This window comes from Lyngbya aestuarii BL J (assembly GCF_000478195.2).
Lineage (GTDB): Bacteria > Cyanobacteriota > Cyanobacteriia > Cyanobacteriales > Microcoleaceae > Capilliphycus > Capilliphycus aestuarii.
The window spans coordinates 1-41,177 of the sequence record NZ_AUZM01000054.1; the positions used below are offsets into that span (position 1 = coordinate 1).

41 protein-coding genes are annotated in these 41,177 nt (G+C 42.2%); 34 read left to right on the forward strand and 7 right to left on the reverse strand.

All coding sequences use genetic code 11. The annotated features are described in order from the left end of the window. Window positions 1-68: 68 nt before the first annotated feature. The 3 genes from M595_RS19735 to M595_RS19745 all read left to right on the forward strand — a co-directional run bounded on the left by M595_RS19735 (window position 69) and on the right by M595_RS19745 (window position 3,848). Complete coding sequence (locus M595_RS19735) at window positions 69-1,799, forward strand: Rqc2 family fibronectin-binding protein (RefSeq protein WP_023068187.1); 1,731 nt, start codon at window positions 69-71, stop codon at window positions 1,797-1,799. 517 nt (window positions 1,800-2,316) lie between these two features. Next, window positions 2,317-3,573, forward strand: a complete 1,257-nt coding sequence (locus M595_RS19740; protein ID WP_023068216.1) for an RNA-guided endonuclease InsQ/TnpB family protein — start codon at window positions 2,317-2,319, stop codon at window positions 3,571-3,573. A gap of 56 nt (window positions 3,574-3,629) precedes the next feature. Further along, window positions 3,630-3,848, forward strand: coding sequence for a hypothetical protein (locus M595_RS19745; RefSeq protein WP_023068185.1), 219 nt, complete (start codon window positions 3,630-3,632; stop codon window positions 3,846-3,848). A gap of 87 nt (window positions 3,849-3,935) precedes the next feature. On the opposite strand, the gene ilvC is transcribed toward M595_RS19745, so the two are convergent. After that, window positions 3,936-4,931, reverse strand: a complete 996-nt coding sequence (gene ilvC / locus M595_RS19750) for a ketol-acid reductoisomerase (RefSeq protein ID WP_023068199.1) — start codon at window positions 4,929-4,931, stop codon at window positions 3,936-3,938. A gap of 193 nt (window positions 4,932-5,124) precedes the next feature. Here ilvC and M595_RS19755 point away from each other — a divergent pair, with 193 nt between their 5' ends. The 7 genes from M595_RS19755 to M595_RS19780 all read left to right on the forward strand — a co-directional run bounded on the left by M595_RS19755 (window position 5,125) and on the right by M595_RS19780 (window position 13,714). Further along, the gene (locus tag M595_RS19755; RefSeq protein ID WP_023068205.1) at window positions 5,125-5,514 is read left to right on the forward strand and encodes a RidA family protein; all 390 of its coding nucleotides are present in this window, start codon (window positions 5,125-5,127) and stop codon (window positions 5,512-5,514) included. Window positions 5,515-5,899: 385 nt separating this feature from the next. Beyond that, entirely contained in the window at window positions 5,900-6,184 is a 285-nt protein-coding gene (locus tag M595_RS19760; protein WP_009785709.1) for a hypothetical protein, read from the forward strand. A 647-nt stretch (window positions 6,185-6,831) separates the two neighbouring features. After that, window positions 6,832-6,960: a hypothetical protein gene (locus M595_RS32765; RefSeq protein WP_023068182.1), complete on the forward strand. Its 129-nt coding sequence runs from the start codon at window positions 6,832-6,834 to the stop codon at window positions 6,958-6,960. 212 nt (window positions 6,961-7,172) lie between these two features. Further along, window positions 7,173-10,826: a chromosome segregation protein SMC gene (smc, locus tag M595_RS19765; RefSeq protein ID WP_023068191.1), complete on the forward strand. Its 3,654-nt coding sequence runs from the start codon at window positions 7,173-7,175 to the stop codon at window positions 10,824-10,826. Window positions 10,827-10,966: 140 nt separating this feature from the next. Further along, window positions 10,967-11,968: a PRC-barrel domain-containing protein gene (locus tag M595_RS19770; RefSeq protein ID WP_023068206.1), complete on the forward strand. Its 1,002-nt coding sequence runs from the start codon at window positions 10,967-10,969 to the stop codon at window positions 11,966-11,968. Window positions 11,969-12,031: 63 nt separating this feature from the next. Further along, window positions 12,032-12,502 carry a VOC family protein gene (locus M595_RS19775; protein ID WP_023068202.1) on the forward strand — a complete coding sequence of 157 codons (471 nt, stop codon included), beginning with the start codon at window positions 12,032-12,034 and terminating at the stop codon, window positions 12,500-12,502. Between the two features lie 228 nt (window positions 12,503-12,730). Continuing rightward, on the forward strand, window positions 12,731-13,714 hold the full coding sequence (locus M595_RS19780) for an alpha-ketoacid dehydrogenase subunit beta (RefSeq protein WP_023068209.1): 984 nt from the start codon (window positions 12,731-12,733) through the stop codon (window positions 13,712-13,714). A gap of 121 nt (window positions 13,715-13,835) precedes the next feature. On the opposite strand, the gene M595_RS19785 is transcribed toward M595_RS19780, so the two are convergent. Next, window positions 13,836-14,816: an L-histidine N(alpha)-methyltransferase gene (locus M595_RS19785; RefSeq protein ID WP_023068193.1), complete on the reverse strand. Its 981-nt coding sequence runs from the start codon at window positions 14,814-14,816 to the stop codon at window positions 13,836-13,838. 77 nt (window positions 14,817-14,893) lie between these two features. Between M595_RS19785 and M595_RS32770 the strand changes: the two genes are divergently transcribed. From M595_RS32770 to M595_RS19830, 10 genes are all read left to right on the forward strand, one after another. Then, window positions 14,894-15,025, forward strand: coding sequence for a hypothetical protein (locus tag M595_RS32770; protein ID WP_023068184.1), 132 nt, complete (start codon window positions 14,894-14,896; stop codon window positions 15,023-15,025). Window positions 15,026-15,366: 341 nt separating this feature from the next. Further along, window positions 15,367-16,758: a protein translocase subunit SecD gene (gene secD, locus M595_RS19790; RefSeq protein ID WP_023068181.1), complete on the forward strand. Its 1,392-nt coding sequence runs from the start codon at window positions 15,367-15,369 to the stop codon at window positions 16,756-16,758. A 65-nt stretch (window positions 16,759-16,823) separates the two neighbouring features. Beyond that, entirely contained in the window at window positions 16,824-17,816 is a 993-nt protein-coding gene (secF, locus tag M595_RS19795) for a protein translocase subunit SecF (protein ID WP_023068221.1), read from the forward strand. A 35-nt stretch (window positions 17,817-17,851) separates the two neighbouring features. Further along, the gene (locus M595_RS19800) at window positions 17,852-18,253 is read left to right on the forward strand and encodes a hypothetical protein (RefSeq protein ID WP_023068190.1); all 402 of its coding nucleotides are present in this window, start codon (window positions 17,852-17,854) and stop codon (window positions 18,251-18,253) included. A gap of 132 nt (window positions 18,254-18,385) precedes the next feature. Beyond that, window positions 18,386-19,330, forward strand: coding sequence for a lipid kinase (locus M595_RS19805; RefSeq protein WP_040484394.1), 945 nt, complete (start codon window positions 18,386-18,388; stop codon window positions 19,328-19,330). 215 nt (window positions 19,331-19,545) lie between these two features. After that, the gene (locus M595_RS19810; RefSeq protein ID WP_040484395.1) at window positions 19,546-19,770 is read left to right on the forward strand and encodes a hypothetical protein; all 225 of its coding nucleotides are present in this window, start codon (window positions 19,546-19,548) and stop codon (window positions 19,768-19,770) included. 235 nt (window positions 19,771-20,005) lie between these two features. Next, complete coding sequence (locus M595_RS19815; protein ID WP_023068204.1) at window positions 20,006-21,079, forward strand: amino acid ABC transporter substrate-binding protein; 1,074 nt, start codon at window positions 20,006-20,008, stop codon at window positions 21,077-21,079. Between the two features lie 246 nt (window positions 21,080-21,325). Then, entirely contained in the window at window positions 21,326-22,492 is a 1,167-nt protein-coding gene (locus M595_RS19820) for an amino acid ABC transporter permease (RefSeq protein WP_023068203.1), read from the forward strand. A gap of 78 nt (window positions 22,493-22,570) precedes the next feature. Next, on the forward strand, window positions 22,571-23,785 hold the full coding sequence (locus M595_RS19825; protein WP_023068207.1) for an amino acid ABC transporter permease: 1,215 nt from the start codon (window positions 22,571-22,573) through the stop codon (window positions 23,783-23,785). Between the two features lie 516 nt (window positions 23,786-24,301). Then, window positions 24,302-25,108 carry an exosortase-dependent surface protein XDP2 gene (locus tag M595_RS19830; protein ID WP_023068219.1) on the forward strand — a complete coding sequence of 269 codons (807 nt, stop codon included), beginning with the start codon at window positions 24,302-24,304 and terminating at the stop codon, window positions 25,106-25,108. A 358-nt stretch (window positions 25,109-25,466) separates the two neighbouring features. On the opposite strand, the gene ruvA is transcribed toward M595_RS19830, so the two are convergent. After that, window positions 25,467-26,102: a Holliday junction branch migration protein RuvA gene (gene ruvA, locus M595_RS19835; RefSeq protein ID WP_023068218.1), complete on the reverse strand. Its 636-nt coding sequence runs from the start codon at window positions 26,100-26,102 to the stop codon at window positions 25,467-25,469. A 70-nt stretch (window positions 26,103-26,172) separates the two neighbouring features. On the opposite strand from ruvA, the gene M595_RS19840 reads away from it, so the two are divergent. From M595_RS19840 to M595_RS19850, 3 genes are read left to right on the forward strand one after another with little or no spacing between them, the layout of a single operon-like run. Further along, window positions 26,173-27,429 (forward strand): MFS transporter, encoded by a 1,257-nt coding sequence (locus tag M595_RS19840; RefSeq protein ID WP_023068220.1) that lies wholly within the window; start codon window positions 26,173-26,175, stop codon window positions 27,427-27,429. Window positions 27,430-27,444: 15 nt separating this feature from the next. Then, complete coding sequence (locus tag M595_RS19845; protein ID WP_023068214.1) at window positions 27,445-27,636, forward strand: hypothetical protein; 192 nt, start codon at window positions 27,445-27,447, stop codon at window positions 27,634-27,636. Window positions 27,637-27,657: 21 nt separating this feature from the next. Then, window positions 27,658-28,407, forward strand: coding sequence for an HAD family hydrolase (locus M595_RS19850; RefSeq protein ID WP_023068183.1), 750 nt, complete (start codon window positions 27,658-27,660; stop codon window positions 28,405-28,407). Between the two features lie 3 nt (window positions 28,408-28,410). Here the strand turns inward: M595_RS19850 and M595_RS19855 are convergent, their stop codons facing one another. Further along, a complete protein-coding gene (locus M595_RS19855) occupies window positions 28,411-29,652 on the reverse strand; it encodes a BaiN/RdsA family NAD(P)/FAD-dependent oxidoreductase (RefSeq protein WP_023068208.1) in 1,242 nt (413 codons plus the stop codon). A 216-nt stretch (window positions 29,653-29,868) separates the two neighbouring features. Here M595_RS19855 and M595_RS19860 point away from each other — a divergent pair, with 216 nt between their 5' ends. Further along, entirely contained in the window at window positions 29,869-30,573 is a 705-nt protein-coding gene (locus tag M595_RS19860; protein WP_023068213.1) for a polysaccharide deacetylase family protein, read from the forward strand. After that, the gene (locus M595_RS19865; protein ID WP_023068201.1) at window positions 30,551-32,959 is read left to right on the forward strand and encodes a Calx-beta domain-containing protein; all 2,409 of its coding nucleotides are present in this window, start codon (window positions 30,551-30,553) and stop codon (window positions 32,957-32,959) included. The genes M595_RS19860 and M595_RS19865 overlap by 23 nt, the downstream gene beginning before the upstream one ends. Window positions 32,960-32,976: 17 nt before the next feature. On the opposite strand, the gene M595_RS19870 is transcribed toward M595_RS19865, so the two are convergent. Together M595_RS19870 and M595_RS31890 are read right to left on the reverse strand one after the other, a co-directional pair. Beyond that, window positions 32,977-33,363: a type II toxin-antitoxin system VapC family toxin gene (locus M595_RS19870; protein WP_023068196.1), complete on the reverse strand. Its 387-nt coding sequence runs from the start codon at window positions 33,361-33,363 to the stop codon at window positions 32,977-32,979. After that, window positions 33,363-33,614, reverse strand: coding sequence for a hypothetical protein (locus M595_RS31890; protein ID WP_023068211.1), 252 nt, complete (start codon window positions 33,612-33,614; stop codon window positions 33,363-33,365). Before M595_RS31890 ends, M595_RS19870 begins: the two co-directional genes overlap by 1 nt. Before the next feature lie 214 nt (window positions 33,615-33,828). Here M595_RS31890 and M595_RS19880 point away from each other — a divergent pair, with 214 nt between their 5' ends. From M595_RS19880 to M595_RS19890, 3 genes are all read left to right on the forward strand, one after another. Continuing rightward, entirely contained in the window at window positions 33,829-34,095 is a 267-nt protein-coding gene (locus M595_RS19880) for a type II toxin-antitoxin system HicB family antitoxin (RefSeq protein WP_023068192.1), read from the forward strand. Further along, window positions 34,088-34,249, forward strand: a complete 162-nt coding sequence (locus M595_RS19885; RefSeq protein WP_023068197.1) for a type II toxin-antitoxin system HicA family toxin — start codon at window positions 34,088-34,090, stop codon at window positions 34,247-34,249. Before M595_RS19880 ends, M595_RS19885 begins: the two co-directional genes overlap by 8 nt. 238 nt (window positions 34,250-34,487) lie before the next feature. Further along, window positions 34,488-35,474: a hypothetical protein gene (locus M595_RS19890; RefSeq protein ID WP_023068179.1), complete on the forward strand. Its 987-nt coding sequence runs from the start codon at window positions 34,488-34,490 to the stop codon at window positions 35,472-35,474. A gap of 91 nt (window positions 35,475-35,565) precedes the next feature. Here M595_RS19890 and M595_RS33105 read toward each other — a convergent pair whose 3' ends face one another. Beyond that, on the reverse strand, window positions 35,566-35,904 hold the full coding sequence (locus tag M595_RS33105) for a metallothionein (protein ID WP_023068212.1): 339 nt from the start codon (window positions 35,902-35,904) through the stop codon (window positions 35,566-35,568). 21 nt (window positions 35,905-35,925) lie between these two features. Between M595_RS33105 and M595_RS19900 the strand changes: the two genes are divergently transcribed. From M595_RS19900 to M595_RS19920, 6 genes are all read left to right on the forward strand, one after another. After that, window positions 35,926-36,159 carry a hypothetical protein gene (locus M595_RS19900; protein WP_023068186.1) on the forward strand — a complete coding sequence of 78 codons (234 nt, stop codon included), beginning with the start codon at window positions 35,926-35,928 and terminating at the stop codon, window positions 36,157-36,159. Further along, the gene (gene bioF, locus M595_RS19905) at window positions 36,159-37,367 is read left to right on the forward strand and encodes an 8-amino-7-oxononanoate synthase (protein ID WP_023068222.1); all 1,209 of its coding nucleotides are present in this window, start codon (window positions 36,159-36,161) and stop codon (window positions 37,365-37,367) included. Before M595_RS19900 ends, bioF begins: the two co-directional genes overlap by 1 nt. A gap of 45 nt (window positions 37,368-37,412) precedes the next feature. Beyond that, the gene (locus tag M595_RS19910) at window positions 37,413-38,096 is read left to right on the forward strand and encodes an SDR family oxidoreductase (protein ID WP_023068200.1); all 684 of its coding nucleotides are present in this window, start codon (window positions 37,413-37,415) and stop codon (window positions 38,094-38,096) included. A gap of 101 nt (window positions 38,097-38,197) precedes the next feature. Continuing rightward, the gene (locus tag M595_RS19915; RefSeq protein WP_023068215.1) at window positions 38,198-39,592 is read left to right on the forward strand and encodes an S-layer homology domain-containing protein; all 1,395 of its coding nucleotides are present in this window, start codon (window positions 38,198-38,200) and stop codon (window positions 39,590-39,592) included. Between the two features lie 44 nt (window positions 39,593-39,636). Beyond that, window positions 39,637-39,819, forward strand: a complete 183-nt coding sequence (locus M595_RS30705) for a hypothetical protein (protein ID WP_023068194.1) — start codon at window positions 39,637-39,639, stop codon at window positions 39,817-39,819. 144 nt (window positions 39,820-39,963) lie between these two features. Further along, window positions 39,964-41,019, forward strand: coding sequence for a M42 family metallopeptidase (locus M595_RS19920; RefSeq protein WP_023068217.1), 1,056 nt, complete (start codon window positions 39,964-39,966; stop codon window positions 41,017-41,019). Window positions 41,020-41,177 lie beyond the last annotated feature (158 nt).

A 41,177-nucleotide genomic window follows, 5' to 3' on the forward strand; every position in this document is an offset into this window, starting at 1 on the left:
ACCTCCCCACCTCCCCATCTCCCCACCTCCCTACCTCCCCACCTCCCCACCTCACAACTCTTTCGATCATGCAACCTGTTGACTACACCACTCTGATCGCCGCTTGTACCGAACTTCGTCAAGAATGGCTTCCCGCCCGTCTTGAACAAGTCTATCAGCGCGATCGCTTTACCATTTCCCTGCTGTTACGCACCCTCAAACGCAAAGGATGGCTAGACATTGCTTGGCATCCCCAAGCCGCCCGAATGTGTATCGGTGATCCCCCCCCTCGCGCACCCGATACTTTTACCTTTAGCGATCAACTGCGACATCAGTTAAGCGGTCTGGCCCTAGTGGCGATCTCTGAGGTTTCACCGTGGGAAAGGGTGCTAGACTTACAATTTGCCAAACGGCCTGGAGAAAGCCCCCTCTGGCATCTCTATGTCGAAGTGATGAGCAAATACAGTAATGTAGTCTTAACCGGAAAAGATCATCTGATTGTCACTGCGGCTCATCAAGTCAGTAGCCAACAGTCAAGTGTTCGTCCGATCCAAACCAGTCAACCCTACGAACTTCCGCCCAGTCTCACTGATCCCATTCCTCGGTTAAGTGAACCCCAAGAACAATGGCAACGACGGGTAAGTTTAATTCCCGGTTCCCTCAAGCGCCAACTCCTCAAAACCTATCGGGGGTTAAGTTCAGCTTTAGTGATCGGAATGATTCAAGCCGCAGGATTAGATCCCCAATGCCTAACTGAAAACCTGACAGACACCGAATGGACTCGTTTATTTGAATGTTGGTGTCAATGGTTAGAAGCGTTAGAAACATCAAACTTTCAGCCTCATTTTACCGAAACCGGATATTCTGTCATCGCTTGGAATAACACCCCGTCAAAATCTGCTGTTGAAACCGTACAAGAACTCTTAAACCGTTACTATACAGCCGAACTCAACCAACAGGAATTTAAGCAAGTCCGCCATCAAATTAGTCAAAAACTCATCAATCTTCTCAGCAAATTACGTCAAAAAGCCGACGGTTTTATTCAACGTCTAAAACAATCCGACGACGCTGACACCTATCGCGCCCAAGCTGACTTATTAATGGCTTCTCTACACGAATGGCAACCGGGAATGAAAACAATTACCCTTTCTGATTTTGAAACCGGAGAACCTGTTAAAATTCCCCTTAATCCTGAAAAAAATGCCGTTCAAAATGCCCAAGCCTATTACAAACGTCATCAGAAGTTAAAACGCGCCCGAATAGCTGTAGAACCGCTTTTAGCCGAAGTTCAAGGCGAAATTGATTATCTCGAACAAGTCGAAGCGGCGATCGCCCAAATTGAAACCTATCAAGCTTCAGAGGACTTACAAACCCTAGCTGAAATTCGGGATGAACTCACTCAAGAAGGCTATTTTAATACTCCCGGTTATCAAAATCGTTCGACAACAGAAACCGAATTTTATCGGTATCAAACTCCTAGTGGATTTGAATTATTAGTCGGACGAAATAACCGTCAAAATGATTTACTCACCTCAAAAGTCGCCGGAGATTATGACTTGTGGTTTCATTCTCAAGAAATCCCCGGAAGCCATGTGTTATTAAGACTCAACGCCGGAGAAGTTCCCGAGGAAACAGATTTGCAGTTTGTAGCGAATTTAACCGCATATTATAGTCGCGCTCGTCAGAGTGAACAAGTTCCGGTGATTTATACCAAACCCAAACACGTCTACAAACCCAAAGGCGCCAAACCTGGAATGGTCATCTACAAGCATGAAACCGTGATCTGGGGGAATCCTCAACAAGCAGTGACAAACCCTTAGATCAGTGATCCAACGATACTCACATTTTAGACGACAGGTGTTGACCCGCGACATTACCCTTCCGACTTCACCGAGATCAGTGAAAACACTATCGGAAAAATTGGTGTTCTTTGTTACAATGGAGAATTAGGGAGATTTGAGAACTCCAACCCGCAGATTACAAGGGAACGTACCTCCTGGGTTAGTCTCAAATCGAAACAACAACGGTGCTTTTCATTGTAACGAAAGACCAGCTTCGGCTGGTTTTTTTATTTTAATCTGTAGAAATCAATCTGAGTTCAGTCTTCCGACAGAAACATCAGGGATAATTAGTGTCTGGAGAGAGATCACCTCTTTGAGATAGACTTCTTTTGAGTCTAGAATTCCCGTAACTTCAGTTCGGGGAGTATGTCAAAATATTGCATAGAATCTAAGCTAAACCTTTATCTTAACCTGCCAGAAGACCCTCACATTTAGTGACGGGATGAATGGCAGTCCAGGGATGTGATACCATAGCAGCAGTAGTTTGGTAGAGAGTATGTTGAAGGCGTACAAATATCGAATCTATCCAACAAATGAACAGAAAGACCAGTTGATTCGGTCAATGGGTTCTGCTCGTTGGTTTTACAATTACGCCCTCAACTTAACTTCCCAAACCTATAAAGAAACGGGTAAAGGTTTGAGTCGCAATGACATCATCAAGCTTTTACCTGGCTTAAAAAAAGAGCATGAGTGGTTAAGCGAACCGCCCTCTCAGTGTTTGCAGCAAGTCGCTCTAGATTTGTCGAGTGCATTTTTAAATTTCTTTGAGAAACGGGCTAAATATCCCAACTTTAAAAAGAAACACAACCAGCAGTCGATTAGGTTTCCTCAAAGCGTCAAATTGCAGGGTGACTATTTAAAATTACCGAAATTAGGGAAGATTTACTGTAAAGTCTCTCGATTACCAGAAGGGACAATTAAATCAGTAACAGTTTCACTAACTCCATCGGGTCAATTTTACGCCTCGTGTCTGTACGAAAATGGCAAAGAAAAACCCTCGGTCAAAGCTAGCGGAAAAGCAGTCGGGATTGATTGTGGGTTATCGCATTTTGTAATTACTTCTGATGGAAGTAAGCATGGTAATCCCAAATATTACCGGAAATATGAGACTAAGTTAGCCAAGAAACAAAAGCAACTGAGCCGTAAGGTGAAAGGTTCCCAGAACCGGAACAAAGCTCGAATTAAAGTGGCCAAGGTTCACGCTAAAATCACTCGTTGTCGAGAAGATTTTTTACACAAGCTAAGTCGTAAATTAGTTGACGAAAACCAAGTCATAGTTGTGGAAAATCTGGCGGTCAAAAACATGGTCAAAAACCACCCTTACGGGTTCGCCAGTCGCTTCAAGTCGGGGAACCCGCCCAACGCGCTGGCTCATAAGCTCGCCAAATCAATTAGCGATGCAGGTTGGGGACAATTTTGCACCATGCTCAAATACAAAGCGGAGTGGGAAGGGAAAGTCTACATTGAAGTAGACAGATTCTTTCCTAGTTCAAAAACTTGTCATGTTTGCCTGAATCAAGTAGGTAGTTTGACTCTCGATGTCAGAGAATGGACTTGCGAAAAATGCCAGACAAAACATGACAGAGACATAAACGCCGCGATAAATATCAGAGAAGAAGGTTTACGACTTTTGAGCCAGTGCGGTCTTGACGGTGTCCGTCGAAGAGCAACTGGCGTGGCGGGAGGGCATCTCGCTACCGCTTCTGGAGTTCGAGTCAGACCAAGTAAAGGCACTGCTTTTACAAGGCGTTAAACTGTGAAGGAAGAATCCCTCGCGTCCCGCGACGGGAGTTGTCAAAAACATCAGATATGAATCCTAAAAAGCTACTGGGTATTTTGTTCTTACTGTTAGTCGCTATTTTTATCACCTCCGGGGATACCTATGAGTTTCTCCCCGAACCCGCTAGAGAAGCCAGTGTCAAAAGTCGAAAGTTCATTGTTGGTTTATGGCCAGACTGGTTAAGACGACAAGATTTTGATGCCGAACGAGAGAAAGAAATTGAACAGTTAGAGAAACAAGGTAAATAAAGCAGAGGAGACAAGTAAGAGACAAAATCCAGCATTGATACGGAGTAGGGGTAGTTGATCAATTACCCCTAGAACACTTCTACAGAATTATTTTTTCTTCAGCCAACTAAACATCGCCCGCAAATCTTTTCCGACTTCCTCAATGGGATGTTCCGCTTCTTGGCGACGCATGGCTGTAAAACCCGGTTTACCCGATTGATTTTCTAAGACAAACTCTCGGGCAAATTGACCCGTTTGAATCTCTTTGAGAATTTTACGCATTTCTGAGCGAGTTTCATCGGTAATAATCCGAGGGCCGCGTGTATAATCGCCGTATTCTGCCGTATTGGAAATACTATCGCGCATATTAGCTAAACCGCCCTCAACCACCAAGTCAACAATCAGTTTAACTTCGTGTAAGCATTCAAAATAAGCCAATTCCGGTTGATAGCCTGCCTCTACCAAGGTTTCAAACCCGGATTTGATTAATTCACTTAAACCCCCACACAACACCACCTGTTCCCCAAATAAGTCGGTTTCAGTTTCTTCGCGGAACGTGGTTTGTAAAATTCCCCCTCTAGTTCCCCCAATCCCTTTTGCATAGGCCATAGCGCGATCGCGGGCCTGACCCGAAGCATCTTGATACACTGCAAACAAACAAGGTACCCCTTGTCCTTCCTGGTAAGTTCGACGAACGAGATGACCCGGGCCTTTGGGGGCTACCATAATCACATCTACTTCGGGTGGAGGTACCACTTGACCAAAGTGAATGTTAAAACCATGAGCAAAGGCTAAAATCTTACCTTCTTTTAAATGCGGTTCAATTTCGTTTTTGTAAACGGTTTTCTGCACTTCATCTGGTAACAGAATCATAATTAAATCCGCTATCTCTGCGGCTTTGTCTACAGGATGAACCGTTAACCCCTCATCTTTGGCTTTGGGGGCGGACTTACTACCCGGATACAGCCCGACGACTACGTTTATGCCACTGTCTTTGAGGTTGAGGGCGTGAGCATGACCTTGGGAACCATAACCAATAATTGCAACTGTTTTATCTGCCAATAAATCTAGATTGGCATCTGCATCATAATACATCCGAGCCATAGTGGGCATCTCCTTGCAATACTTGTGAGGGGTGCGTGCAAAACCCTTATCCTATCACGAGTCAGTCCCCCCTCTGAATATAAAATTTACAAGTTAAAAATTTATACCTTAAATAATCGAGGGCAATGTATGGGGTAGAATCAACAGACTCACAGAATCAGAATTTTCAGATTTTTTGTCGCAATTATTAACAATGTTTGAGTATATCACCCTACCTGATAACATTTTACCTCCCGTTGCACCCTATTCTCATGCAGTACGGGCAGGAGATTTTTTGTTTGTTACCGGACAACTTCCTGAAGACCCCAATACAGGAGAAATTATCAAAGGAAGTATTGAAAAGCAAACCCAACAAGTGATGGAAAATTTGAGGTTAGTTCTCGAACACGCCGGAACGAATTTTGATCGCGTTGTCATGTCACGAATTTTTTTAACAGATTTTCGCGACTATCAAAGTGTGAATCAGATTTATGCGTCTTATTTTCATTCAAAACGTTTACCCTGTCGCACGACTGTCGGGGTTCTCGGGCTAGCAGGTTTGGGTGATATTGAGATTGATTTGATTGTTTATTGTGGTGATTAATTCTCTTTTCAGTTCAAAGGTCTACTCTCTCAGGTAAGAGAAGTAAAATCCAAAAGGATGAAAGGGATCAGCTACATACGATACAAATTGAGGATGAAATTGAGACAAAATAGTTAAGTTGTATAAACTTCTGTAAACTTAAGTCTAATTCTCTTTTAACAAATAAAATTCACAAATCCTGCAATAGCAAGAGGAGATTGAATTTACAGGATTTGAGTGAGTTGATCCAAGAGTTTACAGTTTGAAAAGTCCTGTTAAGTCTTATTTCAGCTTCACTAATTTAAGGGATAACCAGGGTAATTTATGATTCATACTAGAAAAAAGACACGCAACTAATTAATGCAGTGTTTCACTGTTGAATCTAACTTTGATAAACTTTAGTGATATGAGACGACCTTCACAATTAACCCGGTTAATTTGGGATTTCTATCGTGAAAATCACGAAGAACTGCAACGACTTCAACCCTTAGCAAAATGCAAAGTCTACCGTCGCTGGGGTGTGTTGCATATTCAATGTGTTAGCCAAGATATGGCTGATTTGATGGCGGCTTCCCAAAAGCTGTTAAGAGAACCTATTTCTCAAATGCGACTTGCTCAAAAAATCAAAATCTCCGTTAAAAATATGACGGTAGCTGTATTTGATGTCAAACCCGACACGATCATTGCTTAAGAAACTTGATCTATCTATGTTCAATTCCTGCAATCTTAAACGGTTGCAGGCTTTAATTAAACCATTAGCACGCAGACAAAAGACAATTACTTTTTTAAATTCTAACGAAATTATCCTGAATGGGTAAATAGAGAATAGAAGAATAACTCAGTAGATGCACCCTGATGAATTTCCTTTGGCAAAAGCCAGGGGATTTTTTTTGCCCAAAACGTTCCCAAAATTTTCACAATTTAGCCACAATTCAACTTAAATTGATGTCAAATTAATTCTGCAAATATTCCGGAAGCCTCTTGATCTTTACTGAATAACAGAACAGGAGTAGATGCACCCCGATCAACTAGCCCTCGGATTAATCTGAGGGTTTTTTTTGTGTAGAGGTGTGTTCTAGCGAGATGTATATTTTCTAACAAATAATCTAAATAAACTTGTTTAACAGTGAAATTTTAGAACCTATCCGGAACCGATCTAATCGTACCAGAAGTCTATAGAAGAGTAGATGCACCCTGATGGTTATCCCCTAGCTTCGGTTAGGGGATTTTTTTTGACAGCATGACTCCCAACTCAATTATTGACGCTACATCAACGCACTCTAGAAATCGAGACTGAATATTGATAGTTCGGAAAAATAAGCCATCGAACCTGATAGTTTGTTAGCACCCACTACACCCGGAAAACAAGTCTTGATCATCGAAGAAGGAACAGCAATTCCCGAAGACTTACAAACAGAAATCGCAGATAGTGAAATTATATTCGTTCCCGATGGCACCTTTTTCTAAAAAACATTCTAAATTCTCCGGAAACCCCCCACCCCCAACAGAAACAAAATATAGTAGATGCACCCTGATCAATTATCCTTCGGCTTCGGCTGAGGGATTTTTTTTGGTTTTTTGTAGAGATTCTGGCGATCGCGATGACGAATTGGACAACGACTGTGCTACCCTGTTGAAGATAAACACACAGTTGGCACAGGTACAGTTCCAAAGCGTACATGGTTCACATCAAGCGCGTAGAACTCACCAATTTCAAATCATTTGGCGGTACGACGGATATTCCGTTGTTACCTGGTTTTACAGTGGTTTCAGGGCCTAACGGTTCCGGAAAGTCCAATATCCTCGATGCGTTACTGTTTGCGTTGGGACTCTCTTCATCTAAAGGAATGCGTGCCGAACGTTTACCGGACTTAGTAAACAACAGCCAAAGCCGCAAAACCACCGTTGAAACCCGCGTTACCGTAACTTTTGATCTTTCCGAAGATAACCACCTCTGGTCAGCCATGAAGCGCAACGGGAAGTTCTACGCAGACGAGGAACTCAAAGAATTAGAAACCGATCACTCCTTAGAAACCAATGGTTCTCAGACGACAGAAGAACCTGAAACCCAAGCTTTTACCCCGGAATGGAGTGTTACCCGAAAGCTGCGCGTTACCAAACAAGGGACGTACACATCCACCTACTACATCAACGGAGAAGCCTGTACCCAAACCGAACTACACGAACAACTCAATCATCTACGAGTCTACCCCGAAGGATACAACGTTGTTCTACAAGGAGACGTCACCAATATTATTACGATGAAACCCCGTGAACGTCGAGAAATTATCGATGAGTTGGCGGGAGTGGCGCAGTTTGATCGTAAAATTTCCTTAGCCAAAGAGAAGTTAGATACCGTAAAAGAACGAGAAGAACGTAGTCGTATTGTCGAACAAGAATTAATCGCCCAAAGAGATCGTCTCAACAAAGATCGAGTCAAAGCCGAAAAATATCAAAAATTGCGAGAAGAATTTCAACAAAAACTTCAGTGGGAAGCGGTTTTAAATTATCAAACGCTCAAAAAGCAAACCTTTCGACTGCGGGAACAAATCGAAGCAGGTGATCGTTCTGTGAATGAACTCAATGAAAATCTGCAACAACAAACAACTCAAATTCAAAAAACTACAACCGAACTCGAACAGTTAAACGCCCGCGTTAAAGCAATGGGGGAACAAGAACTGATTGATTTACAATCGACTTTAGCAACACAAGAAGCCGAAAATCGTCAATTTCAACAACGACAACGAGAAACCGAAACAGGCGTTCAAAATACCCAAAGTCAAATTCAACAAACCCAAGAAGAACGACAAAATTATCAACAAACCCTAGAAACTATCGCCTCTCAGCGAGAAGTAGAAACACACAATTTACAAGTTCGTACAACCGAACGAGATCAAATTCAACAAAGCCTCAACCAAACCCGTCAAGCTGCGAGTCAAGTCGCCCAACAAGCCGAAGCTTGGATGCAGCAACAAACTGATCTACACCGTAAAATAGAATCACTGCAAAAAAATCTCGATCCGCAACGCACAGAACAGGCTAGACTGACAGAAAGAGTCAATCAACTACAACGTAAAATTAATGAGCAACAGCAGTCTTTTTTGTCATCCCAACAACAGTTAGAAACGGCTCAAACTGAAGTGAACCAAGCCAAAGAAGAACGAGAAAATGCCCGTCAGCAAACCGAATCTTTAGCTCAAATTGTGGCTCAAGCAGAACAAGAATTGCAACTGCAACAAGAGACTCAAACGCGACTTTTGCGAGAACAACGAGAACAACAACGTCAACTCGATAAACTCGAAGCCCAACAACAAGCCCAACAAGAAGCCACCGGAAGTTATGCAACAAAAGTGATTACTCAGTCAGGGCTTCCTGGGGTTTGTGGGTTAGTTTGTCAACTAGGGAGAGTTGAACCGGACTATCAATTAGCATTAGAAATAGCCGCAGGGGGACGCTTAGGAAATTTAGTGGTAGAAGATGATGGGGTAGCAGCAGCAGGAATTGAACTGTTAAAGCGTCAAAAAGCCGGAAGAATTACCTTTTTACCCTTGAATAAAATTCGCCCCAACCGAGGCGGAATGGGGAATGTAGCGACAATGCGATCGCTAGAAGGGTTGATTGATTTAGCAGTAAATTTAATAGAATGCGATCGCCAATATGAAAATATTTTTGCCTATGTATTTGGGAATACAATGGTGTTTAATAATATTAATAATGCTCGACGTTATATTGGTCAGCATCGCATGGTTACGTTAGATGGGGAGTTGTTAGAAACCAGTGGGGCGATGACGGGAGGAAGTCAAAGTTCGCGCTCAACGCTACATTTTGGAACGTTGGATGAAACCACTTCAGAAAGTCTGGCGATTGCAAATTTACGTCAACGGTTAGATGAAATTGAACGGATTTTAGAGCGGTGTATGCGGGCGATTTCTGATGCGACAATCACAGTCAAAAACCGTTCGCAAGCAATGATTGAGGCTCGTCAAACTTTGCGGGATAATCAACAAAAAGTGAGTCAAATTGAGTCAAAGATTCAAACATTAACGACACAACAGGAGAGTTTGAAAACTCAACTCAGTCAAAATATTCAAGAATTGAATACGGCTCAAAATCGGCTACAAGTCTTAGAGCGAGAGATTCCTATTCAAGAAGTTCAACTCCAACGCGATCGCGAAACTTTGTCGCAGTTAGAAGCCGCTCATAGTCATAGTGAATGGCAACAGTTACAAACGATATTAAGATCACAAGAAACGGATTTGCAAACCCAAGAAACGACTTTACAGCAAGTTCAGCAACGGTTAATTGAGTTGGATAGTCAGCAACAACGCATCGAAGAAAAAATCGAAGAAGGAAAACAGCGAATAGAAGATTATCAGCAACAGCAACAATTACAAAATCATCAAATTCGAGAACTCAAAAAACAAATTACTCATTTACAAGAACAAATTGCTTTAACTCGGGGTTCCGTGTTGAAAGTAGAAGCCCGTTTAGGAGAAGGAAAACGCCAGCGAGATCAAGTCGAAACCCAATTGCGAGATCAACATTTAGCCAAACAACAGTTAGAATGGCAAATTCAAAAACTACAAGAAACCCAACTCGGACGCCGAGAACAATTAGAGATTAAACAAGAACAGTTAGCGACTCAGCAAGCTGAACTGAGCGATCCTCTACCCGAAATTCCCGAAAACCTAGATTTAGCCTCCCTCCAGCGAGAATTAAAAGCCCTACAGAAACAAATGGAAGCCCTAGAACCCGTCAATATGCTCGCCTTAGAAGAATTTCAACGCACTCAAACTCGCTTAGATGAACTTAGTCAAAAACTAACCACCTTAGAGGGAGAACGAACCGAACTGCTGTTGCGAATTGAAAACTTTACCACCCTACGACAACGGGCATTTCAAGAAGCTTTTGATGCCGTTAATGAAAATTTTCAAACCATCTTTGCAAGCCTGTCCGACGGAGACGGTTATCTGCAAATAGATGATCCAGAAGATCCGTTTAATAGTGGTTTAAACCTGATCGCTCACCCCAAAGGTAAACCAGTACAACGGTTAGCGTCAATGTCTGGAGGAGAAAAATCCTTAACCGCCTTGAGTTTTATTTTCTCATTGCAACGTTATCGGCCCTCACCATTTTATGCGTTTGATGAAGTCGATATGTTTTTAGACGGGGCAAATGTCGAGCGATTAGCTAGAATGATAAAAAGACAAGCCCAACAAGCTCAATTTATTGTTGTGAGTTTGCGCCGACCCATGATGGAAGCATCCGAGCGGACGATTGGAGTGACCCAAGCACGGGGAGCCTATACACAAGTGTTAGGAATACAGCTATAAAGCTGCCCGTTTTTATAGAGTCAGTGCATTGAAGATCTTGAGAACATCAGGATCAGTTAAAAATAAGTCACTCACCGATAACCGCTTGCGGGTTGTGTAGAGTAATATGTATGTTTAATTGCATCTAGAATTGGCCAAGCATGACATTTGAAACTATCCGCCAACGCTCCGAGCTTCTCGGCACTCAAGTGATTACCCGTGATCGAGGCAAGCGTCTCGGGGTTGTTAGTCAGTTATGGGTAGATGTAGACCAACGTGAGATTGTTGCGATTGGACTCCGAGACAACTTTTTGGCTGTTGCTGGTTTGCCAAAATATATGTATCTCAGCAGTGTTCGTGAAATCGGCGATGTACTCTTGGTGGATGATGAAAGAGTCCTCGAAGAAGACATAGACGTTGAAGCTTACAGTACCCTGATTAACAGCGAAGTCATTACCGAAACCGGAGAACCTTTAGGTCGAGTCCGAGGGTTTAAATTTGATCCGCTGAATGGAAAGCTGATCTCGATCATTATTGCCTCTATTGGTCTTCCCCAAATTCCCGATCAAATTATTAGCACCTACGAACTCTCCGTTGATGAGATTGTCAGTAGTGGGCCGAACCGTTTGATTGTGTTTGAACGGGCCGAAGAAAAACTCCAACAAATCACAGTCGGAGTCCTCGAACGCATGGGGTTAGGAGAAGCCCCTTGGGAAAAAGAAGAGGAAGGAATGTATTATCCTCCGACAATTAAATCGGAAAACCAACTTCCGAAAGGGATATCTCAAACACCCCCTGAGCGACAGTACCAGCCCAATATACCGGTCGTTGAGGAAGTTTGGGAAGATGAACAACAATGGCAAGAACCCGCCGCGCCTCAGCCCCTGCGTCAGCCTCAAACCGTTTATGATGACTACGAGGAAGATAACTGGTCTGATGTCGAAGGGGATGAATACGATGAGCGCTACTCTGAACCCGAGTATGTTCCCTTAGAACCCTATGAGGAAAAACGTTACAGCGCTCGTGAGTACGAATATGAAGACGATGTAGAATCAGATGCCTGGGCTGACGATGAAACACCCAAACCTTATCAACCGCCTCGGGTTAATATTCCTGAGAAAAAGAAAATGCCGGAATATGAGGAAGAACCCGGTGGTTACTAAACGTTTAGAATACTTAAGGGTTTAGTATCTACTTCGTGTTTGGATCTCTACTGAGGCACGCTCATGTCTTCAACTCAAGTCTCATCTTTGCTCACCCTCAAGCCTGGAAGTCTGCGTCGTGTTCATCACATTGCCTTGTATGTTGCTAACTTGCAGGCTTCCCGACACTTCTATGGCACCATTCTCGGTTTGCATGAACTTACAGGCGATCAAGTCCCCAGTACGTTAAAATCGATGGTCGAAGCCGGTCAGGTCGCGAATTTTGTCACACCCGATGGCACAGTCATTGATCTGTTTGCTCAAAGTGATCTCAAACCGCCTCATTCTGACCCCAAGCAAGTTTTTACCCGTGCGAATCATCTTGCTTTTGACATTGACCCGCAATTGTTTGACCATGCGGTGGAAGTGTTGCATCAACATCAAGTCACCATCGAAAGTGGCCCCGTGAGTCGTCCGACAGGACGGGGTATCTATTTTTATGACCCCGATGGTTTTGTGATTGAAATTCGCTGTGACCCCCTGCAAACCCCCTAAACAGAAGTTGAGAAAACGACGGTTTCTTGTCCCCTACTCCTCTCGAACAACAGTTTCTGCTGTAACATTTGGAGTCTCTTTGGCTAAAGCCCAGGGAGAGTCAAGTTATGTTATGCTAACAAGATTATTTAATCGATAAACCAGTCCGGGTGCGATTGTTCTCTCAGTCTCGTTTAGAAAAAACGTTTCTCAATTGATATCCGGTTAACTTATACAAAATTAACTCAGATGGCACCAACCCTTTTATTTAACGCACTTCGTCAGGCGATTGATGAGGAAATGGCTCGCGACTCCTCCGTTTTGGTTTTAGGAGAAGATGTCGGTCAGTATGGCGGTTCTTATAAAGTCACTAAAGACCTTTACGAAAAATATGGTGAACTGCGGGTTCTAGATACCCCCATCGCAGAAAATAGTTTTACAGGAATGGCTGTAGGTGCGGCTATGACGGGACTACGGCCGATCATTGAAGGCATGAATATGGGGTTTTTGCTACTGGCTTTTAACCAAATTGCTAACAATGCTGGAATGCTGCGGTATACTTCGGGCGGAAACTTTACCATGCCGCTCGTCATTCGGGGGCCAGGTGGGGTCGGACGTCAGTTAGGTGCTGAACATTCCCAACGCTTAGAAGCCTATTTTCAGGGGGTTCCGGGTCTAAAAATTGTCGCCTGTTCGACCCCCTACAACGCCAAAGGGTTACTCAAGTCAGCCATTCGTGATCATAATCCCGTTTTATTCTTTGAACACGTTCTCCTCTACAACCTCAAAGAAGAATTACCCGAAGAAGAATATCTTGTCCCAATTGACAAAGCAGAAATCGTTCATACCGGGAAGGATGTCACTATTTTGACCTATTCGCGGATGCGTCATCATGTCATGCAAGCGGTTCCGCAGCTAGTGAAAGAAGGTTATGACCCGGAAGTCATTGATTTAATTTCCCTTAAACCCCTTGATTATGAGACGATTGGGGAATCAATTCGCAAGACCCATCGGGTGATTATTGTCGAAGAATGTATGAAAACAGGCGGAATTGGCGGAGAGTTAGCGGCTTCTATTAATGAACGTCTATTTGATGAATTAGATGCTCCGGTGTTGCGGTTGTCTTCTCAAGATATTCCGACTCCCTACAATGGAATGCTAGAACGATTAACCATTGTACAACCCGATCAAGTTGTGGAAGCCGTTCAAAAAATGGTTGGAAACCAAATCTAATCTCAATAGAGGATGGGTGCAATTTCCCTCGATTTTCCTCAATTCATGGAAATCAAGACATTGGACGCACCCTGCAAAAGATCTAAGACGGCCGAAAAATACAGTTGAGACCGTAATCCTCTTATTGCTTTAACGGTCTGGCTTGTAAAATATGGATAGCCATGCGTCCGTTTTGATCGACAAAACAATCTAATGGTTGTAATCCCGCTTTTTTGGCGAGATCTTGAAAATAGTCTACCGGGTACTTATAAGAACTTAAGAGATGAAACTTTGTCCCCTTCTCAATCTGTACGGGAATACCATCCAGAAGGAAATTTTGTTCTTGAGTTGCTCTGACATTATGTTCCACACAATGAGTTGAGGGTACCCAATTGAATTCATAATTAAATGCGCTGGCATCAAAGCCCGAAATCGGCAAATCACGATTGATAAAATGTAAAATACTGAGCGTCAGTCTTGCCATTCTTCCATCGTCGTAAGCTTTTCTTAATGAAAACTCATTTTGATTGGTATCTACGCCAACAATAAGAAGACCTTCGGGTTGTAGTGCTGGCGAAATTCTTCTGAAGAAATCTAGGCAATTATTTGTGGAAAGATTGGTGATCGTACTTCCTTTAAAAAACACCACAGGTCGGGGAAAATTGTTGACAATATCAACATTTTTAATAAAGTCTGTCTTGATGGGTTTAACGGAGATATCCGGCAACTCCTGACCTAAAATTTCTTCGCTCCGATCCAGATAAGTTTCACACAAATCTATAGGAATGTAGCTGTTAAATTGTTTAATTTCTTTCAGGAAGGGCAAAGTTTTATTTTTGAAAGCGATATCGGTACCTGGGCCAAATTCTATAACACTAGCTTCGGGCGGAACATAAGCCGCAATTTCGGCGGCTTGATGGTTAATTAATTGTATTTCCTCTTTGTAAAGGTAGTAATCCAAGTTTTGAGATATTAGTTCCAGATAACATCCTTCACCATTGGCAGGATCATTCTCAATCTCCGGATTAGGAGTGCTGTACAAATAAGGAGCCATATGTTCTTCCTGATGATCTACAAACAGAGATTTTGCATCAGAAAGAAATGATTGATTAACTTCAGTCATAAGGTTAGATCCAAATAAAAAAGATAATAACGTGAAGTTTAAGATTGTACCATGCTAAAGTTAGTGGAATAAAAAAAATGTGGAAAATTTATCTGAGCAACTACTCAAATCAAAACAATGTAAAAGCAGAGCTAATTGTCCAAAGAGTTGATCGGCGATCGCAGAAAAAAAGCAAACGGCCTGATGCCGTAGAAGAAAGCCTCAAATAATGACAAAAATCTCTAAAGTCGCCGATGATTGGCTGAACTCAGTCGAAGTTAACGCTAATTAGTAATCACAACATTAACAAAGACCAGACCAACCCATCTCTAAGAGGATGTCCTGACGCTTTGGGCCGGGTCCCCGATCTCAAATCCGACCATCGCTGGGTAAGATAGAGAAAAGATTAAAAACAGATTTGAGCATCATATTTCTGTACGGCAGACCCCAAATTAGCCGATAATAGAACCCTATTACGGATTAACTTCAATAGATTGGTGTTGAAATCAAAACTTTATTAGAACGGTGACAACGCCACACCTTGACCACTGACCTGTGATTTTTTTTGAGTATGCGAAAACAGCGTTCACTCCTGATTGTTATTCTCGTTTTGGTTATTGCCTCTGTGATTGTGCTGATTAATATCCCGATGCGGTTGGGATTAGATTTGCGAGGCGGTTCCCAATTAACCATTCAGTTGCAAACTTCAGAAGAAGTCCCCACAATCGATGAACGGGTGATCAATGCCGTTCAAAGTGTGATCGAGAACCGAGTCAATGGCCTGGGAGTCTCAGAGTCAGTGGTACAAACCATCGGACAAGATCAAATTTTGGTTCAACTCCCCGGCGTCAATGATCCTGAACAAGCCGAACGAGTCTTAGGCGGAACCGCACAGCTGGATTTTCGAGAACAACTTCCGGGAACCAACGACCAACTTCTGGCCGAAACTCAAGTTAAACAACAGCTAGAATTTCAACTCGAACAAGCCAAACAAGACGGCGATGAAGCCGCAATTGAGAAAACTCTCGCCTCTGTTGAAGGCAATCAACAAGCGATCGCCGGATTGTACCAACCCCCAATTCTACGAGGTCAAGATCTGCGGGATGCCTTCGCCGAACCCACCGGAAATGATAACTGGAATATTGCGCTGCGCTTTTCCAATCAAGGCGGTGACAAGTTCGCCCAACTGACCAAAAATTTAGCCGGAACCGGACGAACGATTGGGATTTTCCTCGATGATGAATTGATTAGTTATCCCACCGTTCCAGTGGACTTCGCCGAAACGGGAATTACAGGCGGAAGTGCGGTGATTACCGGACGATTTACCGCAGAACAAGCCAATGATTTAGCAGTACAATTGCGAGGCGGTGCTTTACCTGTCCCTGTCGAAATCGTTGAAAACCGGACGGTCGGCGCGACTTTAGGACGAGATAGTATTCAACGCAGTCTCTATGCAGGGGGTGGTGGATTAATTTTGGTATTGATTTTTATGGTGGTTTATTATCGCCTACCGGGATTAATTGCCGATGTTGCCTTGATTGTTTATGCAATACTTACTTTAGCGATATTTGATTTGCTCGGTGTGACGCTGACTTTACCTGGAATTGCGGGGTTTATTCTCAGTATTGGGATGGCAGTCGATGCCAACGTGTTAATTTTTGAGCGGACTCGGGAAGAATTGCGAGCGGGTAAAACCTTGTATCGTTCGGTAGAGTCGGGATTTTTTCGCGCCTTTAGTAGTATTTTAGATGGCAACCTCACTACAGGTATTGCTTGTATTGCGCTGTTTTGGCTAGGAACGGGTTTGGTGAAAGGATTTGCGCTGACTTTGGGGTTGGGGGTAGCGGTGAGTATGTTTACGGCCCTAACCTGTAGTCGGACTCTGATGTTTACCGCGATTGGATTACCCGAATTACGCAAACCGGAACTGTTTTGTCCTAACCTGAAAAAAGCGGTTTCCTAGATGCGATACAATATCTTGGTTTTTTCCCCAATCGATGACGCACGACGAATCACAAACCACAAACTATGAAATTCAGTGTAATTAAACAGCGATCGCTATGGTGGACAATTTCAGGAGTCTTTATCCTGGCGGGTTTGGTGGCGATGGCGATTTCATGGACTCGCCCGGATATTGGTGCGCCCCTACGTCCAGGGTTAGATTTTGTGGGAGGAACTCGACTTCAACTTGAACTTGATTGTTCAGTCCCCGACAATTGTCAAGGGCCAATTGAATTGGATGAAGTGCGCGAAGTTCTGGCGAATCAGGGATTAGGTAATAGTTCGATTCAACTCCTCGATAAAGATCCCTTGCAACAAGATCGGCAAATTGTTTCCATCCGAACCCAAAGTCTCGACGTTGAGGAACGGACACAACTACAAGATAGCCTCAGTGAAGCCATTGGCGTGTTTGACCCAGAATCAACTCAAATTGATACGGTAGGCCCAACTTTAGGCCGTCAGATTTTTATCTCAGGATTGAAAGCCTTATTGGTTTCTTTTGCGGGAATTACCCTTTATCTGACGTTTCGGTTTCAGTTTGATTATGCGGTGTTTGCTTTTGTCGCCCTGTTTCACGATATTTTCGTCACCGCAGGTGTGTTTTCGATTTTGGGCTTGGTGTTGGGTGTCGAAGTTGATAGTTTGTTTTTGGTGGCGCTGTTAACGATTATCGGATTTTCGGTTAACGATACGGTTGTGATTTATGATCGCATTCGAGAAGTGATTGCGAAAAATCCAACTCTCCCGATTAACCAAGTCGTTGATGATGCGGTCAATCAAACCTTAGCCCGTTCGATTAATACTACGCTAACGACGATGTTGCCTCTGGTGTGTATTTTTCTATTCGGGGGGGAAACTCTCAAATATTTAGCTTTAGCCTTGTTAGTGGGCTTTATAGCCGGGTCTTACTCCAGTATTTTTATTGCCAGTACCTTGCTGGCTTGGTGGCGTCATCGTCAACCTTCTTCTCCGGTTCCAGTTTCCGTAGACAATCCTCAAGCTATTGAAGATCAACAGTAATGACAAACTGTACTTTTTGTAAGGGTTAAAGACCTGTGATCAACCCTGAACCTCAATCGGAAGATGCAATCTTTCAAGCTCAAGTTCAAAAGCTGCACGAACTGACAGTCTGGGGGCGATGGTTGGCGATTGGCTTTCTCTGGATGACAATTGCTCCCTTGAGTCTGTGGGGATTACGCTCAGAAATTCGTCTCTGGAGAGATCATTTTACTTGGGCTGCGGTGCGCTATGGATTGGCAGATCATCGATTATCGGCGCTTGGTTTAGGTTTATGTATTGGGACGCTGGTTGGAGTTTTGGTTTGGCAAAGTCGTAATATTCTGTTTGGAATGCCTCTAGAATACAAACAACGCTTAGAGGAGCGGGTTTGGCAAATTCGCAAACAGGGTGCCAGTCATCCCCTGTGGAAATGGGTGGTCAAAGAGTTGAAAATGTAGAGGCGTCTAGTCTAAAATTCAAAAGCATCGGCTACTTCAATTGACTTTGTTTAGTTAGATTTCTGGTGTTTAATCGCTTGTTTCTTTTTTCGTTTACTCTTTATTAACCTCATTATTGATTAAATTCTACCCATGTCCATCAGACATCGGCAGCCAAGACCCCAAACAGCACTCTTGTTGCTCAATCCCTACGCCCGTCAAGCTAATCCGGACTCTTTATCGAGAGTGGTTGTTCAATTGCAAGCTTTGGGCTTAGAGCTCGTTCAAGAGAGTCCCCAATCCCCTCAAGATTTTACTTCTTTGATTGAACGTTACCAAGATCAGGTTGATTTGGTGATTGTTGGAGGGGGAGATGGTACACTCAACGCCGCGATTGATGGATTGGTGAAAACGGGTTTACCTCTGGGGATTTTACCGTTGGGAACGGCGAATGATTTGGCCCGAACTCTTAATCTTCCTCTGTCACTCCCCGAGGCTTGTCAAGTGATTGCTCAAGGCAATAAACAGTATATTGATTTGGGTTGGGTGAATGGGAAGCATTTTTTTAATGTGGCGAGTTTGGGGTTGAGTGTCAATATTACCCGCAAACTCACTCGAGAGGCCAAGCGCCGTTGGGGAATCTTTGCTTATTTGATTACGGCGACGAAAGCCATTTTAAAGGCGAGTCCTTTTGTGGCTGAGATTCGGTTTGGAGATCAGTGTAAACGGGTGAAGACGTTTCAGATAGCGGTGGGTAATGGTCGGTATTATGGCGGAGGGATGAAAATTCTTCATGATGCTACAATTGATGATCAACGTCTAGATCTTTACAGCTTGGAAATTAAACGTTGGTGGCAATTTTTTACGGTCATGTTAGCGATTCGCACAGGACGACATCGCCCGGAATTGGGAACTCGGACTCTCTCGGGTTCGGAGTTTGAAATTTTTACCAGCAAACCTCAAACTATTAATACTGATGGTGAATTAACCGTCTCGACTCCGGCCCATTTTCGAGTGATCCCCAAGGCGATTGCTGTATTTGCACCTCGACGCAGTGACTCTAATCTTCAGACTGGTGCTGAGTTTTTAATTAAATAGAAAAATAAAGTTTTGCAACACTAGGTTGAGAAATTTGTAGTTCATGTGACATCTTGTGTGTTGGAGTATCTGATATAGGTATATTCAGTTATTGTGTAAACATAAAGAAAACCTAAAATTTATTGGCTCTACCCGTCGTGACTTACTCCCGAGGTAGAAGCAGACAAATTCTAAAGTCGCAAATATAACTAGGCTATTCCGGATAAGGAGGTTTTATGAGTCCCACAATGCTTCGTCAACTTTGGTCTTTAGTGGAAACAACTCAAGCATCGCTGATAGTTTCTCTTGATGATGCTGATTTAGTACAGTGGTTGCTCAAGCGACTCCAAACCGAGTCAACAATTAACTGTTCAGATCAAGATGTCGTTAATGATTACCTGAACTCCCGATTGGCACTGATTCGAGATTTGGCTGAATCCCGTTTAGCAGGAGGTCATTAATAGAAGTCCTCACTCTCTATTGTCCACAAAAATAAACGAGAAATCAAGCCATAGGAATCGGTTGTAGACAAGCCAAATCAGTCTTCAGAAAGGACAGTTCCTTTAAGATTTCGATCAGTTGAACACTTGAACCCAATTAAGGTAATCTTAAGGAAGTTTGGAGACATTGAAGTGAACTCACTTCAGTGCTTCAAAGTCATGTACTGACTTTTTGAAAAATTTGTAATTTAGAATTATGCGTAACTGGAGTTCTCTACTGCTGTCTACCTCATTATTAATTATTTCCCTGGGAGCTTGTGTACAAAGTCCAAATAATTCAACAAATGGAGAGAATCAAGGCGGAGGAAGTGGAACCTCTCAAAGCCGCCTAGATACAGTTAAAAGTCGCGGTAAACTCGTCTGTGGGGTTGATGGGGGAATTCCTGGATTTAGCTTTGTTAATGAAAATGGTGAATACTCTGGCTTAGATGTAGATATGTGTAAAGCGGTTGCGGCAGCCATTTTTAACGATCCTAATGCCGTTGAATACCGAAATCTAGACTCCACCGAACGATTTGAAGCCCTGAAGTCGGGTGAAGTGGATATGCTTTCGCGCAATACCACCTGGACAATTACTCGCGATACATCAGTCGGGATGGAGTTTGCACCGACCACTTTTTACGATGGTCAGGGGATGATGGTTCGTCGAGATAGCGGTATCACCAGTTTAGAAGATTTTGAAGGGAGAACCGTTTGTGTAGAAGCCGGAACCACTACAGAATTGAACTTAACTGACAATATGCGTAAAGCTGGGGTGAACTCAGAGACGAAAACCTATCAACAAGCTGATCCGGCTTATGCCGCTTACGCAGAAGGGGCTTGTGATGGCATGACTTCTGATAAATCTCAGTTAATCGCTCGCCGTAGTACATTACCCAATCCAGATGATCATATTCTGCTGGATGTCACGATGTCAAAAGAACCGCTTGGCCCTGTAACAATTAATAATGATTCGACTTGGTTTGATGTGGTGAAATGGACGACTTTTGCCCTGATTGAAGGGGAAGAATTAGGGATTAATCAAGCGAATGTTGAGGAACTAAAAAGTAGTGACGAACCCACGATTCGCCGCTTTTTAGGGATTGAAGGAGATTTAGGTCAAGGACTTGGCTTAGATAATGAATTTGCGGCTAATGTTATTCAACAAGTCGGAAACTACGGTGAAATTTACGAGCGTAATTTAGGAGAAGGTTCACAATTTAAACTAGATCGAGGTCAAAATGCACTCTGGAATAATGGGGGTTTACTCTATTCGCCCCCTTTCCGTTAATAGACTTATCAATCTTAATTAAAATTTGACTAAGCTTGTTACTTGCTGAATAGAGGTGAGGAGGATTAATGATTATTTCTATACTCTATTATCGATTCACAGAAACGCTTGGTCTCGGCATAGCTAAATACCAAATAAAGCTATTATAATTGTAAAATCCTCGTAGCCGTGCCTTTTTTGATTCTATTCTGGGCGCGGTTTTTTCATAGAAACTCCGTTCAAAATCACAAGATTAACTTCAAGCTAATGACAACAAACTCAACACCAAAAGTTCCCCTTTGGCGAGATTCTCGCTTTTGGAAAATAGCCTTTCAGTTGATCATTTTGATTGCTGTTTTATCCCTATTTATACTTCTTGGAACCAATCTCACTCGTAACCTTCAACAAACCGGAGGAACAGTATTTAACTTTGATTTTCTGAACAGTACCGCTGGATTTGGAATCGGTGAAAGTCTGATTCCTTACGAAGCAACTGATGATTATAGTCGTGTTTTACTGGCAGGTTTATTGAACTCTCTGCGGGTGATGGTTTTGGGGATTATCCTCACCACAATTTTAGGGGTTTTAGCCGGAGTTCTTTATTTTTCTAATAACTGGTTACTTCGTAAAATCACTGTTTTTTATGTGGAAATCGTGCGAAATACACCGTTACTCCTACAATTACTCTTTTGGTATGGTCTGTTTTTAAAACTTCCAGCGATCGCCACAACGGCTAAACTTTTTAATGCTATTTACTTGAATAAACGAGGAGTTTTTCTGCCCTGGCCGTCAGGTAACGCCGTCTGGTTTTGGTTGTCAGTTTTGTTGATTGCTGCGATCGCTTCTGTGGTGATCTGGCGATGGCGAATTAAAATAATGGTCGAACAAGGAAAATCGGGTAAACCTCAATTAATTCTACTGTGGATAATGGGCATTTTAGCGGGTTTAATTATTATATTTGCACTCGGTTGGCAACGTCCTATTCCGGCTGAAAATGGTCGCACAATTGAAGGTGGACTGCGAATGACCATTGAATTTACAGCGCTATTGGTGGGTTTAGTTGTCTATACTGGGGCTTATATTGCTGAAATTGTTCGATCTGGAATTCAGTCCGTTCCAAAAGGACAATGGGAAGCAGCGCGATCGCTAGGACTCAAACCCGGTTTAGTCATGCGGTTAGTGGTTTTTCCCCAAGCGTTGCGAGTGATTATTCCCCCTTTAAACAGTCAATATCTAAATTTAGCAAAAAACTCCAGTTTAGCGATCGCTGTGGCTTATCCTGATATCTATAGCGTTGCTAATACCACGTTTAACCAAAGTGGACGAGTGGTAGAGGTGATGCTGATTATTATGGCAACTTATCTTAGTATTAACTTATTAATTTCCCTCACAATGAATGGATTAAACAAAGCCGTTCAACTGCGAGAAAGATAAGGTTTTTTTCTCAAACCAACCTGAAAATTCGGGTTAACTTTTATTGAACCTAAACGCTATAAACAATTCCCTAAATTTATGACTGTTACAACACCGCCATCTAATTCTGCTGCTCCCGTTGAGTCCTCTAGTCCTCGTGAATGGATGCTAGAGAATCTATTTAATACCTGGTACAATACTATCTTAACTTTAGTCATTTCAGGTTTATTATTTTGGACGTTTGCAAGTTTGATCATTTGGGCGAGAACCGAAGCCAAATGGAGTGTAATTCCGGCTAACCTGCCATTATTTTTTGTGGGAAGATTTCCAAGCGATCAATATTGGCGTTTGTGGATTGTACTGACTCTGATTTGTTTACTTGCAGGTTTAACTTGGGGGATTTTGGCGCGAAATGTTCCGGTTTTATTTCGTCAAAATATCGTCATCATTATTAGTTTTGTTTGCATGATGATGACTCTAGTTCCTGTGGGTATTCCCTACCGAATTCTACTCATTGGAATGGTTTTGCTGGTTGTTGCTAGTGCTTGGGGAGGAAAACAACTGAGTAAAACTCAACCAGATTTGACAAAATGGCTGCCTTTTAGCTGGTTTATTTGTTTAATTATTTCAGTGTGGTTGATTGGAGGGGGATTAGGGTTAGAGTCTGTTTCGACTAATTTATGGGGTGGATTGATGTTGACGTTGTTGATGTCAATTATCAGCATTCTGCTTTGTTTTCCAATTGGGGTGATGTTGGCTTTAGGGCGTCAAAGTAGTCTCCCGATTATTCGGTTTCTCTCGATTGCTTATATTGAGGTGATTCGGGGTTTACCGTTGATTACGATTTTGTTTATGGGTCAAGTATTAGTTCCTTTATTTTTACCGGAAGGAATGCGCCCTGACCGGATTTTACGGGCGATTGTGGGTTTAACAATGTTTAGTTCTGCTTATTTAGCTGAAAACGTGCGAGGCGGGCTGCAAGCAATACCCCGAGGTCAAATTGAAGCGGCGAAAGCGTTGGGTTTGAATACACCGTTAACATTAGGATTGGTGGTCTTACCGCAAGCGTTGAAAATCTCAATTCCTTCAATTGTAGGTCAGTTTATTAGTTTGTTTCAAGATACAACTTTATTGGCAATTGTTGGATTAGTGGAGTTGCTGGGGATAAGTCGTTCGATTTTGGCGAACCCTAAGTTTTTGGGACGGTACTCGGAAGTTTATCTGTTTATTGGGATTCTTTATTGGCTATTTTGTTATCTGATGTCTCAAGCGAGTCGTAAGCTAGAACAACAACTCAACACCGAGAGAAATTAACGGAAATAACAGTTATCAGTGTTTACTTCTAACCTTCTAAACTCTTGACTTCTGCTAGTACCCTGTTCCCTACTCCCAACACTAAATTTGTATTGATTTTTTAGTCATTTAAGGGGGTTTTTACCAGTCTGGGTGATGCCTATTTTTACTGAGGTAGCTAATCATTTTCGTCCGTGTGTATCTGTGATATTAACTGATCTCAGTATTTTCACGTAAATTTAAAATCAAAAAAAATTTATTAATCCATAATTTCACTAGATCTTAGAAATTTATCAGTAAAAATTAAATTTCAATCCCTCCATTTTTATAGTTGGAAATACAGATAAAAGTAATTCTTTAACAATGAGTATAAATTCATAAAGATTCTGTAAACTAACGTTTTTACCCTAGACAAATCAAGTTTTCAACACTACGATATAAATCAAGATAAACATGAAAAAGCCAAACGCCTGAACAACTCAATAGTTTCAGGGTTGATTCAAAAAAACACACCATCTCATAAGGAAAAACATCACCATGAAAACTCAACTCTTTGCAACCTTTGCCACCGCCCTCGCCCTGACTGGAGTCTTTGCATCTTCCGCTCAAGCGGCTGGTTTTAGCTTCAAAACCAACTACACCGCAGACTTAGCTGGAGATGATATGTGGAAAGGTAACATTTGGCTAGAGTCTATCGAGTTTAGCGGACAAACCGTTAGCGAATTCTCCATTGTTAAAGATGCCAAAATTGTTAGTAATGACCTATGGACAGGGGGTAACAGTGGGGCTGCCAGTGCGGATATGGGAGACGAAGCCACGGTCGGTCTTAAGCAAGAAGAACTAACGGAAGCAGGAGCAGTTGCAGCCCTTGGAAACCTCAATCTCAACAGTATTATTGATACTGAAGATAGCGGTAACTTTGCCATTGATGTGATGTTCGACAAAGCGGTTGACAACATCTTAGTTTGGGAACGGGGTAAGAACAGTAAACTCGATGTTCAAGCCATTGACTCTAAAGGGAATTTGATTGGTAACTTAATCAATCTACCCAAATCTAACAATTGGACGGATGCTGGATACAGCATTGATACAAAAGAAATTAGTGGCGCTCAAAAAGTTGCTTCTATTGGTTTAAGTTTGGCAGATTTCGGCTTAAGCGCAAATGACTCGATTTTCGGATATCGGATGATGAGCCAAGGTAGTTCCTATAATGGCCCTGACTGGAAAATCTTAGGAACCACTGACGCCACTCCCGCTTCTGTTCCTGAACCGACTTCGGTTATCGGTTTAGGTTTGGTTGCAGGTTCGTTTGTTGCTAGCCGTCGTCGTCAAAAAAGCAAATAATTGAAAAGTCAACTTCGGTTCTATTTCTCTGATGGAGTGAACAACATCTAAAAACCCTCGTTTGTGCTACTCCTGAATGAGTCTATGTTTTAACATCAGTCAGTTGTGAGAGTATTCTCCTCAACTCTAAAAGAATCTCGACGTTAGCCAGAGTTATCAATTCAACTATTTTTGCTCATAAAATCAGGGTGTTAATCAACGACTCATTTCTGGGCAACTTTGACAAATAGAGAGACAAATGAGGTCAACTCATCATTAGATGTTCACTTCATCGGGCTACATAACCTCAAGTTTAATTTAATGTTCATCTGGATACCAGAAGGGGAAAATAGACTTTCCCTTTCTTTATTGTAATTATTTATTTAAATTCCTGCGCCATCCAAACAATTGCTCTTTTAATCCATTCTTCCGTTGAGGTTTGTGAAGATAACTGTTGCTCTTGACTCAATACTTCTAAGGCTTGCATCACTTCAGACCCCGTATATCCTAAAGCCAAAAGCGTCATTTCAATTTCTTCTTGAACTTCTACGGTGAGTCCAGAGGAGACAACGGTTGTTAGTCCTGCTTCTTGTCGCCATTGGGCGAGTTTTGTTTTTAATTCTAATGCAATACGTTGGGCGGTTTTAGTTCCGACTCCTGGCGTTTTTGCTAATACTTTTGTATTTTCATTCACAATCGCCTGGACTAATTCAGTTAATTCTAAAGTATTTAATAAAGCAATTGCTAATTGTGTTCCAATCCCGCTAACACTCACTAATTGACGAAATAAATCCCGTTCAGCCAAACTAGAAAAGCCATATAAAACCATTTGGTCTTCGCGAACTTGCAAATGAGTAAACACTTGTATTGACTCACCAATAGCGGGTAATGTAGCAATCATTCGGGGGACAATTTGCACTTCATATCCGATATTATTTGTTTCTAACAAAAGGATGACGCGATTGTTACTATTTTTTTGAATCGCTACAACTGTTCCTTTCAAATAGCCAATCATCGCTCTCGTCTCCTGTCGCAAAAAATGTTAAAATTAATCACCCGCAATGATACTCTGGGGATTTTAAACAATGGGATGCCTAAATCGAATCTTAGCTTGGCTACCCTCACTCAATCCCCAAATTTGGATTCTGGCGTTTGGGCGGTTACTCTCTCAAACAGGGACAGGCTTTACATTGTTCTATGCGCCGCTATTTTTTGTCAACCAAGTTGGCTTATCGGCGACAGCAGTAGGAATTGGTTTAGGAAGCGCTCAAATTTCGGGGATTTTGGGGCGAATTTTGGGAGGTTCTTTTTCTGATTCTCCAGTTTGGGGTCGGCGTCGAACTTTATTACTTTCGGCTTTAATTTCCGCGCTCGCTTCTTTTATTTTAGCAGGTGCGAACAATTTTGGCACAGTTGTTTTAGGGAATTTATGTTTAGGATTAGGGATTGGATTATATTGGCCTGCGACTGAAGCGGTTGTCGCGGATTTGAGTACAGGAAATAACCGCAATCAAGCCTATGCTTTAACTCGTTTAGCGGATAATATTGGTTTACAATTGGGGATTATTTTAGGCGGAGTTGTTATTTCTACAACGGGTGCTTATCGGGCTTTATTTATTATTGATGCTTGTTCTTTTGTCGTGTTTTTTGTTGTTATTTTCAAGACTATTCAAGAAACCTATAAGCCCTCATTAGACGAAAATCAAAAATCACAAAATACAACTAAAAAGTGGTTACTCGCAATTAGTGATCGCACGTTACTGGTATTTGTTTTGATCAATATCATGTTTACGGTTTATATCTCTCAGATTCATAGTACCATTCCGCTTTACTTTAATCAATTTGTTAACAACGGTTTTTCTGCGAGTACAATTAGCTACTTATTTGCGGGATATATCGCCTTATCGATTCTCTGTCAGCTTCCGGTGGCGAGTTTCCTCAGTCGGTTTACTCGTCCCCAGGCTTTAATGATATCCTCTTGTTTTTGGGGAATCGGATTTCTTCTGATTGGTTTAACCGGAATTGTCTCGGAAAATAACCTCATTTTTGCGAGTCTTTCATTGGGTGTGTTAGCCATGGCAACAGTGAGTTATACCCCTTCCGCTTCCACCCTCGTTGCAGATTTAGCCCCAGAATCATTACGGGGAATTTACTTAGCCGTTAACGCCCAATGTTGGGCTATTGGTTATTTGATTGGGCCACCTTTAGGGGGATGGGTACTCGATCAAACACCACAAATCGTGTATAATTATTGGTTAGGATTAGTTGGAAGTGTCAGCATTGTGATTATTATCTTAGAAGTTTTAAATCGCATGATGACCCATCAAAAAATCAATCATTAATAGGAGAATTAACCCATGGGAAGACAAGCAAAACTTAAAAAAATGCGACAACACGCAAAAGAAAACCCGCCTACACAATCACCCCAGTCTCCTCAAGAAACTGACCCCAAAAACTTTGTGAAGAATTTTGAACAACAAGGCTATAAACTCACCGAAAATTTACCTTGTCCTGAAATTCCGGATAAAGACACTAAACCTCAGCTTTAAACTTGTATCTTTCCTCATAACATGACCTTAAAAGCGTTAATTTTTGATGTAGATGGAACCCTAGCTGAAACGGAACGAGACGGACATCGTGTCGCTTTTAATCAGGCTTTTGCTGAAGCTAAACTTGATTGGAATTGGTCAGTTGATTTGTACGGAGAACTTTTAGATGTTCCAGGAGGAAAAGAACGGATTCGGTTTTATTTAGAAAAATACCAACCTCACTTAGAAAAACCTGAGAACTTAGACGAATTTATCTCCAGTTTACACCACCTAAAAAATCAATATTACCGCGACTTACTCGCATCTGGTACTATTCCTTTACGTCCGGGTATTAAACGTTTAATTCAAGCAGCTAAAACCGCCGGGTTACGGTTAGCCATTGCGACAACCAGCGCCTTACCCAATGCCATGGCGTTACTCGAAAAAACCCTTAACCCCGACTGGTTTGAAGTTATCGGCGCCGGAGATATTGTCCCCGCCAAAAAACCCGCCCCCGATATCTATTATTATGTCTTAGAAAAATTAGAATTAACGCCTCAAGACTGTTTGGTATTTGAAGACTCTCATCAGGGGTTAAAAGCAGCAACAAAAGCAGGTTTTAAAACCATTGTTACCGTGAATAACTATACCCAAAATCAAGACTTTTCCGATGCTGCTTTAGTCGTTAATCATTTGGGTGAAGTCGATAAACCCTTAACCTGTCTTGCGGGTAAACTAGAAGGGGTCAGTTATCTCGATATTCCTCAACTTCAGAAGTTATCAACGGACTAATTTTTAAGGTTTTCCCATGGCTTGACCTGCTAACCAACCTGTTGTCCAAGCGCTTTGAAAATTAAACCCACCCGTTACCCCATCAATATCTAATATTTCACCCGCAAAAAAAAGATTCGGACAACAACGGCTTTCCATTGTTTTAAAATTAACCTCTTTTAAACTGACACCGCCACAGGTGACAAATTCTTCTTTAAACACTCCTTTACCATTAACTTGATATTCTCCTTGAGTCAATTCTGGAATGAGTTGATTAAGAACTTTATTGGAGACTTCGCCCCATCGTTTTTGTTCATCAATTCCCACTGCTAGGGTTAACTGTTTCCAAAGTCTACGGGGAATCATCACCGGACAACTCGAAGAAACAACTCGGTGAGGTAATTGAGATTTAACCGCCAATAATTCTTCGCGCAAAACTTCAGGATTAGATTGAGGTAGCCAATTAATAATTAACGAGGTTTGATAACGACAATCTTGTAAAAATCTCGCCCCCCAAGCCGATAATTTTAACACAGCAGGCCCACTTAAACCCCAATGGGTAATCAGCAATGGCCCCGTTTGTTCAAGTTTGGCTTTAGGTAATTTTATTTTAGCATTATTTACCGAAATTCCCGCCAAATCTTTTAACCTTTCGTCGGTAATATTAAACGTAAATAGAGAGGGAACCGGAGGGATAATTTTATGACCCAATTGTTGCGCCCAACGATAACCCAAAGGATTGCTTCCTGTGGCTAATAATAAGCGGTCAGCAGTTAGTATTTCACCGGATTTTAAAGTGATTTCAAAGCTATTATTTTCATCTTGTGAGTCAAATTTTATTTCGGTAACTCTCGCTTGAGTTTTAATCTTAACTCCCGCTGCTTTCGCCGTTTCAATTAAACAGTTAACAATGGTTTCAGAATTATCTGTAATTGGGAACATTCGCCCATCTTCTTCGGTTTTTAACGTTACCCCTTTATCCGTAAACCATTCAACCGTATCTTTAGCTTGAAACCGACTAAAAGCCCCTCGCAAAGCCTTCCCCCCTCGCGGATAATTTTGTACAAATTGGGCAGAATCAAAACAAGCATGAGTCACGTTACAACGTCCCCCGCCAGATATACGAACTTTGGCTAAAAATTGCTGTCCGGCTTCCAGTAAAATTACCTCAGCATGGGGATGAGTATTCGCACAATTTATCGCCCCAAAAAAACCCGCAGCCCCACCACCAATTACAACAACTTTAATAGAATTTAATTTAGACAAGTTAATCCTCAATTCCTCCCCATTATTTGACTGTAAACTTATAAAATGTCATGCTGAGTGTAACAAAACATCTAGAATTAAGTCTATATTAGATTATACCAAACTCAACTTATTTTTATCCTTCTTGCCGAACCAACCGATCATGTTATCTGAAAAATGTTATACTAACTGAAGATTGTTAAACTTGTAAACAGTTCAACAACAAAATCAATAAAAATGCAATTTGCACCTTTTTTTCCCGTATTACATCCCATTTTAAAAACCGCCTTCCCCAACTGTTTGTGGAGAGGAGATATCAATCAACCCGAAATCGCCCTAACCTTTGATGATGGGCCGCATCCGGTGTATACTTCAGATTTATTAAAAGTCTTAGACCAATATCAAATTAAAGCCAGCTTTTTTTGGTTGGGATGTTGGGTAAAAAACTATCCTCAAATTGCCAAAGCTATTTACAAACGAGGTCATTGGATATGTTTGCACGGATATTATCATCAAATGTTTCATCAAATGACCGATGAACAACTCAAACAAGACCTCGAAAAAACCAAACAAGAAATCCTCAATATTTGTGATATAAACCCCAATAGATTACTCGATGTTCGTCCGCCCAACGGAGTCTTTACCCCGAAAACCTTAACCCTGTTAAAACAATGGGGATATCGTCCTGTGATGTGGACTGTAGTTCCCGAAGATTGGGTGCGTCCTGGGGTTAATCTTGTCACAAATCGTGTCATTCAACAAACAACAAATGGTTCTATAATTGTCTTACACGATGGCAACGACGGGGGCCAGGATGTCGCCGCTTGTGCAAAAGAAATTATTCCAAAACTCTTGGAAAAAGGCTACAAATTTGTTACGATAGATCAGCTTTGGCAACAGAAACTTTCCCGTTTAACCGATGGTATTAAGACCCGAAACTGACCCCGAAACCGGAGAATTACGCTTAGTCGGAACAGACTTTCCTGAAAATACCACTTTCTTACCGGGAGAATTGGGTGTCTTTACTCAAGGTGTATTTTTTCTAGGTGGAGATGATACGGTTCAAGGTTCATCTGACCCCGAATTAATTCGCGGAAATTTAGATAATGACTTGATACGCGGGGGAGATGGAGATGATACCCTATTAGGCGGACAAGGGATTGATAACCTATTCGGAGAAAGCGGAAACGACTCAATTTTTGGGGAAAGAGATGATGATATTTTATTTGGAAATCTAGGCGAAGATACATTCTTTGGCGGACTAGGAAATGATCAAGCTAATGGTGGACAAGGAAATGATGTTTTCTTTGGCGGAGAGGGAATTGATACGTTAAATGGGGATAGCGGTGATGATTTAATCCAAGGTGAAAAAGGAACAGATATCTTATTAGGTGGACTGGGAAATGATATTATTTTAGGAGGTGCAGATGCAGATAGAATTAGCGGAGAAGCAGGAGATGATGTCATTCGCGGCGAACAAGACAGTGATTTTTTAGTCGGGGGAGATAATAACGATTTAATACTCGGAGGGACAGGAGATGACCGGGTTTTAGGAGAAGCCGGAGACGACCGACTTTATGGAGATAAAGGACGAGATACTTTAATTGGCGGAGAAGGAAACGACATCTTTTTTATTGAACCGGGAACGGGCGGAAATAGCCCCGAAGATGCCAACTTTATCTTTGACTTTCAACTCGGTATAGATACTATTGCTTTAGTCGGAGATTTCCCTTTTAATAGCCTGAATATTACCGAAGACCCGCGAGATTCTAATAATACTCTCATTCAAGCCGCAAACGGTGAATATTTAGCTGTAATTCAACGAGTTCAACCCGATAGACTCACCCGTTCAAACTTTTTTATTCCAGGTTTTATTTCTTTTAATTCCTCAAAATTTACTGTGAGTGAAAACGGCACTTCTATTAACCCCATTACCGTCACTCGTAACGTCGGAGAAGATGGTGCCGCCAGTGTGATTTTAGTTCCCACACCTGTTGGAATTATTACCCCAGAAGAACTCGATACCACCCCAATTTCTGTTAACTTTGCTAGCGGCGATACCACCCCAAAAACCATTGAATTAAACATTAATAACGACAATATTGTTGACTATCCGCGCCAAGTTCAACTCAACTTAGAAAACCCCACAGGTTCAGCTTCCATTGGCATTCCTGACCAAGCAACCTTAGAAATATTGGATGATGAACCCAAAATTCAACCTCAACAAACCCTCCCCCATCCTATCCCTGAAACCAGCGCTAATTTTGGTTTTGCCGTCGAACAAGTAACCACCAATATATTAGTTGGCGCCCCCGGACAAAATAATAGTCAAGGTTCAGCTTATTTATTTGATGCCGTTACGGGTCAACCCCTGCAAATTTTTAATCATCCCTTCCCCACCACCGCCGGAAACGCCCAACTCGGGAGGAGTGTCGCCGCATTTGGGGCAGATGTGGTTGTTGGCGCCCCCCAAGATAGTACGGTTATTCCTCAAGCCGGCGTCGTTTATCTATTTAGCAGTTCAACCGGAGTCGCCTACCAACTGTTCAGCGACCCCACCCCCGAACCCTTTGAAAACTTTGGCTTTGCGGTCGATAGCATCGGCAACACGATTATTATTGGCGCCCCCACCACCAACACCCTAGCCCCTCGTTCTGGTACCGCTTACTTGTTCGACGGGAATACCGGACAATTGCTACAAACTTTCAATAACCCCGAACCCGAAGCCGACTCCTATTTTGGGGTGTCCGTCGCCGCAGTAGGGGATAAAGTCTTGATAGGTGCGCCTGGAAGTTTAACGGGAGTCGGGGCAACAAAACCCGGAGTTGCCTATTTATTTGATGGTATTACCGGGGAGTTATTGCAAACTTTTCGCAACCCCAACCCCGGAATAGACGACTTTGGCAGGGGTTTGGCTTGGACGAATATTGGCCGGGACGTGTTAATTGGGGCGCCCGGAGACGACAGCCGAGGAACCGATACCGGGGCGGCGTTTCTGTTCGACGGGATAACCGGGACTGTGTTGCAAAGCTACAGTTATCCTCAACCGCGACCCTTTGACCGTTTTGGAGAAGCCATCGATATCGTCAATACCAGCGTGTTCGTCGGCGCTCCCGGTTACGGGTCGTTGGCGTCCGGGGCGGTGTTCCGGCATCAGTTGAGAACCGGAGAACTTCTCGATACTTATATTAACACGATTCCCGACAACGGGGATGAGGTGTTGAACTTCGGGGCGTCCGTCGCCGCAGTCGGTAATACTTGGGTCACGGGCGTACCGGGTTATGACGTTGGGGGCGTTGATGTGGGGCGGGTTTATCAGTTTGTTTAGGTTATTTTATTATTATTTTACCAGAATCGCTCGACTTCATAACTATCAAATTTATCATCAATACTGATAATTACTAATTCCTCAATTTGAGCTTGAGCTATTAACAAGCGATCAAAAGGATCTCGGTGATGATTGGGCAAATTACTGAGGGCATAAATATGAGATAAATCAATAGATAATAAGCCAATTCGGTTTCGCTGAAGCTCATCTTCTACCAGTTCGGGTAACGCGGTTTTAAGCTGTAATTTACCCAAAGATAACTTAATTTGCATTTCCCAAATACTAACAAGACTTAAAAGAACTTCTGTATTGGGATCGCTGATCAGATTTAAAACGGGAAAAGAAAGCTTTTGAGCATCGCTTGTCCACCAAATAAAAACATGAGTATCAATCAAAACTCTCATCAATCTTCACCCAACCAGAATTCATCGGGTAAAGGATCATTAAAATCATCGCCGATCCCTATTTCTCCTTGATGTCGGTTTGGAATGCGGGGTGTGGATGATTCGGAGACTAAAAGCCTGTCATTTTTAGCAGACTTGAGAAAGTTCAAGACTTCTAGAAGCAATGGTTCTGGTGCTGATGAAAGTTCCTGTATGATAGTTTCCAACAGAGTCATTTCTTTTGGGGAATCACTATGTCTATCATAATACATCAGATTTTCACTCTCGCCTTTGTTTTCATATAAGAATCCGGTTCAATTATATCCAAACCTGGCGATCGCAAACCCCGTTTTTTCGTTAAATTTCGGTGAAGATGCCTGAATTCTCGCAAAAACTCCGTTGATTTGAAATTATGTTATAACTTAGATAAAATAGTTAAACCCCCTAATTTTTAGTTAAACTGCCACAAAAATACCCTCAAAGACCATGAAATTTTATACTGTAGTTTTGAGACAAAGCCAAGATTATTGGGTTTCGCTATCACTAGAAAATGGCTTAGTCGGACAAGGAGAAACACCACAAGAAGCGATTGATAAACTCAAAGAGGCAATCGCGTCTTTTGAAGAAGCTAGTCAATCTGAAAATCATGTTTATTCTTCTCCAGTTTCTATTCAAGAATTACATGAATTTTTGACAATTGAAGACACAGAACCAGCAACAGAGATTTATGAATTGAGGAAAGTTTATGCCTAAAAACATACCCGCCCTCAAGCCTAAACAACTCATTAAAATTTTAGAACAAGCTGGGTGTCAATTTTATCGAGAGGGAAAAGGAGATCATCGTTTATACATTCGGGAGTTGGAAGCAATAAAAAGAATTGTGCCGATAGATATGGGAGCTAAATAAATGTCTCCCGCTTATGTGTTAAGGATTTTTAGACAATTTGGTTTGACTGATGAAGAAATTGAACAGTTAATAAAATAATTTTATCGCTTTGGGTTTTTCCTCGTAAATTAAATTGAGTCCTGTTCAGATCACTAGAATTTTTAAACAGTAATTTTAATTTCCCATTGCAATTCCCCTGATTTTTGGTAAAGTGGAGCGTTATTGAATGAAATAATCTCTAAACTCCAATCCAAGCCAGATGAAATTAAAGATTGCACTGTGTTCGGCAATAATCACAATTTCCGCCCTCTCACCCGCCCAAGCCGCAGACAACTGCACCTCCTCACGAGTTTATCTCAACTCACGTTGTCGGCAATCTTTACCCCTCGATAAACCCCAAAAAACCGACACTTCTAATTACACCGAAACCGTTGCCATTATACCCGATGGTCGCTTTTATCAATACCAAGCCGGACAAGGCATCTATCAAGTTAAATACAACTACACCGGACGCAACTGGACACACGCTGACGTCGCCCCAATACACATTGATACTGACAAACCCATCGCCATTTTACCCATTCAATATACTGCGAATGGTATGCAACCGGGAGCATCAGTTAATGGAGTTCCAATTGGTCGAGTTTGGAATACAATTACTGTGATTGAAATGAAGCGACGCTTAGAAGCATTGGGGTTTTATGTATTAACGCCCACTATTCAAATGTATGGTGAAAATCTCAACGGTTTTCAAGCTTTAGAACATTTTATTGCAGGGGTTCATAAAGGTAATTCCCATGTTCAAACAATTGTATTAACGGCTGATGCTCATGTTGCTAATGCTGCCAATCCACGTCCGGGGGCGCAAATGTTGGTAACAGGTTTACATTCACGAGATTTGTGGTGGGAATATCGGATTCAATCGAGAATTATGCCTTTTTACCAACAACAACAACTCTACAATATTGGGCCGAGAGTGAGGGGCGGACAAAGCAATAAAGAAGGGCATTCTCTGGCTTGGCATCCGATGATTGAACGCGCCGCAGAATATAATCCTAATGTTGCCATTATTGAAGTTGCACAAGCTGTTGAGATTGTTCAAAAAGCCGGATCAATTCAAGCAGGGCGTGTGTGGGCGACACCATTGTTTGATGCGATTGCTTGGGCGATGGCAGAACACGCTTGTGCTTTGGGTGCAAATTTAGATAATATTTGTCAAAATGGTGTGCTAAAGAGTGACCTGTGAACAGTTATCAGTGACCCGTTTTTTCCGTGAACAGTTATCGGTTTTTTTGCTGTTCCCGGCTTTCTATTGACTGATAACTGTCAGGAATTTGTTATGAACCGCAGGTGCAACCTGTATGACCGCAGCCGGAACCGCTGGGATGGCCGTTGGCACAGGCTTCTGAACAGTAGGGTTTGCCGTCTTTCTTGATGGCATTTTCTAAGGAAACAACGCACAGACAAGATTCACAGGCGCATTTCATTTGAGTAACAGCAGACATCGCGATATTCTCCGGGTGAGCTTCTATTTTTAATTTAACATCTGAACAGATATTCAGATATAGTTTTAACTTTTCTTTATAAATTTCCCCGAACCCAGTGAGAATATAAAAAAAAGCTAGTTCAAATCCAGAGTTTTTAGTTGTAATGTTAAAGTGAGAAAATCGAGTCACTTGTCGGGCAGGGATTGATAGATGGGAATTGAACGCAGACTCTTTCGAGGAATGTTTGATGCAGGTGAAGTCGTTGAACTTCGACAAACCTGTTTTACTCCTAGTCGTGTGTATCAACCGGGCAAATATATCGCCGGGGAATTACCTGATATTGCCTTTGATATGGGGTTAGTGGAGAAACTCCCGCCTGTTCGGGGTAATAGTGCTGAAATACGAGATCCTGAACAAATTGATCTAGATTCTGAGTCTGAATAATGTCAACAGATGCTTATACTTGGATAGAGCGATCGCTTGAAACCATTCACCGGGCGGACTGGTATCGCAGTGTACAAACCCTCGAAAGTTTACCGGGGCCAATAATCACTTTAGACGGGCAAAAACTGATCAATTTTGCCAGTAACGATTATTTAGGATTAGCCGGAGAACAACGATTAATTAACGCCGCCATTGCAGCCACAAAAAAATTTGGAACCGGAACAACAGGTTCTCGTTTACTCACCGGACACCGCCACCTTCATCGAGAATTAGAATTAGCCATTGCCCGTCTGAAACAAACAGAAGATGCCCTTGTTTTTAGTTCCGGTTATTTAGCCAATTTAGGGACAATTTCAGCGTTAGTTGGTAGACGGGACTTAATTTTATCAGATCGATACAATCATTCTAGCCTCAAAAATGGTGCTAAAGTCAGTGGTGCAACAATTCTTGAATATTATCACAATAATACCGAAGAACTGAGCCAAATTCTGCAACAACACCGCCATCAATATCGGAAAACTTTAATCATTACCGATAGTGTATTTAGCATGGATGGGGACTTATGTTGTTTACCAGAATTATTAGAATTAGCAACAGAATTTAACTGTATGCTACTCGTTGATGAAGCCCACGCAACGGGGATTTTAGGCAAAACTGGGGCAGGTTGTGTCGAATATTTTGGCTGTACCGGACAACCGTTAATTCAAATGGGAACCCTCAGCAAAGCTTTAGGAAGTCTGGGCGGATATGTGGCGGGAAGTGCAACTTTAATTGATTTTTTGCGAAACCGTTCTCCCAGTTGGATCTATACTACAGGATTAACCCCTGCTGATACCGCCGCCGCCCTAGAAGCGGTGAAAATAGTGCAGCAACAACCCCAACGTCGGAGTCAATTATGGCATAATATAAATACACTTAAACAGTTCTTGCAAGAAAAGCAAGGAAAAACAACAACTCCAGATCACTTTGTTGAGTCTTGGTCAAGTTTTCATTCTCCGATTTTCTGTGTTCACCTGCCTAATGCAACAACTGCGTTAAATGTCGGACAACAATTAAAAGCACAAAAGATTTTTGCCCCGGCTATTCGTCCGCCCACCGTCAGCACCAGCCGAATTAGAATCACACTCATGGCAACTCATAATGTCCATCATTTACAAAAGTTGGTTGATGTATTATTTTCAATATTAACCGAAGAAAAAGTCTGTTGAATGGATTCAAAGAGCAACTTTAAACTATAGTTTATCAGGGTAAAAATGACTAAAATAATTGTAATCACTGGGGTCAGTCGAGGTTTAGGTCAAGCAATGACCGAAGATTTTATTGAGTTAGGACATACCGTGATTGGTTGTGCGCGATCGCGAGAAGCCATCAAAGAACTGAATCAAAAATATGGTAAACCTCATCATTTTACCGTCGTTGATGTGACCGATGAAAATCAAGTCAAAACCTGGGCAAAAGAGTTTTTATCGAAAGTTTCAGCCCCAGATATTTTGATTAATAATGCAGCTTTAGTGAATAATTTAGCCCCCCTTTGGGAAGTTCCCAGTGAAGAATTTTCCCAACTGATTGATGTTAATATAAAAGGAGTCACCCACGTGATTCGTCATGTTTTACCTGCGATGATTGCCAGAAAACAGGGAATTGTGATTAACTTAAGTTCAGGTTGGGGACGTTCAACCTCGCCACAAGTCGCCCCCTATTGTGCATCAAAATGGGCAATTGAAGGATTGACGCAAGCCCTCGCCCAAGAGTTACCTCCCGGTTTAGCTGCTATTCCTTTGAGTCCGGGAATTATTCACACCGATATGCTGGAAGTTTGCTATGGTGAAGATGCCGCGTCCTACACTCCCTTAAATGTTTGGGTGAAAAAAGCCGTTCCTTTTATTTTGAAGCTTTCGACCAAAGAAAATGGAGTTCCGGTCAGCGTTCCGGTATAATTAAAGTGAAGTTTATACTTAAGCAAATAGACTCTGCTTAGGTTGTCAAAACCCACCCAGAATCTCAACTCTGTTCTCTCCTCAACCTCAACTATAAACCCGTGAAACGTTTCGTTCAGATAGCTGTAAGCGCGATCGCGATCGCTTCTTTAAACGCCTGTGCCAATTCTTCACTAGAAGAGGCATTTAAACCCGATCCTCAACTGCAAAATAATCCCCCATTTGGTCAGTCTAATTCCAAGAATCCTGATCAAACATTCGTTCAGCTACCTGAAAATTTTCCGTCACAAATTCCCCTTTATCCCAATGCTAAATTACGGGATGTTACTGCCTCTGAAAAAGAGACAGAAGTAGATGTGATCACGCATTGGAAAACCAGCGATCCAATTAATTTAGTCGAAAACTATTATCAACAAGAATTGAACGCCCAAGATTGGCAAATTGTTGAACGTCAAAATTCCGAGGGGGAAGGTTCATTTGTCGCCCGTAAAGACAACCTACAAGTCACTCTTTCCCTCAAACCCAATTCAATCTCTAGTAGCGAAACTGACTTTGAAATTCGTTATATTCAAGATAGCGAAAATGAAAATATTGCCAAAAACACTGACAGCGATAAATCTATTTCAACCATTCCCCTTCCTCCCCCTCCACCTCTGACGTCTAACGACACACCGACGACTTCCCCGACACCCACAGACTCGCCCACCGTCAATATTTCTCCGACTCCGACGACTTCCCCAACACCCACACCTACACCCTCAGCCCAAGCCTCTAACTCCTCTCCCGCACTCGATACTGTTCCTCAAGAATTGCGAGAATTTGTCAGTGATGTGTCAAAATTAGGTGTGTTGCAATCTTCACCGGGACGCACAACCAACCCCAGCAACAGCGATCAAATTATCACAAACCCCAACAGTACCATCACTCGAGGCGAGTTTGCGCGATGGTTAGTCAATGCCAATAACAACTTTTACTCGAATACACCCGCCAAACAAATTCGTCTGGGAGTTCCTTCCGATCAACCTGTTTTTAGTGATGTACCGACAACCCATCCTTACTTTCCTGAAATTCAAGGGCTAGCCGAAGCGGGTTTAATCTCAAGTTCATTGTCAGGAGATAGCGCTGCGGTTCAATTTCGCCCAGATGCCCCCCTAACTCGCGAAGATCTGATTTTGTGGAAAGTTCCGTTAGATACCCGTCAAGCCTTACCCAAAGCCACTGTAGATGCTGTTCAGGAACGGTGGGGTTTCCAAGATACCGCTAAAATTGACTCGAATTCGTTGCGGGCAATTCTAGCCGATTTTGATAATGGTGACAACGCTAATATTCGTCGAGTGTTTGGGTTTACAACATTATTTCAACCGAAAAAATCTGTCACTCGCGCCGAAGCCGCTTCTGCTTTGTGGTATTTTGGATTTCAAGGGGATGGAATTTCCGCCCAAGAAGTTTTACAAGCCCAAAATCAAACTCAAGAGAGTGGAAATACTGGCGATTAAGCTGTTATCCTCAAAAATCAAAGTTGTGAGAAATTGAAGGATAAATGTTTAACCGTCGTCGTCTGCGATCGCTAAGTCGAATTCTGGTTTTGCCTTATGTGGTGTTTTTTCTAATGGCAATTTTTAAGTATGCTGAAAAGTTGAACAAAAAGTTAGATAGTTCTTACTCTAGGAGGTTGAAAACTCAGCAAAAAGTTATCGTTAACTTGTTTTTGGAGTATTCATAAATGCGTTTAAGCAGAACTACGAATTTGACTAAAATTTGATAGTCTGAAAACCTGGTTTCTCACAAAAACTGAGTTTTTATTCCCCCATTTATCTTCATTAATTGATAGAATGTGCTAAAGCACAACAACCAACTGAATTGATGTATGTGGGATTTTGATCGCCTATTTAATACGATAGAGGAATTAGTTTTAAATCATTCTCCCAGTGGGGCAGAATGTGAAATCAATCAAGCTTTAATTCAACGCTTTCAACAGTTAGGGGTTGAAGTTTGGCGCGATAACGCCGATAATATTATCGCTAAAATTGTCGGTAAAGATAGCCAACGGGCGATCGCAATTACCGCCCATAAAGACGAAATTGGGGCGATTGTTAAAACAGTCGGAGTCGCCGGAAAAGTCGAAGTTCGTAAATTAGGCGGTTCTTTCCCTTGGGTTTATGGAGAAGGTGTCGTTGACTTACTCGGAGATCATCAAACCATTCCGGGTATCCTAAGTTTTGGTTCTCGTCATATTTCTCACGAATCTCCACAAAAAGTTCAGCAAGAAAACAAAGCGTTAAAGTGGGAAAATGTTTGGATAGAAACCAAATGTACCCTTGAAGAATTAGAAGCCGCAGGAGTTCGCCCCGGAACCCGAATGGTTGTCGGGAAACATCGCAAAAAACCGATTAGAATCAAAGATTATATCGGTAGCTATACCCTCGATAATAAAGCCTCCATTGCCATTTTATTAGCCTTAGCAGAAACAGTTAAAAATCCTCCCTTTGATGTTTATTTAGTCGCCTCCGCCAAAGAAGAAGTCGGCGCGATAGGGGCGTTATACTTTACTCAACGCCAACCCTTAGAAGCGTTAATTGCCTTAGAAATTTGTCCTCTCGCCCCCGAATATCCCGTTGAAGACGGCGAAGCCCCCGTACTGTTGTCTCAAGACGCCTACGGAATTTATGATGAAGGCTTGAATGGAGAACTACGCCAAGCCGCAAAAGCGGTAGATATTCCCCTCCAGTTAACCCTTCTCAGTGGGTTTGGGAGTGATGCGTCTATTGCGATGAAAATGGGTCATGTAGCCAGAGGGGCTTGTTTAGGCTTCCCCACTCAAAATACTCACGGCTATGAAATCGCCCATTTAGGTGCCATTGTCAACTGCGTTCAAATCCTAGAAGCATACTGTCAAGGGAGTTTTAGCGAATTTCCTCATTAGTCTCCAAAAAAAATTGAAGCTTGGGGTTGACAGAGCAAAATATTCTATTTATAGTAGTAAAGGTGAAAGGCGAAAAATGCTGGACACACAACTTGCCCCCATCGTCTAGAGGCCTAGGACACCTCCCTTTCACGGAGGCGACAGGGATTCGAATTCCC

Excerpts from the sequence above, each read along its gene's own strand:
- M595_RS19755 (WP_023068205.1), top strand. The coding sequence starts at position 5,125 with ATGTTTGAGTATATCACCCTACCTGATAACATTTTACCTCCCGTTGCA.
- secD (WP_023068181.1), top strand. The coding sequence starts at position 15,367 with ATGCGAAAACAGCGTTCACTCCTGATTGTTATTCTCGTTTTGGTTATT.
- ruvA (WP_023068218.1), bottom strand. The coding sequence starts at position 26,102 with ATGATTGGCTATTTGAAAGGAACAGTTGTAGCGATTCAAAAAAATAGT.
- M595_RS19745 (WP_023068185.1), top strand. The coding sequence starts at position 3,630 with ATGAATCCTAAAAAGCTACTGGGTATTTTGTTCTTACTGTTAGTCGCT.
- M595_RS19815 (WP_023068204.1), top strand. The coding sequence starts at position 20,006 with ATGCGTAACTGGAGTTCTCTACTGCTGTCTACCTCATTATTAATTATT.
- M595_RS19820 (WP_023068203.1), top strand. The coding sequence starts at position 21,326 with ATGACAACAAACTCAACACCAAAAGTTCCCCTTTGGCGAGATTCTCGC.
- smc (WP_023068191.1), top strand. The coding sequence starts at position 7,173 with ATGGTTCACATCAAGCGCGTAGAACTCACCAATTTCAAATCATTTGGC.
- M595_RS19920 (WP_023068217.1), top strand. The coding sequence starts at position 39,964 with ATGTGGGATTTTGATCGCCTATTTAATACGATAGAGGAATTAGTTTTA.
- M595_RS19770 (WP_023068206.1), top strand. The coding sequence starts at position 10,967 with ATGACATTTGAAACTATCCGCCAACGCTCCGAGCTTCTCGGCACTCAA.
- bioF (WP_023068222.1), top strand. The coding sequence starts at position 36,159 with ATGTCAACAGATGCTTATACTTGGATAGAGCGATCGCTTGAAACCATT.
- M595_RS19735 (WP_023068187.1), top strand. The coding sequence starts at position 69 with ATGCAACCTGTTGACTACACCACTCTGATCGCCGCTTGTACCGAACTT.
- M595_RS19860 (WP_023068213.1), top strand. The coding sequence starts at position 29,869 with ATGCAATTTGCACCTTTTTTTCCCGTATTACATCCCATTTTAAAAACC.
- M595_RS19825 (WP_023068207.1), top strand. The coding sequence starts at position 22,571 with ATGACTGTTACAACACCGCCATCTAATTCTGCTGCTCCCGTTGAGTCC.
- M595_RS19870 (WP_023068196.1), bottom strand. The coding sequence starts at position 33,363 with ATGAGAGTTTTGATTGATACTCATGTTTTTATTTGGTGGACAAGCGAT.
- M595_RS19775 (WP_023068202.1), top strand. The coding sequence starts at position 12,032 with ATGTCTTCAACTCAAGTCTCATCTTTGCTCACCCTCAAGCCTGGAAGT.
- M595_RS19845 (WP_023068214.1), top strand. The coding sequence starts at position 27,445 with ATGGGAAGACAAGCAAAACTTAAAAAAATGCGACAACACGCAAAAGAA.
- M595_RS31890 (WP_023068211.1), bottom strand. The coding sequence starts at position 33,614 with ATGTATTATGATAGACATAGTGATTCCCCAAAAGAAATGACTCTGTTG.
- M595_RS19780 (WP_023068209.1), top strand. The coding sequence starts at position 12,731 with ATGGCACCAACCCTTTTATTTAACGCACTTCGTCAGGCGATTGATGAG.
- M595_RS19740 (WP_023068216.1), top strand. The coding sequence starts at position 2,317 with ATGTTGAAGGCGTACAAATATCGAATCTATCCAACAAATGAACAGAAA.
- M595_RS19785 (WP_023068193.1), bottom strand. The coding sequence starts at position 14,816 with ATGACTGAAGTTAATCAATCATTTCTTTCTGATGCAAAATCTCTGTTT.
- M595_RS19840 (WP_023068220.1), top strand. The coding sequence starts at position 26,173 with ATGGGATGCCTAAATCGAATCTTAGCTTGGCTACCCTCACTCAATCCC.
- M595_RS19760 (WP_009785709.1), top strand. The coding sequence starts at position 5,900 with ATGAGACGACCTTCACAATTAACCCGGTTAATTTGGGATTTCTATCGT.
- M595_RS32770 (WP_023068184.1), top strand. The coding sequence starts at position 14,894 with ATGTGGAAAATTTATCTGAGCAACTACTCAAATCAAAACAATGTAAAA.
- M595_RS19910 (WP_023068200.1), top strand. The coding sequence starts at position 37,413 with ATGACTAAAATAATTGTAATCACTGGGGTCAGTCGAGGTTTAGGTCAA.
- M595_RS19900 (WP_023068186.1), top strand. The coding sequence starts at position 35,926 with ATGGGAATTGAACGCAGACTCTTTCGAGGAATGTTTGATGCAGGTGAA.
- M595_RS19865 (WP_023068201.1), top strand. The coding sequence starts at position 30,551 with ATGGTATTAAGACCCGAAACTGACCCCGAAACCGGAGAATTACGCTTA.
- M595_RS19830 (WP_023068219.1), top strand. The coding sequence starts at position 24,302 with ATGAAAACTCAACTCTTTGCAACCTTTGCCACCGCCCTCGCCCTGACT.
- M595_RS30705 (WP_023068194.1), top strand. The coding sequence starts at position 39,637 with ATGTTTAACCGTCGTCGTCTGCGATCGCTAAGTCGAATTCTGGTTTTG.
- M595_RS19810 (WP_040484395.1), top strand. The coding sequence starts at position 19,546 with ATGAGTCCCACAATGCTTCGTCAACTTTGGTCTTTAGTGGAAACAACT.
- M595_RS19885 (WP_023068197.1), top strand. The coding sequence starts at position 34,088 with ATGCCTAAAAACATACCCGCCCTCAAGCCTAAACAACTCATTAAAATT.
- M595_RS19880 (WP_023068192.1), top strand. The coding sequence starts at position 33,829 with ATGAAATTTTATACTGTAGTTTTGAGACAAAGCCAAGATTATTGGGTT.
- M595_RS19805 (WP_040484394.1), top strand. The coding sequence starts at position 18,386 with ATGTCCATCAGACATCGGCAGCCAAGACCCCAAACAGCACTCTTGTTG.
- M595_RS19890 (WP_023068179.1), top strand. The coding sequence starts at position 34,488 with ATGAAATTAAAGATTGCACTGTGTTCGGCAATAATCACAATTTCCGCC.
- ilvC (WP_023068199.1), bottom strand. The coding sequence starts at position 4,931 with ATGGCTCGGATGTATTATGATGCAGATGCCAATCTAGATTTATTGGCA.
- secF (WP_023068221.1), top strand. The coding sequence starts at position 16,824 with ATGAAATTCAGTGTAATTAAACAGCGATCGCTATGGTGGACAATTTCA.
- M595_RS19850 (WP_023068183.1), top strand. The coding sequence starts at position 27,658 with ATGACCTTAAAAGCGTTAATTTTTGATGTAGATGGAACCCTAGCTGAA.